Source organism: Rummeliibacillus sp. BSL5 (assembly GCF_052928305.1).
In genome coordinates, this window is the sequence record NZ_JAVGCV010000007.1 from 1 (window position 1) to 57,671 (window position 57,671).

General features: G+C 36.5%; 55 protein-coding genes, 1 pseudogene and 2 riboswitches. Of the genes and pseudogenes, 23 read left to right on the plus strand and 33 right to left on the minus strand.

The features are described from left to right. Positions 1-494: 494 nt before the first annotated feature. A complete protein-coding gene (locus RCJ93_RS14605) occupies positions 495-1,829 on the minus strand; it encodes an NCS2 family permease (protein WP_066790091.1) in 1,335 nt (444 codons plus the stop codon). 111 nt (positions 1,830-1,940) lie between these two features. Further along, positions 1,941-2,042: riboswitch (purine riboswitch) on the minus strand. 187 nt (positions 2,043-2,229) lie between these two features. Between RCJ93_RS14605 and RCJ93_RS14610 the strand changes: the two genes are divergently transcribed. Together RCJ93_RS14610 and RCJ93_RS14615 are read left to right on the plus strand one after the other, a co-directional pair. Continuing rightward, the gene (locus tag RCJ93_RS14610) at positions 2,230-2,847 is read left to right on the plus strand and encodes a pentapeptide repeat-containing protein (protein WP_446739373.1); all 618 of its coding nucleotides are present in this window, start codon (positions 2,230-2,232) and stop codon (positions 2,845-2,847) included. A 13-nt stretch (positions 2,848-2,860) separates the two neighbouring features. After that, positions 2,861-3,568 carry a YjjG family noncanonical pyrimidine nucleotidase gene (locus tag RCJ93_RS14615; protein WP_446739374.1) on the plus strand — a complete coding sequence of 236 codons (708 nt, stop codon included), beginning with the start codon at positions 2,861-2,863 and terminating at the stop codon, positions 3,566-3,568. Positions 3,569-3,644: 76 nt separating this feature from the next. On the opposite strand, the gene RCJ93_RS14620 is transcribed toward RCJ93_RS14615, so the two are convergent. The 3 genes from RCJ93_RS14620 to RCJ93_RS14630 form a co-directional block, all read right to left on the minus strand. Next, positions 3,645-4,865, minus strand: coding sequence for a CynX/NimT family MFS transporter (locus RCJ93_RS14620; protein WP_446739375.1), 1,221 nt, complete (start codon positions 4,863-4,865; stop codon positions 3,645-3,647). A gap of 4 nt (positions 4,866-4,869) precedes the next feature. Further along, on the minus strand, positions 4,870-5,559 hold the full coding sequence (locus RCJ93_RS14625; RefSeq protein ID WP_251648760.1) for a FadR/GntR family transcriptional regulator: 690 nt from the start codon (positions 5,557-5,559) through the stop codon (positions 4,870-4,872). A gap of 197 nt (positions 5,560-5,756) precedes the next feature. Then, complete coding sequence (locus RCJ93_RS14630) at positions 5,757-6,659, minus strand: LysR family transcriptional regulator (protein ID WP_446739376.1); 903 nt, start codon at positions 6,657-6,659, stop codon at positions 5,757-5,759. Between the two features lie 119 nt (positions 6,660-6,778). Here RCJ93_RS14630 and RCJ93_RS14635 point away from each other — a divergent pair, with 119 nt between their 5' ends. Both RCJ93_RS14635 and RCJ93_RS14640 read left to right on the plus strand, forming a co-directional pair. Next, a complete protein-coding gene (locus tag RCJ93_RS14635; protein ID WP_446739377.1) occupies positions 6,779-7,333 on the plus strand; it encodes a flavodoxin family protein in 555 nt (184 codons plus the stop codon). A 329-nt stretch (positions 7,334-7,662) separates the two neighbouring features. Next, positions 7,663-8,139 (plus strand): annotated as a pseudogene (locus RCJ93_RS14640) (bclA protein); the annotation flags it as partial. A gap of 240 nt (positions 8,140-8,379) precedes the next feature. Here the strand turns inward: RCJ93_RS14640 and RCJ93_RS14645 are convergent. Further along, positions 8,380-9,195, minus strand: a complete 816-nt coding sequence (locus RCJ93_RS14645) for an SAM-dependent methyltransferase (protein ID WP_446739434.1) — start codon at positions 9,193-9,195, stop codon at positions 8,380-8,382. Between the two features lie 409 nt (positions 9,196-9,604). Continuing rightward, positions 9,605-10,525: a helix-turn-helix domain-containing protein gene (locus tag RCJ93_RS14650; RefSeq protein WP_446739378.1), complete on the minus strand. Its 921-nt coding sequence runs from the start codon at positions 10,523-10,525 to the stop codon at positions 9,605-9,607. 275 nt (positions 10,526-10,800) lie between these two features. Between RCJ93_RS14650 and RCJ93_RS14655 the strand changes: the two genes are divergently transcribed. The 6 genes from RCJ93_RS14655 to RCJ93_RS14680 all read left to right on the plus strand — a co-directional run bounded on the left by RCJ93_RS14655 (position 10,801) and on the right by RCJ93_RS14680 (position 15,364). After that, positions 10,801-11,358 (plus strand): hypothetical protein, encoded by a 558-nt coding sequence (locus RCJ93_RS14655; RefSeq protein WP_446739379.1) that lies wholly within the window; start codon positions 10,801-10,803, stop codon positions 11,356-11,358. A 2-nt stretch (positions 11,359-11,360) separates the two neighbouring features. After that, complete coding sequence (locus RCJ93_RS14660; RefSeq protein WP_446739380.1) at positions 11,361-12,149, plus strand: cell division protein FtsK; 789 nt, start codon at positions 11,361-11,363, stop codon at positions 12,147-12,149. A gap of 279 nt (positions 12,150-12,428) precedes the next feature. Next, a complete protein-coding gene (locus RCJ93_RS14665; protein WP_446739381.1) occupies positions 12,429-12,908 on the plus strand; it encodes a hypothetical protein in 480 nt (159 codons plus the stop codon). 2 nt (positions 12,909-12,910) lie between these two features. After that, positions 12,911-13,930: a replication initiation factor domain-containing protein gene (locus tag RCJ93_RS14670; RefSeq protein WP_446739382.1), complete on the plus strand. Its 1,020-nt coding sequence runs from the start codon at positions 12,911-12,913 to the stop codon at positions 13,928-13,930. Between the two features lie 16 nt (positions 13,931-13,946). Next, positions 13,947-14,129, plus strand: coding sequence for a DUF3173 domain-containing protein (locus RCJ93_RS14675; RefSeq protein ID WP_446739383.1), 183 nt, complete (start codon positions 13,947-13,949; stop codon positions 14,127-14,129). A 59-nt stretch (positions 14,130-14,188) separates the two neighbouring features. Further along, positions 14,189-15,364 carry a site-specific integrase gene (locus tag RCJ93_RS14680; RefSeq protein WP_446739384.1) on the plus strand — a complete coding sequence of 392 codons (1,176 nt, stop codon included), beginning with the start codon at positions 14,189-14,191 and terminating at the stop codon, positions 15,362-15,364. A 48-nt stretch (positions 15,365-15,412) separates the two neighbouring features. Here the strand turns inward: RCJ93_RS14680 and RCJ93_RS14685 are convergent, their stop codons facing one another. Both RCJ93_RS14685 and RCJ93_RS14690 read right to left on the minus strand, forming a co-directional pair. After that, positions 15,413-16,600: a DUF262 domain-containing protein gene (locus RCJ93_RS14685; RefSeq protein WP_446739385.1), complete on the minus strand. Its 1,188-nt coding sequence runs from the start codon at positions 16,598-16,600 to the stop codon at positions 15,413-15,415. Positions 16,601-17,179: 579 nt separating this feature from the next. Beyond that, on the minus strand, positions 17,180-17,644 hold the full coding sequence (locus RCJ93_RS14690) for a hypothetical protein (RefSeq protein WP_446739386.1): 465 nt from the start codon (positions 17,642-17,644) through the stop codon (positions 17,180-17,182). Between the two features lie 128 nt (positions 17,645-17,772). On the opposite strand from RCJ93_RS14690, the gene RCJ93_RS14695 reads away from it, so the two are divergent. After that, positions 17,773-18,543 (plus strand): hypothetical protein, encoded by a 771-nt coding sequence (locus RCJ93_RS14695; protein ID WP_446739387.1) that lies wholly within the window; start codon positions 17,773-17,775, stop codon positions 18,541-18,543. Then, positions 18,536-18,940 carry a hypothetical protein gene (locus tag RCJ93_RS14700; RefSeq protein WP_446739388.1) on the plus strand — a complete coding sequence of 135 codons (405 nt, stop codon included), beginning with the start codon at positions 18,536-18,538 and terminating at the stop codon, positions 18,938-18,940. The genes RCJ93_RS14695 and RCJ93_RS14700 overlap by 8 nt, the downstream gene beginning before the upstream one ends. A gap of 104 nt (positions 18,941-19,044) precedes the next feature. On the opposite strand, the gene RCJ93_RS14705 is transcribed toward RCJ93_RS14700, so the two are convergent. The 16 genes from RCJ93_RS14705 to RCJ93_RS14780 all read right to left on the minus strand — a co-directional run bounded on the left by RCJ93_RS14705 (position 19,045) and on the right by RCJ93_RS14780 (position 36,684). After that, a complete protein-coding gene (locus RCJ93_RS14705; RefSeq protein WP_446739389.1) occupies positions 19,045-19,554 on the minus strand; it encodes a hypothetical protein in 510 nt (169 codons plus the stop codon). Positions 19,555-20,001: 447 nt separating this feature from the next. Further along, entirely contained in the window at positions 20,002-20,796 is a 795-nt protein-coding gene (locus tag RCJ93_RS14710; protein WP_446739390.1) for a metallophosphoesterase, read from the minus strand. 111 nt (positions 20,797-20,907) lie between these two features. Beyond that, positions 20,908-22,164: a tyrosine-type recombinase/integrase gene (locus RCJ93_RS14715; protein WP_446739391.1), complete on the minus strand. Its 1,257-nt coding sequence runs from the start codon at positions 22,162-22,164 to the stop codon at positions 20,908-20,910. After that, complete coding sequence (locus RCJ93_RS14720) at positions 22,161-22,367, minus strand: DUF3173 domain-containing protein (RefSeq protein WP_000537368.1); 207 nt, start codon at positions 22,365-22,367, stop codon at positions 22,161-22,163. Before RCJ93_RS14720 ends, RCJ93_RS14715 begins: the two co-directional genes overlap by 4 nt. Positions 22,368-22,387: 20 nt before the next feature. Then, on the minus strand, positions 22,388-23,416 hold the full coding sequence (locus RCJ93_RS14725; RefSeq protein WP_446739392.1) for a replication initiation factor domain-containing protein: 1,029 nt from the start codon (positions 23,414-23,416) through the stop codon (positions 22,388-22,390). Beyond that, positions 23,397-23,900 carry a peptidase gene (locus RCJ93_RS14730; protein ID WP_446739393.1) on the minus strand — a complete coding sequence of 168 codons (504 nt, stop codon included), beginning with the start codon at positions 23,898-23,900 and terminating at the stop codon, positions 23,397-23,399. Before RCJ93_RS14730 ends, RCJ93_RS14725 begins: the two co-directional genes overlap by 20 nt. Positions 23,901-24,216: 316 nt before the next feature. Beyond that, positions 24,217-25,656 carry an FtsK/SpoIIIE domain-containing protein gene (locus tag RCJ93_RS14735; RefSeq protein ID WP_446739394.1) on the minus strand — a complete coding sequence of 480 codons (1,440 nt, stop codon included), beginning with the start codon at positions 25,654-25,656 and terminating at the stop codon, positions 24,217-24,219. After that, positions 25,649-26,560 (minus strand): hypothetical protein, encoded by a 912-nt coding sequence (locus RCJ93_RS14740; RefSeq protein WP_446739395.1) that lies wholly within the window; start codon positions 26,558-26,560, stop codon positions 25,649-25,651. The genes RCJ93_RS14735 and RCJ93_RS14740 overlap by 8 nt, the downstream gene beginning before the upstream one ends. A gap of 154 nt (positions 26,561-26,714) precedes the next feature. Next, complete coding sequence (locus RCJ93_RS14745) at positions 26,715-27,224, minus strand: hypothetical protein (protein WP_446739396.1); 510 nt, start codon at positions 27,222-27,224, stop codon at positions 26,715-26,717. A gap of 191 nt (positions 27,225-27,415) precedes the next feature. Beyond that, complete coding sequence (gene guaA, locus RCJ93_RS14750) at positions 27,416-28,969, minus strand: glutamine-hydrolyzing GMP synthase (protein ID WP_066791953.1); 1,554 nt, start codon at positions 28,967-28,969, stop codon at positions 27,416-27,418. A 127-nt stretch (positions 28,970-29,096) separates the two neighbouring features. Beyond that, positions 29,097-29,198, minus strand: a riboswitch (purine riboswitch). 34 nt (positions 29,199-29,232) lie between these two features. Further along, the gene (locus RCJ93_RS14755; protein WP_446739397.1) at positions 29,233-31,440 is read right to left on the minus strand and encodes a transglutaminase-like domain-containing protein; all 2,208 of its coding nucleotides are present in this window, start codon (positions 31,438-31,440) and stop codon (positions 29,233-29,235) included. Then, positions 31,437-32,639 (minus strand): DUF58 domain-containing protein, encoded by a 1,203-nt coding sequence (locus RCJ93_RS14760; RefSeq protein ID WP_446739398.1) that lies wholly within the window; start codon positions 32,637-32,639, stop codon positions 31,437-31,439. Before RCJ93_RS14760 ends, RCJ93_RS14755 begins: the two co-directional genes overlap by 4 nt. Further along, positions 32,636-33,583, minus strand: coding sequence for an AAA family ATPase (locus RCJ93_RS14765; RefSeq protein WP_147197918.1), 948 nt, complete (start codon positions 33,581-33,583; stop codon positions 32,636-32,638). Before RCJ93_RS14765 ends, RCJ93_RS14760 begins: the two co-directional genes overlap by 4 nt. A gap of 196 nt (positions 33,584-33,779) precedes the next feature. Next, positions 33,780-34,604, minus strand: coding sequence for an ammonia-dependent NAD(+) synthetase (nadE, locus tag RCJ93_RS14770; protein WP_446739399.1), 825 nt, complete (start codon positions 34,602-34,604; stop codon positions 33,780-33,782). Then, positions 34,601-36,082: a nicotinate phosphoribosyltransferase gene (locus tag RCJ93_RS14775; protein WP_066790129.1), complete on the minus strand. Its 1,482-nt coding sequence runs from the start codon at positions 36,080-36,082 to the stop codon at positions 34,601-34,603. Before RCJ93_RS14775 ends, nadE begins: the two co-directional genes overlap by 4 nt. A 101-nt stretch (positions 36,083-36,183) precedes the next feature. Continuing rightward, complete coding sequence (locus RCJ93_RS14780; RefSeq protein ID WP_066790134.1) at positions 36,184-36,684, minus strand: methylated-DNA--[protein]-cysteine S-methyltransferase; 501 nt, start codon at positions 36,682-36,684, stop codon at positions 36,184-36,186. A 150-nt stretch (positions 36,685-36,834) separates the two neighbouring features. Here RCJ93_RS14780 and RCJ93_RS14785 point away from each other — a divergent pair, with 150 nt between their 5' ends. The 3 genes from RCJ93_RS14785 (at position 36,835) to RCJ93_RS14795 (ending at position 39,704) form a co-directional block, all read left to right on the plus strand. Beyond that, entirely contained in the window at positions 36,835-37,566 is a 732-nt protein-coding gene (locus RCJ93_RS14785) for an ABC transporter ATP-binding protein (protein ID WP_150285564.1), read from the plus strand. Beyond that, positions 37,563-38,318 (plus strand): ABC transporter permease, encoded by a 756-nt coding sequence (locus RCJ93_RS14790; RefSeq protein ID WP_150285565.1) that lies wholly within the window; start codon positions 37,563-37,565, stop codon positions 38,316-38,318. The genes RCJ93_RS14785 and RCJ93_RS14790 overlap by 4 nt, the downstream gene beginning before the upstream one ends. Positions 38,319-38,729: 411 nt before the next feature. Continuing rightward, positions 38,730-39,704 carry a proline dehydrogenase family protein gene (locus RCJ93_RS14795; protein WP_066790140.1) on the plus strand — a complete coding sequence of 325 codons (975 nt, stop codon included), beginning with the start codon at positions 38,730-38,732 and terminating at the stop codon, positions 39,702-39,704. Positions 39,705-39,754: 50 nt separating this feature from the next. Here the strand turns inward: RCJ93_RS14795 and RCJ93_RS14800 are convergent, their stop codons facing one another. Both RCJ93_RS14800 and RCJ93_RS14805 read right to left on the minus strand, forming a co-directional pair. Continuing rightward, positions 39,755-40,360: a response regulator transcription factor gene (locus RCJ93_RS14800; protein WP_066790141.1), complete on the minus strand. Its 606-nt coding sequence runs from the start codon at positions 40,358-40,360 to the stop codon at positions 39,755-39,757. A 104-nt stretch (positions 40,361-40,464) separates the two neighbouring features. Continuing rightward, positions 40,465-41,460 carry a fatty acid desaturase gene (locus RCJ93_RS14805; RefSeq protein WP_150285610.1) on the minus strand — a complete coding sequence of 332 codons (996 nt, stop codon included), beginning with the start codon at positions 41,458-41,460 and terminating at the stop codon, positions 40,465-40,467. 272 nt (positions 41,461-41,732) lie between these two features. On the opposite strand from RCJ93_RS14805, the gene rpoN reads away from it, so the two are divergent. Together rpoN and RCJ93_RS14815 are read left to right on the plus strand one after the other, a co-directional pair. Next, positions 41,733-43,022, plus strand: a complete 1,290-nt coding sequence (gene rpoN, locus RCJ93_RS14810; RefSeq protein WP_446739400.1) for an RNA polymerase factor sigma-54 — start codon at positions 41,733-41,735, stop codon at positions 43,020-43,022. A 46-nt stretch (positions 43,023-43,068) separates the two neighbouring features. Further along, complete coding sequence (locus tag RCJ93_RS14815; RefSeq protein WP_446739435.1) at positions 43,069-43,638, plus strand: GNAT family N-acetyltransferase; 570 nt, start codon at positions 43,069-43,071, stop codon at positions 43,636-43,638. 18 nt (positions 43,639-43,656) lie between these two features. On the opposite strand, the gene RCJ93_RS14820 is transcribed toward RCJ93_RS14815, so the two are convergent. The 3 genes from RCJ93_RS14820 to RCJ93_RS14830 form a co-directional block, all read right to left on the minus strand. After that, positions 43,657-44,082, minus strand: coding sequence for an HIT family protein (locus RCJ93_RS14820; RefSeq protein WP_446739401.1), 426 nt, complete (start codon positions 44,080-44,082; stop codon positions 43,657-43,659). A gap of 132 nt (positions 44,083-44,214) precedes the next feature. Further along, positions 44,215-44,874, minus strand: a complete 660-nt coding sequence (locus tag RCJ93_RS14825; RefSeq protein ID WP_446739402.1) for a class A sortase — start codon at positions 44,872-44,874, stop codon at positions 44,215-44,217. A 27-nt stretch (positions 44,875-44,901) separates the two neighbouring features. Further along, positions 44,902-46,290 (minus strand): protoporphyrinogen oxidase, encoded by a 1,389-nt coding sequence (locus tag RCJ93_RS14830; RefSeq protein WP_446739403.1) that lies wholly within the window; start codon positions 46,288-46,290, stop codon positions 44,902-44,904. Between the two features lie 310 nt (positions 46,291-46,600). On the opposite strand from RCJ93_RS14830, the gene RCJ93_RS14835 reads away from it, so the two are divergent. After that, positions 46,601-48,637, plus strand: a complete 2,037-nt coding sequence (locus RCJ93_RS14835) for a Na+/H+ antiporter (RefSeq protein ID WP_370454700.1) — start codon at positions 46,601-46,603, stop codon at positions 48,635-48,637. Positions 48,638-48,700: 63 nt separating this feature from the next. Here the strand turns inward: RCJ93_RS14835 and RCJ93_RS14840 are convergent, their stop codons facing one another. The 4 genes from RCJ93_RS14840 to RCJ93_RS14855 all read right to left on the minus strand — a co-directional run bounded on the left by RCJ93_RS14840 (position 48,701) and on the right by RCJ93_RS14855 (position 53,582). Continuing rightward, positions 48,701-50,671 (minus strand): acyltransferase family protein, encoded by a 1,971-nt coding sequence (locus tag RCJ93_RS14840; protein ID WP_446739404.1) that lies wholly within the window; start codon positions 50,669-50,671, stop codon positions 48,701-48,703. A 224-nt stretch (positions 50,672-50,895) separates the two neighbouring features. Then, a complete protein-coding gene (locus tag RCJ93_RS14845; protein WP_446739405.1) occupies positions 50,896-51,567 on the minus strand; it encodes a thermonuclease family protein in 672 nt (223 codons plus the stop codon). Positions 51,568-51,768: 201 nt separating this feature from the next. Continuing rightward, on the minus strand, positions 51,769-52,929 hold the full coding sequence (locus RCJ93_RS14850; RefSeq protein WP_446739436.1) for an endonuclease Q family protein: 1,161 nt from the start codon (positions 52,927-52,929) through the stop codon (positions 51,769-51,771). Positions 52,930-53,084: 155 nt separating this feature from the next. Further along, on the minus strand, positions 53,085-53,582 hold the full coding sequence (locus RCJ93_RS14855; protein ID WP_446739406.1) for a pyridoxamine 5'-phosphate oxidase family protein: 498 nt from the start codon (positions 53,580-53,582) through the stop codon (positions 53,085-53,087). Between the two features lie 253 nt (positions 53,583-53,835). On the opposite strand from RCJ93_RS14855, the gene RCJ93_RS14860 reads away from it, so the two are divergent. The 5 genes from RCJ93_RS14860 to RCJ93_RS14880 all read left to right on the plus strand — a co-directional run bounded on the left by RCJ93_RS14860 (position 53,836) and on the right by RCJ93_RS14880 (position 57,187). After that, a complete protein-coding gene (locus tag RCJ93_RS14860) occupies positions 53,836-54,267 on the plus strand; it encodes a YugN family protein (protein ID WP_066790159.1) in 432 nt (143 codons plus the stop codon). Between the two features lie 117 nt (positions 54,268-54,384). Further along, the gene (locus RCJ93_RS14865) at positions 54,385-54,642 is read left to right on the plus strand and encodes a DUF3243 domain-containing protein (protein WP_066790161.1); all 258 of its coding nucleotides are present in this window, start codon (positions 54,385-54,387) and stop codon (positions 54,640-54,642) included. 117 nt (positions 54,643-54,759) lie between these two features. Further along, entirely contained in the window at positions 54,760-55,263 is a 504-nt protein-coding gene (locus RCJ93_RS14870) for a DUF2243 domain-containing protein (RefSeq protein ID WP_150285576.1), read from the plus strand. Beyond that, positions 55,250-56,062 (plus strand): cytochrome c oxidase assembly protein, encoded by an 813-nt coding sequence (locus RCJ93_RS14875; protein ID WP_446739407.1) that lies wholly within the window; start codon positions 55,250-55,252, stop codon positions 56,060-56,062. Before RCJ93_RS14870 ends, RCJ93_RS14875 begins: the two co-directional genes overlap by 14 nt. 36 nt (positions 56,063-56,098) lie before the next feature. After that, positions 56,099-57,187, plus strand: a complete 1,089-nt coding sequence (locus RCJ93_RS14880) for an NAD(P)-dependent alcohol dehydrogenase (RefSeq protein WP_446739408.1) — start codon at positions 56,099-56,101, stop codon at positions 57,185-57,187. The last annotated feature ends 484 nt before the right edge of the window (positions 57,188-57,671 follow it).

The window sequence follows — 57,671 nt, forward strand, 5'->3', positions numbered from 1 at the left end:
TATTAGGCACGCCGCCAGCGTTCGTCCTGAGCCAGGATCAAACTCTCCATAAAAGTGTTTGATTGCTCAAAATTTCACTAGCGCATCATCTTTACGATGATGACTTTAAAACTAACAATTGTTAGTAAGTTTAAATGATTAACATCTTGCTTGTTCAGTTTTCAAGGTTCATTTTGTTGTCGCCTTAACGACTTAATCTATCTTACAACTTCTTTATTTAAAAGTCAACAACTTTTTAAAAATAATTTATTTGAGATATTTTGTCGTGCTTTGTCGCAACAACATGAAATCTAATATACGCCCTTATTCAACTAAAGTCAACAGTTTTACACAAATTATTCTTCTATCTTTTAAATATCTGCATATATGTTGGAATTTTTCTTTCTATATCTTCATATTACAACATTAATTCTATATGTTAGCTTTCTATTCTATATAAAAAAACAGCTCCTGATGCAAGTGCATCGGAGCTGCTCCTTCTATTAACCTTCTATTTAACGTACCCAAATAAAGTAGGCCAAGAAGACGAAGAATAAAACATACATCAATGGATGAACTTCTTTTCTTCTTCCTGCTAAAAGCATTGTTATAGGATAGAAGATGAAACCTACCGCAATACCTGAAGCAATACTATATCCCATTGGCATCATGAACATCGTCAAGAATGCTGGTACTGCGATCTCAAATTCATCCCACTTAATTAAACGAAGCGAAGAAGCCATCATGACGCCGACGATAACCAATGCAGGTGTTGTCACTGCTGTTGTCACAACACTCAATAATGGAGAGAAGAATAGAGCAAGTAAGAACATAATCCCTACTACTACTGCTGTGAAACCAGATTTTGCGCCTGCTGCCACACCTGCAGTAGATTCAACATATGCAGTTGTAGTAGAAGTCCCGAAGATGGAACCAACTGTCGTGCCTAGGGCATCTGCCATAAGGGCTCTCCCTGCGCGCGGTAATTTGTCATCTTTTACTAAGCCTGCTTGATTTGCTACGGCCATTAATGTGCCTGCTGTGTCAAAGAAATCTACAAATAAGAATGTCAGTACAACAACTAGAAATTTCACATTGAATAAAGAACTTGGATCATGGATAACCGGATCTAATGCGACACCAAATGTTGGCGCAACGCTAGGAATAGCTGAAACAATCGCTTTCGGAACTTCCACTAACCCAAAGATCATACCGATTATTGCGGTGATGACCATTCCATAGAATATACCTGCTTTCGCTTTACGTGCTACTAAGATTACCGTGATAACAATCCCGATAATCGCTAGTAGTACATTACCGTCTGTAAAATCGCCTAATGTAATAAAAGTACTTTTGCTCGCTACGACGATTCCAGCGTTTTTTAAACCTACAAATGTTACGAAGAAACCAATACCTGCTGATACGGCATATTTCAACTGAACAGGAATAGCATTGATAATCGTTTCACGGATGCCTGTTAATGAAAGAATGATAAAGATAACACCTGAGAAAAATACACCCGTCAGGCCAGTTTGCCACGGGATATGGTAAGTCAAGATGACAGTGTATGCAAAGAATGCATTAAGCCCCATACCTGGTGCTAAGCCGATTGGATACCTTGCGACAAATCCCATAATGAACGAACCCACTGCTGCAGCCAATGCTGTAGCTACAAATACAGAACCATAGTCCATGCGCATGGCATCTGGCAAATCTTTTACATCTGCTAGTGTCAGGATGAGTGGATTTAATGCTAATATATAGGCCATTGCTAAGAATGTTGTAATACCGCCAATTATCTCTCGACGATAGTTAGTGCCAAGCTCCTCAAATTGAAAATATTTCTTCATGTTAATCCTCCATATGCCGCCTTATACGCCAGAAAAGAAAAAACAGTCAACTCCCGATGAGCTGACTGTCTGCAAATTTCACTAGTATCCATAACTAATGAAATAAAAGGTTCCCCTTTTATATATATGCGTAGTCAAGTCATTTACGGTAACTCGGTAGAAACTTTCGGGCCATATTCCCGACATTATACGACGACTTTATTTAATTTACTTCGATAATATAGCATGCAACAGCTAGAGTTTCAATAGAAATTTACGAACAATTTATATATACATAGAATAATAGTTCGTAACTAATTCATTTTTATAGAAAAACTGTTCGCATATCATGTTAAACCGTTTACTTTTAGCTTTCATATATGACATCATTAGGAGAAAGCATTGAGGAGGCTAACCAAAAATGAAAAAACCTTCTGCACATTACACACAAACCATCCAAAGTGAGTATGTATTATTTGAAGAAATAGAAGACAACACGCTTCTGATTGATTGTGAGATTGATTGCCAATTTGGCAGTAAACAAATTCAAGAAGTAAAATTTGAGAATTGCCGTTTCAGCACAGCCGATTATAAACAAACGGAATTCCTAGATGTAATCTTCCAAAAATGTGATTTGTCTAATTTTAATTTCAACAAGTCTATATTCTATCGCTGTGAATTCCAAACCTGCAAACTGCTTGGGACGCAATTTATAGGAAGCACATGTAAAGATGTGAGTTGGCTGAATTGCTTGATGAATTACGCTATCCTCTCTGAAGGTAAAATGAATCAAGTTTGCTTCCGAGAAAGCCAGCTAGAAGAAGCTTTCTTTCACAATTGCAAATTCCAGCAAACCAGTTTTGAGTTATGCAATCTCCAGCTAGCGGATTTTTCAGAGAGCAAATTAAAGGGAGTGGATCTATCCTCCTCTGACTTCGTGGACATTAAGCTGACCCCTAGTTTAGCAAAAGGCCTCTCCATCCGTTTTGACCAAGCCCCAGCCATTGCGGCTATGCTCGGTGTAACGATTAAAAACTAAAGAGGTGTTTCCCATGAAAAAATATGATTTTTTAATTTTTGATTTAGATGATACATTATTAGATTTTCAGGATACTGAAATCAAAGCATTAGAATCGCTGTTCAACAAATATGAAGTACCGTTTAACGAAGAAAGTGTTAGCGCCTATAAAGCAATGAACAAGAAGTTGTGGGCTGAAATAGAAAAAGGCAGTTTAAGCAAAGCTGACCTCCTTAATCAACGGTTCGCTGCTTTCTTTGAACTCTATGAAAAAAAAGTAGATGGCCAATTGGCAGAAAAGGAATATCGTTCGCTCTTAAACCTAGGACACAAAATGCTTGATGGTGCTCTCGCCCTCTTAACTGCTTTAAAAAATCACGGCTACACCATTGTCGCTGGAACAAACGGCATCGGCATCACACAAAGACAACGTTTGACTGATGCAAAGATTATCGACTTCTTTGATGATTTATTCATTTCGGAAGAAGTGGGATTTGAAAAACCAAATACGCAATTTTTCGAAGCAATTTTCAAGAAGTACCCAGCTATGACGAAGGAAAATACCTTAATGATTGGTGACAGTCTCTCTTCTGATATTAAAGGCGCCACAAACGCAGGCATCGATTCTGTATGGATGAACCCAACAAAAGCACCTCATAACGGTATTGAAAGCACCTATGAAGTACAGACGATGGACGAATTACTTGCTCTATTAGGAGAAGAAGTTGCTTCAATGGAATAACTTTTTATAAGAAAAAGCCTAGAAATCCAAGGATAAGGATCTCTAGGCTTTTGTTTATTTTTAATCTTCCACAAGGTTACTCTACATCATTTGTAACATATCCAACTTTTCCAGCACCAATCCCCATTATGAGTAGAACGAATGAGATGCAGATAAGGAGGATGAGAGGGATTGTCCATCCACCAGTCAAGTCATGAAGTGTACCGACAAGAACTGGTCCAACAGCCGCTAAAAGATACCCGAAGGACTGTGCCATCCCTGATAATTCTGCCGCTTCTTTCCCATTCCTTGTCCGCAATGTAAAGAACATCATAGCTAGACTGAAGGCACTTCCCCCAGCAACGCCAAGCATGATGGCACATACAGGAATGAGCACACGAATTCCTAGCAGAAGTCCTGCAAAACCAAGGATAAACAAAGTAATCGTTATAATACTCAGGCCAACTTGGTTTTTCAATTTTTCCGCTATGATTGGAACAATAAACGTCACAGGAATAATGGAAAGCTGCATTATAAATACGATCCATCCAGCAGTACTTGAGTTAAATCCGATCACACGTAAGATATCGGGCAGCCATGTAATTAATGTATAAAACATGAGTGATTGTCCACCCATAAATATCGTAATCTTCCATGCTAGTGGCGAACGCCACAAACTACTTTTCTTCTCTGTTTTCACATTGACTTTTACTTTCTCGCCCTTCTGACTTTTACTAAGCTGCGGAAGCCAAAGTAGTAAGGATATGATGGTCAACACTCCCCATATACCAAGTGCTCCTTGCCAGCCTAAGTTACCCATAGAAGCGACAGGTACACTGACTCCTGAACCTAGTGCACCGAAGAGATTCATGAAGATAGCGTATATACCGGTCATGAAACCTATTCTCTGCGGGAAATTCATTTTCACAATACCAGGGATCAGAACATTACCAATTGATATGGCCATCCCTATTAATATCGTTCCAGCGAATAAATAAAAAACGCCAGAAACTGATCGTACTGCAATCCCTATAATAAGCAGGGTTAGCGAGAACGTAATCGTTAATTCCATACCAAACCGATTTGCTATTTTAGGAGCAAATGGAGAAAGTAGTGCAAAGGCAAGCAACGGCAATGTTGTGATAGTTCCTATAAGAGTATTGCTGATGCCTAGATCATCACGTATAAAAGGAATGAGCGATCCTGCTGAAGTTAAAGGAACCCTCAAATTAGACCCGACTAAAATCACGCCAATAAGTAATAACCAGCCATTTTTTGTTTTTTTATTTGATGTAGACGACATGGCTTTCTGATTCATGCTGTTATTCTCCTGTCATTTTAATAATTTCTTTTCTTAGTAACTCCATATAGTTTTCCACATATGTAGCGGCAGCTTCTTTATTCTGTCCACGAATGGCTGCCAATAAATCGATGTGAAGCTCTTCTTCGAATTTAAAAGTTACATTCATTGCCATTAAATCCTGAACAAAAGAATAGATGGTTTCTAGCAGCGGTTCATATAAATCAATGAGGAGCTGATTGGTAGATGCCAATACAACCGCTTTATGAAAACGAATATCTAATTCCATAAATAGTCCCCAATCCTTACTTTCCACAGCTTGACGAGAAAGTTGTATATATTTTTCTAGCTTTGCTAAATCATCCTTTGTCCTATGCTCGGCAGCTAGCTGTGCTGCCTGTTTTTCTAAAGCTAAACGCACATCAAGGATTTCAAGCAAAGCTGTTTTTTTCACATACCGCTTAAGCGCAGCTCCAAGAGAATTGGCAGAACGCACAATAGTTCCGCTGCCTTGTTTCGTTTCAAGCAAACCTGCATGGACTAAGGCCCGAATTGCTTCCCGAAGTGTATTGCGGCTGACATCAAACTTTTCCATTAGCTCCATTTCAGGAGGTATTTTCTTTCCTACTTCCCAGCTTCCAGATTCAATCAACTGCTCTATTTGAGTCGCAACCTGTTCTACTAGATTCATTTTGTTCGTTTTTTGAATCAATTTTATACCTCCTTTAAAATTTGTAGGATGATTGGTATATCGGTAAAATTAGCATGAATAAATTAAATTGTCAATGGTTGTTTACTTTTTCTGTTAAATTAATGCGATACTGCATGCAACTCTGCCTTCTCCTGAAAATAAAATAAAGGCTTCGATCTCTCTTAAGAAGAGTATCGAAACCTTTAGCAGTTTTCTATTTACTGACCCTGATATTTTTGAAAGTGTTGTTGTGTAAGTTCAATAAAACCTGCTAACGGAGGAGACATCCATTTATCTTTATGCCAAGCAATATGCGTAAAGATAGGCGGAATGTTATTTTCCCACTTCAATTCCACTATTCTCCCTAGCTTTATGTCTTGTTCCACAACCATTGTCGGTAATGCGGCAATACCTATTCCAGCAATCACACATTGCTTAATCGCCTCGATACTGCCAAATTCAAACTTATTGATTGGATACACTTTTGCTGAATGACAGGAATTTTCTAAAAGAGTGCGATAAGAACAGCCTGTTTCAGTTAAGAGAAGAGTTTCCTGTTCAATATCTTTAAGGTAGATCTCTGATTTAGAAGCTAATGGATGGCCAGGTGCCGCTACTAATTTAATATCTTCTTGGATTAGAGGTTTTATCGTTAAAGCCTCTTCCGGTTTAGATATATCCATAATGAAAGCAACATCAAGCATCCCATTCATTAATTGCTCTCTAGCCAGATCATCTGAATGAGCAGGCTTAAACATCAACTTTACGTTTGGGTATCGATCTTTAAATTCTTTCAATATGTCCGGCAACCTATATGTACATTGGCTTTCTTGAGCGCCTATTATAAGGGTGCCTGAAAGTTCTCCATCTTGTGCGATCGCCATCTTTGCTTCTTCATTTAGTTTGATCATCTTTTCAGCATATAAAAGAAATTTCCGTCCCGCTTCTGTCAACATGAGACGCTTCCCTAAACGTTCAAATAAAGGTGTTCCCAGTTCTTCTTCTAACGATTTTATTTGGGCTGTAACACTCGATTGCGCAAAGTTTAACATTTTTGCACTTTTAGTAAAGTTCAATGTTTCAGCAGCTACCATAAATGTAATGAGTTGTTTGTTCTCCATATCCTCATCCTTTCTAAATCGTTTTTTTCGATCGATTCAATCAAAATAATCCGTTTTTATGATTCATACTTTCATTATAAAATAGAAATAATCAATTTAACAAATGGAGGAAGAAAAATATGAGCATTGTTGTTCTTTATGGCGGAAGCCGTCCAAACGGAAATACGGAGATTTTAACAAAGAAAGTAATCGAAGGATTAACGGTAGAAGAAATCTATCTAAACGATTATGTAATTCAACCAATAGTAGATAAACGACATGCTGAGGAAGGATTTCAAGAAATCGATGATGATTACAATTCCATCATTGAGCGCATTCTTCCACACAACATTCTTATTTTCGCTACGCCTATTTATTGGTATAGCATGTCGGGAACAATGAAAAACTTTATTGATCGATGGTCACAAACATTGAAAGACTCACACTATCCAGACTTCAAAAAACAAATGTCCCAAAAAAGTGCCTATGTTATTTCAGTAGGAGGAGATGATCCTCATCTAAAGGGTTTACCAATGGTTCAACAGTTCCAATTTATTTTTGATTTTGTAGGAGTACATTTTGCAGGATATATTCTTGGTGAAGGAAACAAGCCTGGAGAGATTATTGAAGATAAAGAAGCATTGTTTGCTGCTGAACAGCTTAATCATAAGTTACAAATACTACTATCAAAATAAATACCACTATAAAAAGCAAGGCATGATTGCCACTTCACTATTACAAACCTAACAAGCTCTTTTGTTAGGTTATTTTTTATCTTTATATCCTGCTAAAAATGTAGGAATAAACAAAAAAGCTAGGATCTGGACAGGTTAGTTGAAAAAGAATCCGCTTAGGTGTTACTCTCCATCTCATATTTCTAAAAAACATATTATATAAGAAATGAGGAGGTGAAATTATGTTCGAAAAAAAGAAGATTAGTAGAATAACACCTAATGAAGGTTGTCCGCCGGTTAAGTACACAGTACTTAATGAATGTTGTCCTCTGACTCCTCTTCCGTCGAGTCTTTGTGACTGCTGTGTTTCACCACTTCAGTCAGTATTACAACAACTTGTTGGGCAAACTGTAATTCTTGCCACTATTGCTGACCCACCAAATGCACCGCCTCTCATTTTTTTATTCACTATTACTAAAGTGAATGATTTTTTAGTTACCGTTACAAATGGAGTGTCAACCTATGTAATCAATATTTCTGATGTTATAGGAGTAGGATTTTTACCACCGGGCCCTACTATCAACTTGTTGCCACCAGTTAACTTAGGGTGCGAATGTGAGTGTCGTGAACGACCAATGCGCCAATTGCTAAGTACGCTTATCGGTTCTACAGTGAATATTTTAGTAAGTAATGGTTCGACTGCAATAGGTTTCAACGTAGAACAAACAGGCCTTGGCATAGTGTTAGGTACTTTACTAATAAATGATGATACACTCGTTAGATTTGCAATTTCTACTTGTAAAATTACAGCTGTACAGACTAGTTGAAGAACGAATGATTTTAAGAAGTAATTAGTGAGAAAGTAGTTATTAATAATTCGTAATTGCATCATTCAACTAATAGGTTATGTAGTAAAAATATATAAAAAACAAGCTTGGAAACACTTCTCCAAGCTCTTTTAATACAAAAATCAACCATTAAAATATACTGTACGTCTTGATGTGCTATCTCTATAAAAAAACTACAATAACCCTAATTACTATGGTTTACTCATTGATCGATATATTTCACCTTGCACATATAACAAAACTATTTAATGACTGCTTATTGTCATTTGAGGTCTTCATTAGTTCAAAGTAACTGTTAACCATTGTTTGTATCATTGGAGGAGCAACGCTGAACTCTTTACGAATGCTATTCGCATAACTTGTTTCCCACTGCCCATCCTGTAAATACTTGGCATTGACTGTACATTGCTTCTCTATTTGGAAATTCGCCATTTCAAGCATCTCTTGTATTTGTGCTTGATGAAACAAGTTTTGTATATTTCCATCGTTGTTTACAAAGTTGGAGTGTAAGGCCAGAATGGAAGCTGCACAGAAATGGGCACGCTGATTTATGTCAGTGAAGTTAAGATCCCACTCCGCAAAGCATATACATTTAGCTATTTTTCGCAACTTCTTAAAATAGCGAAGTAAATCTCCCGGTCTTTTGAAGTACCAAGAACTGTGGGATAACACGGCTATATCAAATACTTCGTTAGCGCCAAATGCGTCAAAATCCATTTCAAAATGAAACATAATGCGCTCTCCCAATGTAGACTTCTTAATCATGTCTGTAGCCTGCCCTAATGTCAAAGGAGCTCCATACTCACGACTGGCATTATCAATTCCGATAACCTTCCCTTCTTCTCCCACTGCGTCAGCTAAGGCGACTGTTGTATCACCTTGACCACACCCAATTTCTAGTATTCTCATACCTCTTTTTATCTCAAATTCCTTCACTAAGTCTAATCGATGTTGTAACTGAACTTGCTGAACTTCATCTTCTTCAAATAGCTTGTATGTAGATAGAAACGTTAATGTTGATTCGCTTAATTCCATTGATTTCAACGTCATTCCTCCTGACTAGCAGTTATAAATCGTTATGGTTTAATTTACCCGAATACTGTAACCCTTAATTTTATAGAATTTTCTAATAATTATTAACAAATTAATAATATCATAACTTTTATAATTATTTTATAACCTCCACTAATTTTCAGCTCTGTTTACATACACTTATTCCTTATCCATAAAAAAGACTCTCCTTTTCCACTATGAATGTGAATAAAAGAGAGTCTTACTTTAAATACAATTAATTTGGTCGTTTAAAGCTTATTCCCACTCAATAAAGAGCTAAGTATAGTACAACTCAAAACAGTTAAATTAAAGTATTTATAGTTAGTAGAATCAACATGAATTGTCTAAAAACAATTAGATTGGTATCAGATTGGTATCAAGTTAATTTCTATTATAAGAAACCCTTAAACTTATCAATACTTCTCTTCATAAAAGTTTGCTTTTTATCACGCAACTCTGTTTGATTATCTAGGTCTTGCAATTTTTCACCTAATTCTAAGAAAGCTTTAACAATTTCATCAGCCAGTTTTGTATCATAATAAAAATTAAAATTGTTATTCAATGAAATAGTAGAAAGAATTTGTTTAACACCTTTTTCATCTTTAGTGTGTTCAATAAGATAATTAATGAGAGTATTATTTTCTTCCTTTTCGACCTTCTTATTTTTATCATATTGCAAAACCCAACGATCAAATTGTTCTTTGGCGATTAATTTTATCTTTTCATCATCTCCCCAAGCAATAGGAATATCTTTAGATTTTCTAGAAACTTCTAATTTAACTAAATCCACGAACTTTTGTTGCTGTACCTCTTTTGTTCCTTCATAAGCAAAACCTTCAAACAAATAGTTAGGTATTTGAGAAGTATATGGTTCAATAATACATTCAATATAATCTTGAAACTTACTACGATAAATATTATCAAAATATTTTTTCACATAGTTTAATTGTGGAAGCTTTTCATCATTGAAACCAGCATCTTGGAAAAGCTTTACTAGCTTATCTATAGTTTCAGGATAAGTCTCTATAAACTTATCATAATTATTTTCTTTTAGGTATGAGAGAATAAAATCCCTTAAACCTCCCCAATAAATCCAATCTATTGTTGTGTTTCCCAATTGGGCTATTTGTTCAATTGTTAATTTTGATGGAATCCCTAATCCTCTCATCCAAGAATCTACAGTTCCTTTAGAAATATTTCCACCTTTTTCATCTTTCAATAACTCACCAAAATCTTTCAAACTAATTGGCGGATTATGGTTTTCTTTAATTAATTTTATCCGCTTTCCTACATCCTTTTTATTAGGTTTCATTTATTTTCACTCCTCTACCCAATCAAAATCTATCATTTAAATTCACTTTAATTTATTTATCTGTCTTTAAGTATTGCTAATTACCTTAAAATGATTTATTTTATATATACAGAGTTATCGTCGTATTTTCGTCGTACCAATAATTTTGATTATTTTTTTAATCAATTCGTCGTATTTTCGTCGTAAAACTTTGAATAATAGAAAGGAGCGCAACGAAAAGAAAAGCAGCGTCTGCCAACGCTGCAAACCTATACTTTCGAAAGGAAAATATATTTATGTTTACTAAATATCATAAAGCAAAATTAAAAACTAAACAACAAGGTTGGTTTATACCAATTAAATACTCCATACTTGCTGTTATCCCTTTAATCATTAATTTTACATTTACAACTATGTCAAAAACTCTTAAAGAAATTAATATTATTTTTGAAATTCCAAATCTCTCTAAAAGTATTGTATTTTTATGGCTTATTTTATTTTTAATAACCGCTTGGTATTTAAGCCCAATTTCATTTTCAAAAATACAAAGAATGAGATATAAACTCAAACAAATAATCGAAGTAAATCAATTCTATTACGAGAATAAAGATCTTAACAAAATCACTTTATCTATGTTAATCAAATTCTATTGGCTAGAAGATAATTTATACTTAGAAGTTTATCCAAACGGTGGGAAATACACTCATAAAATGAATGAGCTCACTGAAATTTTTCAGACGTCATTAAACATGACTGTTATTGCTGTTCAAGATGATTTTGCAAATCATACAACCTATATTCTATCGAAAGAAACAGATAATTATATAGATTCCACAGATGAATGGACGGTATGAAAATGAAGCAAGAAATAAAATTAGATAAAGATAAAACTTTTGAATTTTCAACAAAACAAATTGGAGCCATTATTCAAGCACCTACAGGGCAAGGTAAAACACGTTTTCTTTCTTATCTTATTTTATCCGTAGCAAAAATTGGAGCCGATGTTTATTTCATTGATGGTAAACGTGCAGATCTTTATGGTTTACGATTTGCCTTTTCTGTTGATGAAAGAGAAAAACATGTAGCTTGTACACCTAATCAAGCTTGTCGATTGCTTCGAGAACTTGTTGAACATATGAATAATCGATACGAGAAATATTTCTCAAACGAAAACTCGGCAATTGGAGAAAATTATTCATTCTATAAACTTCGCCCCATATTTCTATTCTTTGATGAGCTAATTGCTACCCTGGGGGAAGATAAAAAGCTCGGAAAAGAAATTGAATCCTATCTTATTCAAATAATGCTTAAAGGACGTCAAGCAGGAATTTTCGCAATTCTATCTTCTCAACGATTTTCTGCTGAAGTGTTATCAACCACTATCAGAGAAAATGCGGGTATGCGAGTAGCTTTAGGACGTATGTCTAAAGATAGTTACAAAATGGTACTAGGTGATTTCTATGATGAACTACCAGCTGCCGAAAAAGGGATTGGAAAAGGCTACATTTTTCTAGATGGATTAGGTTGGAGTACGCCAAGAGCTTTTCAAACTCCTTTTCTAGATACATCGAAAATTAATGTTAAAGAAGTTTTGAAATATTACTTGTTAAAGGGAGCTAACCTCTATGAGACTGGTGAAATATAGTTTCAACATTGTCCCTTTCCCTATAGTACTCAAGCGGTAATAAATAGAATCCTTGCGTCAGCAAAAGGATAGGCGGAGCCGGTCTATTTATTATCGAATGAGTGCAACCACGAAGCAAAGCGAAGTGGAATATCTTTTGAAAATACTTCTTCCCCCGTTAGTAACACGGGGGAATTAAACTCAACGCTATCTCTTGTATCCCTTGATACAACTAGCATTATAGTTAATTTAAAATCCCGACATTTCGGGAAAACCCCTCAAGTGAAAGGAATATAAAAAATGACTACTAAATTAAAATTAAATGCTACTTCTAAAATTTCATTAACAGATGGAACAGAACAAGATTTAGCAAATCTACAATTTGATTTAAAACAATTCAAGTTGCCTAAACAGTTTTTATTCTTAGCAAATGAGTTATCCATTAAAGCTGAAAAAGAGCGTACGCCATTAGGTGAATATGTTGAAACAGGTGCAATGTCTCTAACATTTAAAATTTATGATCGTGCATTAGTCGAATTAGCTATCACTAACCAACTTACTGAATATGGTTCTCCTATTACAATTGTTATTGAACATCAAGAATCATTACCTATATTAGATTCTTATGAAGAAAATGAATTTATCCCTATTACATTTACAAACTTATCAGTATTCCCTAAAAAAGTTCAAAAGAAAGCTTATTCAAATGGTTCAATGATTGATACATGGCAATTCGCTGAACTAAAAGTTAGTGCTATAAACTATAAAATTGGTGAATAACCATGAGAACTAACTCTTGTTTAATCGATTGGTTACGTTTTTCAATTCCAAATACTTCTCTCTTAAGAGTAGCTGAAGATATTTTAGGCATTCCAGTTGAAGAATTCGAAAATGAAGGGAAAAGTAGTCCATTTCCTACTTACAGTTCTCGTTACTGTTTTGCAAATATAGAACTTCACACAAGTAATCTTCATTCTAATATTTTAGTGAACCTTTCAGGTACAGCTTGCAGACAATATGAAGAATATATGTCACAAGCTACAGGCTGGCATTGGCAAAGTTTTATACTGACTATCTTAAAAGCTAAAGCTACACCTTCTCGTATTGATTTAGCAATAGATATTTTTGATGAGAGTTCTCCCAGTGTTCAAAAACTACAAGATTATGTGAAACGTGGTCAACTCTCTACTAAGGCTAATACATTCAAAGAAATTAATAGTGGTCGTATCTTAGATGGACAATTAAAAGGTTTCACTTTATATATTGGATCATCTCCTCAATTACTTCGAATTTACGATAAAAAACAAGAAGTAAGAGACAACACTTGTGAAATAGTTAATATTAATCAATGGGTTCGCTGGGAATTAGAATTAGGTGATAAAAAAGCCGTTCAAGTATGTAATTTAATTTCAAACGGTGCCCCCTTAAACAATGTCATTAAAGGTATCTTAGCAAGTCATTACTCTTTTAAAACGCAACCTAAAGATAAAAAAGATTTCCACAATAAAGCACGTTGGAACAATATGCGTTGGTGGGATAAATTCATTGAAGGAATTCCTAAAATACCTTTAAGAATTATAAAAGAAAAAGTCACGTTGAAAACTAAAAAAAAATGGATTGAAAAATCTACGACAAAATCTCGTGCGATGGTTTATGAATCTTACAAACAGGCCTTTGGTCAAGAATACGCTGACGCCTATTTAAGAGAAGAAATTTTATTAGGTAAGAGTAAATTTACCGATCTAGATAAATCAATGATTGAACAATCTGTTAATGAGCTACTTGGTGAAAAAGAAATATAAGAAATGAGGTTATTCAATGGCTACCGTTATTAGCAAAGAAGAATTAATTGCTGTAGGCTATCCTAAATCTACGGCACAAGGAATTATTCGGGAAGCTAAAGCACTAATGATCCAAAGAGGTTATGCTTTCTACATCAATAAACGATTAGGACGTGTGCCTAAAGAAGCTGTTGAACAGATAACTGGAATTAAATTTTAAATGTTACGAGGGGACTTCAAGTAAGTCTCTTTTCTATACAGATAGATGGGAATGATAAGATGGCAAAACTAACTGGTATCTATAAAGATAAGAAAACTGGAAAATGGTATTACTCTGTTTCACTAGGTTTTGATACAATCACTGGGAAACGTATTAGAAAGGTTCGTAGAGGGTTTAATACCCAAAAAGAAGCGTATGAAGCGAAAACAGCGGAATTAAAAGCAGCACAAGATATGGGACAAATTGCGAATAGCGGTCTGGATTATGATTCTTATATGGAGCAACTTTTTCTCCCCGATTATAAATCAGGTGTACAAATCACAACTTATGAAGCTCGTTTACCAGTATTCAAAAAAATGATTAATCATTTTGGTAAGAAGAAGTTAGATAGTATTTCAAATATTGATATTCAAGTTTGGAAAAATAGTTTAACCGAAGACTTTTCCCAAAACTATGCTCGTATGGTGTATGGTCTGTTTTCACAAACATTAGAAAAAGCTGTTAACCTAGGTATGATTAAAACAAATAGAGCAAAACAAGTTGGTTCAATTCCAAAAGAAAAAGTGAAAGTTGAATTTTGGACAAAAGAAGAGTTTCAAAAAGTTTTATCAACTTTTAATCTTGATGATTATTATGAGCATTACTCCTTTATAATTATTTGGCTGTATTTTATGACAGGTCTTCGAGTAAATGAAGCAACTGCATTACGTTGGAAACAAGATATTGATTTAGAAAATCGTACTTTGACAGTTAGTCATTCGCTACGTTTGAAAAATAGTGATGATTGGACACTCGGACCAACCAAAACAAAAGCTGGTATGCGTACTATCGCATTAGATAGCGATACCGTTGAAATTCTAAAAACATGGAAAACTAGACAAGAAGAATTCGGGGAAATTGATTTTGTTTTTTCATACGATGGCAGACCAACGTGGAAATCAACTATTTCAAGGATTATCAAAAGGCATGCAAAATTTGCTGACGTAAAACCAATACAAGCAAAAGGATTAAGACACTCTCACGCTTCATTTTTGATTAATGAATATAACGCTAATCCGTTAATTATTAAAGATCGGCTAGGACATGAAGATATTAAAACAACCCTAAGCACCTATTCACATTTATATCCTAATGTTAATTTTGAAATTGCTAATACAATAACAGGTTCTATAAACTACCAAACATCCAATGAGAGGAAAACTAAATTTCAAGGAAATCAATCATTTAAGTATTAATCAAAAAGCTGGTAGCAACTTAAAATACGTTATTACCAGCTTTTATCACTAAACTAATTCTAATTCTAATTCTAATAGTTGTGTAAACATTTCGCGTCGTGAACTATTTGATTGATTTGTGAATTTAACGTTTTTTACCCATTCAACCAATTCAAATTCCAACTCTTCAGTTAATTCTGCTGAATTCTGATAAGTAAAGAAACCCGTTAAATATAAAATATAATCCATTCTAGAAATATAATCTTTTAAATCATGATTGTCGATAAAAATCAATGCCTGTTCTAATGATGATAAAGTTAAATCGATAATCTGCGTGAAAACTCCTACATCTAATTTGGTTAAAATAGCTTCTTTGGTATCTGATGGAATAGGTGCATAGTTCGTATTATGCATCCCACCTTTTTCGATAACCTCATATGCCGGATTTAACGCTGCTATCGGATAAGATACATTTGTTGTAAATGGTGAAAATAATTCCTCATAGCCATATTCATTAGCTTTCTGTTTAAAAGGCTCTGTATAGTCTAGATAAATATCTAAATTATGAACCTTTAATTTAGAAAAACTCATTTGTAATGTTGTCACTCTACTGCCTGCATTATTTAAAACTTCAAACCACTCAATTTGTTCATCTTCCGTTAAATTCTCAGCAATATTAACTGTATAATTGTAACTTCGAATTTTCGTTCGCACACGAAGTGCAACAGCAAACAAGTCATTAAAATTCCCTTTCTCTTGAAGATAATCCATTAATACTTGTTCATTTTCATTTAAAAGCATCCCCACTGGAATTTGCGAATTAGAAATATCTCCTTCGACAATTCTAAATGCTCCTCTTGAAAAATCTAGCACAATGTTTCTAAAACTATCATGATTAATAAAAGCTTTAAAATTCGTAGTCAAACGTTGCTGCCCATCTACAACAGACTGGTGATCCCCTTTAATGTTTTCATGGTGAACAATCTCACGAGTTAAGAAAGAAATTTGCGGTATATCTTCTTCCGTAGCATCACTAATTTCATTTATAGAAATAGGTGCAACAGGCGCCTTTCCAAACAGTTGAAAATCAAACAAATCTACAGCTTTCTTTAATGTCCAACTTAAATCACGTTGATATAGCGGTAAAGTAATTTTATTATTCTTTATTTTTTCACACATCGTGGCGATATCCATCTGATGGGTTTTTTTAGTGGGATTAAACCCCGTAGCCACTTCAACTTTTTTACTAATTCTCAATTTATTTCATCCATTCTCATATTCTATATGACGATTATATATCTATAATCTATTTAATGTCTAGCAGCTATTTATAGCTGCTAGTTTATTTAAATATACAAAAACAGTAAGATTCCTTATAAAAGCTATTGAAACGCAATTATAAAAAATAGCTGCTACATAATAATAGATTCGCTTTGAAAATCGAATTCCATACTTAATCTCAATTTAAAATGCAAGCAGTTGGTATCAAATCTGGTATCACCAAACAAAAAAGCTCGGAGCATACCTACTTTTCATAGGCTCTCCAAGCTTTTTCTAGTCGCTATTTATTTATTCCCACTCAATAGTTGCTGGTATTCTCTTTCCCCTTAAATGACGGCACTTTTTGAAAAGTCCCATTGTTTTGGTGGTCTCTTTGGTGGGAAATACATCCACCGAGCATGAAATAAGAGAGATCTCCACTTAAGATACGGTTCTCCGTAATAGGACTAACTGAGGTTTCTGAGTGTATATCATTCAAAGGATATACTAACTTATCTATGACATTAAATAATTGTTCCCTTTTATCATAAGATACCCCATAAGTTTTTATAATTACTATTTTTCAGTCACTTTATTTTCAAGTTTAAGTATAGATTCCTGTACTTTCTTTTCATATTCTTCAAAATTATATATTTTACCGAATAATTTCGCATCTCTAGTGGCAGCTAAAGCTATAGTATAATTCATTATTAATACTCCAAAAAATATTATTGTATTATTCATAAATGTCGTCTGTATAACTGCGTTATAAAAGTTCTGAAGATAAATACCTAAACTTGATAATGTAGTCAATATTAGTATTTTTAAGATACTTATTACACCATATGCTATAAGTCTATTTGCATTTTTTAATAAGTTTCTTTTTTCTTCTAATTCTTTTTTTAAAGCGATAATTCTTTTTTCTCTAGTATTATTTGAATAATTTGAATACCAATTAATTACTTTTGGTGTTAATAGATTTGTTGCAATTCCTAATGGTATAACTAGAATAATTGCTAATATAGATAGAAAATTCCCCATAAACGTTTATATCTCTCCAATCGATAGATTCATGTTAAATTATAACATATAATATTATTTGAAAGATGAACCTATATGTAATCGTAACTAGAGTGAGAATATTTAAATTGATAAAGGGGATTATTAATTTGAAAGCTTTATTATCAAAAATACCATTATTGTTAAAAACTTTAATATTGATTTTAATTTCTTTAACTTTAATAGCTTTTGCTTTTTATGTAATATTAAAATTTAATCCACCTGCTGATTTTTACACTAATCTATCAGCAATTTCTACCACTTTTGCAGCAGTAGGCGGTATAGCATTGTTAATAGTTACATATTTCACATTTTTTGATGCTAAACAACAACGAGAAATTGAAAAGGAACCTATAATTACATTACGATTAATACCTGATAATAAAAATTCTAGTTTCGTCAATTTTTCTCTAAAAAATACAGGTGGTGGGCCAGCCTATGATTTAAATATTATTTTCACACCGGATGTCCCTTATAATTCTTCAACATTGAATGAGTTAAGCATGTTTAAAAGGCTACCTCTACTGGATAAGGATGAACAAATTGAATTCTTTTTTGCTAGTCTAATAGAATATTATAATAGCGATAAACCAAAAATTTTAAATGCTGTAGCTACATACTATACACTCCCAAAAGAAATTAAAAAATCTAAAATGATAGTAAGAACATTTGAAATCTTTATAGAAGAACGTAAAGGACAAATGCAAATTATAAAAAAAGATTTAAATGACCTAGTTAAAGAAATTGAGGAATTGAAGCATTTTATCGCAATTAAAAACTATCAAAATAATGATAAACTCGAAATAGAAAAATTAAAAAACGATGTTGATGAGTTAAAAGCATTAAATAAATCGCCTGATATTGAGGTGCTAAATGATTGAAAAAATTTTACAGAATAATTTATTCAATTCTAACAATCCAATCGTACTTAAAAATTGTACACTTTTCTTTAGACTTAAACATTTTGAGATAGACGATGTATTTCTTTTTCATCGACAAGATACCTATCCTTTTTCTATCGTGGGAGAATTATGGTTAAAAGGAAGAATTCAAACTGAATACAATAGTAAAGGTTACTTTTCAACAAAGTTTTATACAATAGAACATTTCCATATGTGTAATCATTTTGATAACTATAGCGCTGAAGAAATTTCGATAATTGGCTATTATGAAAAAAAGAAAATTCAAGTTTCAGGAATAAGCTTAATTAAAAATAAGCTTGATTTTAATGAAGGTTTAACATGTAAATTTAGTTTTATAGAATGGAAAATTTATTAATATATTGTCTATTATAGAGAAAAGTCTAATTAAGAAGTAAATCTTAATTAGACTTTTACTTTATTGGTCACTAAATTAAAAACCGCACTTACTTATGATATGGTTTACCTTAATGTATCTAATGACTTTTCTAAGGATTTGCTTTTAAACAATGTCATCAGTCCACTGATAAAGAAACAAATAAGTAATAACAAAACAAAAGTGAAGAAGTTAAAAAAAACAGCATTTGAGTATATAGTGTATAAAGGAATATTCGTTCTTTCACGATATATTGGGTTTACTTCGGCTAGGACTGATTTTAATTTAAATGCCCTTATAAGAGTAATACTTATAATCAAAGTCATTCCTATTAAGCTTCCACTTGTAATAATTCGAATAGAACTTTTTTTCAATTTCAGATACATATATACATGTAGATAACTAATAGACATAGCAACAAAAATAAGGATGAATGGAAATAAAAAAAAGAATCCCAATAATCCAATATTGCCATTTCCTCCACTATTATGAGATGGAGAAACAGCTGTTAAATTTGCAAAAGTAAAAGAGCCAATTGTTATGACTGCACTAAAAATATAGATGATATGATAGAGATAACTAGTCATTTTTTTCATCTACTAACAACTCCTCTTTTTATCAGATGTTTTGATCAATTTTTTTACAAAATACGCTCTTTTCTAGGATTGTTTATAAAGGTTATTAATACCAATTTGATCAAACTTTTTTTAAAGTACAACTGTTTTTTTATTAATTAGAAGACATCATATTTTTCATCATTTTCATATCAGTTCCTATTAAATTCATCGTTTGGATCTACTTATTAATGATACGTTTCTCTGAAACTAATATTAATTTCGTTATTAGTTCGTGGGGAACTATTTTGTAAATCAACATTTCAGTCTATTTTATAACAAAAGGAATGCCATTAAATCCGCATTCCCACTCGTTATTATATATATATCCTATTTCCACTCAATAATAGACAGTACTTCCTACTTCTTTAATTAACGATATTTCTTGAAGAATCATATTGTTTTGGCAGTTTTATGGTGGGAAAGAAATCATTTAGCTTTACTTTTAGCTATTGAAAACTCAATATTTTTTTCATAACTTGAATATAGTTTTGTATTTGTATCGTATTTTAATAGTGGAATAACATAACTTTTATTTGTTTCTCCATCAATAAAAAAATGACTTTCTTTATCCCAATAAACCTTACCTAAATAGCTTTCATCTTCTGAAACAGTTACACTTGATACATGTCCGGCAATAATATCTTTATAAAAAGAACCTGTTTCAACAGGGAATTTCCAAGTATATTCACCTTCTTCAGTGGCATGTTTCCACAATTCTTCATCTTCCTCACAGATCCCCGCATGAACGAAGATTTGGTTTGACGTTTCATAATATAAAGAAGCATTTTTGGCAAATAGCCATTGTAGTAGCTCCCTATGATTTTTTTTTAATTCACTTTTTAATAAGCCATTCATTCTTGTTCTAGGGTTCTCTATGACTTGAACTTTTTTTAGCATACAATCCCATTGTTCATCTGTAAAAAAACTCTTAGTCGCCATTAATTCTTGGTCTTGTTCTAGCCATAGCCAAAAATCTTCTCCCCACCAATCTATAAACATTTGATCGTGATTTCCTATTAAAACAATTACTTGTTCGGGATACGTTTCTTCTAGTTCCTTTATTTTATAAAGGACTTGGCAGCTCTTTGGTCCTCTATTAATATAATCTCCTAAAAAAATAAGCTGATTATCTCTATTTGAATCTAAATCAACTAAACTTAAAGTCTCCATCATTTCATCAAAAAATCCATGAATATCACTTACGGCGTACATAATAGACATATGCTGATCCTTCTTTCTCTTTTTAGAAAAATTCACAGTAGAATATAGTTTCTTTTCAAATAACAATAGATTTCTTTGCTCCAACTGCTTGGACATTCCCTCTAAATAAAATTAGTCTTTTACATTACTTTTATTTAATGTCTGATTTCCATTAAATTTGATTTTTGTTTGTTCAGCAGTTTTGATCTCTATATTTCCAGTCATTGCATCAGCAATTGCAGTATCAGCACCACTCCACATATGAGCATAATGTTTCAAAGTGATTTCGGGACTTGAATGCCCCATACGTTGCGACAAAACTAGTACCGACACATTAAACTCATTGATAAGATATGAAGCATGTGAATGACGCAACCCCTTTGCTTGTATCTTTTTCACATCTGCAAATTTAGCATAACGAGCAATGATTCGACCTATTGTTGACTTAATCATAGGCAATCCATCATAACTAAAAACAAAGTCATTCTCTTTGCCTAAACCTATTTCAATTTGTCTATTTCTCCATTCTGTTAAAATTGTTATAGTATCATCATCAAGCGCAATCATTCTTTTGCCGTCTTCTGTTTTTGTATATGAATTTCGTTTCCAATCCATTCTAGTTTTTATAACAAGCATATGATGAACTCTTATACGTTTCTTCATTAAATCAATGTCATTCCAATGTAAAGCTGTACCTTCATTCACACGAATTCCTGTCATATAATAAACCCATAACATAACGAAACTTAAATGCTCATAAAAATCACCTTTATAAATTTGATTTATTACTTTTTCAAATTCTTGTTTCGTCCAATATGGTACGATTGCCTTTCCTTTCGGAATTGCCCTAACCTTTTTAGAATTATTGTGCTCCAAATACTGCATTTCTACAGCTTTATCTAAACTCTTTCGAAATACTCCAAAAACTAAACTTGCATATGATTGAGCATATCCAGCTCCCCCATTTTCTTTACTCGTTAATAACCATGTACGAAAATTTTGTACGTCCTCCACTGAAATGGAACGGAGAGAAAATGTTGCAAATCTTTCTCTTATCTTTTCTAGTATTCTTTGCCGAACGGAGAAAGTACTTTCTTCAACTTCAGTTCGATAATAAGGTATATAAACTGTATTCATAAATTGCTCGTAAGTCATTTTATAGTTAGCATAACCATTGACTTTATGATATTCTCTTTTTAATCTAGTTAACTCTTTGTTAGCTTCAAACGCTGAAGAAAAAGGCTTACCGTTTACGTCTTTTCTTCCCTTTTTCCTTATCCGTTTCCCTGTAATTTTATCAATTCCAAATTCTGATTGATAAAAGTAGGTCCCTTTATCGTCAACGTAAACACCGGGATATTTCGTTGTTTGTTGTTTCGCATTTTTCATTGAGAATTACTCATTTCTGTTATAAGAGAAACTCCTAAAATGGATTCAACTACGTCTCTCGGAACTCTCCCCAGTCTTTTGTTGTTATAATAAGGACAACCTTTTTGCACCATGATTGCTTTTGCTTGTCTAATTAGTGAAATAGCTTGATATTTTTTATAACCCAGTTTAATTAAATCATCTTTACATATTGTTGTTCCCATCACACCAACCCCTTTCCACGCTAATATTCATCTTCACTCATAAGTTCTAATACACGTTGCTCAATTAATGTTTGGTCGGATTCAGTAATTTTTTCTTTCCCCATATGTATTAACTCTTTCAAATAAAGATCCGCATATTTTTCACCATATACACGCCTAAATGACTCATAAAGCATGCTTATTGATTTTACTGTAGAATTTTCAACCCAATTTTTCTTTTTCTTTAAAGTGAGTTTTTCACGCCTTACCTTTAAAGGGATTTCTTCTATACCGTCCACAAATTTTTGCCACCATCTCATTGTAGGCAGTCTATTTTTATTGTGTAAGTCACTAACACTCTTAGGTTGTGTCTTAAAACAATAATGTGCTGATAAAATACCTTTAATAATAGCATTAAGTGGTTTCCCCTTTGATATTTGAAGAGCCACTTGCATAGCTTTATTCCCGGTCAATTCTAGTTCCCATCTGACCCACTTTTCTACATTTACAAATTCATCTGCGTTATCTTTTCTTTCTTGTTTTTTATCATAGATTCGTAATATTTGTGGAGATGAACCAATATACAACGTAAAGCCTGTCAATTTCCCATCAAGAACCCTTCCACTATTTATTTCAATAAATTTATGACTTTTCGTACTTAACTGTCCACGTTTTACATAGTCCTGCAATGCTTTTACAGATGGAGTAGAATCATCAAAAATATCTATAGCCAAATCTATTCTTGATACTTTACCTTGCATTTCTAGAATAAGTGATAAAAATTTGTACCAATGCCAACCATCAACCCTTGACATGTATTCTTCATATTGCCTACATGCTTGTCCAGACATATCTATAAGAATACTACTATGACTTCGAGAGGAATGAAGCTTTATATTTGCAAAGCTAATGCACATATCATAAGTGGGGTACGGAGACCCCTTTATCTCTGAAGAAAATTCAGAGATAGGGATACCTAAAATTCCATCAGCGACTGTCGGAAACTCACAATTTGGAATTGAACAACGTAAATAATCAATTAAGCATTGATTACTTCGCTTTTGGCTCATTCGCTTCACCTATAATGTAACTATCAGCTTCTATTTTTATTTCTGAATACTGCCATGTATCAATCATTGGCTTACCTTGTCCGACAAATGTTTTCTTTTGAACTTTTTTAGGTCTCACTTTAAGTCCAATAAAAGAAATTGGAATAAATTCACCATCTTCATAACTATCAAATATAGGTAAACTATCTTGTTTTTCAACAACTACAGTAATAGGCGAACCGATTTCAGTACCACCATTTTGTAATACAAGTTCAATAAATGGTCTGTCGTATACCTTAAAAGTTATTGCGTATTTACCTGTTTCAACTAGCTCACCATTTAGATTCTTTTCTTTTTCAATTCGAGCGGCAAATTCATCTTTTTGCACTAACATAGCTGTAGGGATTTTAAATTGTTTAATATCAAAATGTAAATCAACTAAATCAATATTTTCCGAGTCATTTAAAGAATGAAGTTTTGACGATTTTAAAATTAACTTTTCCATATTTTCAAGCTCCTCTTTTGTCATTATTAAATCCCGAACTCTCGGGATTTTGAAAAACCTTCCACCCTTAGAACCTCAAAGGATTACACATTTTCCATTGAGGGAGATTCACCAGTGTTACCCACTGTTTGCTTCGCTAATTTTGTTATTTATATACGTTGGGCAAAGAACGCCCAACAAGGCATAACTTTTCACGAGCGTTTCTTGCCACTCCGTTTGGCGACTTAGGTCGCCACCGAAACACTCGCAAAAAGTTACGCTCTATTTTTGGAAGTGTTGCATTTACTTTATAGAACTATTATCCATAACTTTTTGTTCAAATTGTGTTCGCATACTCAACGACTGGCTGTTTAGAGTTATCCATCCCTTGCTGAATTTTCATCAATTTTTCTATTTCTGCTATGAAATCAAAGTCTTTCTCTATAAATGGAGTTTCAAAATATACCGGAGCTGTATGAACACCATCAATTTGAATATATCCACCACCCTTTTCCAGAATAGTCTTATACTCAACATTATTTGTATCAAATATCATATTGTACCCAATTGAGTCCATAGCTCCTAAACCCGCTTTAAAGCCCATTTGAGCCCTTATATTCGTTGGTAGGTCATCAGCTGAAGGGCGTTGCATAAGTATCTCTATCATGACACCAGCTTGTCTTCCTTTCATAACAATTTGAAAGACATAATCTATTGCTTCTTTAGCAATTTTTTTATCTACCGAATGCATGAAGGCTGAAAATTCATCAAAAACTACTATTATTACTGGCAAACCAAAGTCTCGGTATGTTTTCCCAAAGGCAGCTACATCACTGAAATAGTTTGAATACCGCTCTTCCATTAACTCAACAGTTTCTCGGAGCATTTTACATATTTGATTACTATCCGAAGCTACTTTATTCTCAAAACCAGTAACAAATCGCAGTAAACTTAAATCAGCTTTTTTAGGGTCAATAATTCTCAAATCCGCTTGAGGAGATAAGTTTAAATACGAAACTATTTTCCCTAGAATAAAGAATGACTTTCCTGAACCAGTACCGCCTACAATCAAAGAATGGGGAACTTTATGAAGCTGATATGAAATATTACCAGTAATTCTTATTTCATCAGTTTCATTTGAATTCATAACAGTTGAAGTCAAGCTAATGCGCTTGTCTCTTTGCTTTAAGAAAATGTATTCAGCATAATTAATTGTTACATTGGTTACATCAAGCTCCATACCTAACGCAGATTCCAAATTTTCACTAAGATTGACAGCTTCTTTTGTAAAGCGATCACCATCTCTGGAAATTCGTACCCAAACTTTTTTAATATCTTCTTTGAAATAAATTCTTGCCACCCTAACAATTCTTTTTTCCTTAGATATTTTCCCGTTGTTTTCATATTCAAAAGTTTCTTCGTCATATAATTTCAATGTATGAATCACATATGCTAAGTTACTTGCAATAAATGATTTTCTCTTAGATTTTATTTTTCTAAATACCATTATCATTTTAAAAATAAAGAACATATACATCGCCAAAAATAGTACATCTGCTAAAATTCTAAAAAAACTAAAGCGATAAGCAAAAGGAAAATCTTTAACCAAAGACGATGTTAGAACCAAAAGCCATGAACCAAAGGATATTGAAAAAACCAAAAAGAGAAGAGGAAAACATCCATCCTTTTTTGCAGGATATTCAACTTTTTTCCATTCACTATTCTTTCTCTTAATAAAAGGAAAACGATACAAATAAGTTTTTAATACATCAATCATTCAGTAACTCCATTTTTTTATTAAACTCATTCATCATATTTCTACCACGTTCTTCGATACGAAAATTGGCTTGTTCCAAAAATTCTATTAATTCGAATTTGTTTTTAGGTAAAAGTCTTGAATATGGTACTAAGTGATTTTTCCAATATGGAATAATTTTATAATCTTCATCTACATAACAATTAAGAAAATTTGTGTTAATAAAATCTTTCCATGCTCCGATAGGCTCTAAAAAATCTTGAAGTAACTTCAAGCCCCAATCCCAGTAATCACGATGTCCACGACCACCATTAAATCCACACGGAACAGCAGCAATATTTCCAACTGTATGAGTTAATACTGCGAATTTTTGTAATTCCTCTGAATCATGAACTTCAGAGAAGTATTCAAAGTTTGTAGATAGGAACTCTATCCAATTCATTCCCTTTTCAACTGTTAGCGAAGGAAAATTATTTTTATAATATGTTAGATATTTTGGGTGAAGTACCTCATATTTTTCAGAGCTATGTGGAGGATAAGCGAAATTTGGAATTGAGTCATTTCTCTCATAGTCTGGAATTATTAAAGGAGAGGCGTCTCCTTCTTTAATTGTTCCAATAGGCATAAATATTTCTGGATACATGATCTGTAAATAACACTTATAAGTTGTCCAAAAAGAATTCATTACATCTTTATAATCTGTATTTGAACTAGGAAATAATATTCTAAATACGTTCTCAATTAATTGATAATTTTCAATATGACCTCGTTTAAAATTATTGTAATTAAAATAGTCATCACTTTTATCAAGATAATTTGCGGAAACCTTTGCTAATAAAATATTCTTAATTGGATTTCCATCACCGATATAATTATCTCCGAGTAACACCTTTTTAAAATCATAGTTTGCTGTTAAAATTTCCACTTTCTTTCCTCCTGTATTTTTATTTGTATAATTTAATTTGGCATAAAAATGAATAAAAAAACGCCAAATCAAATTGTACATTTATATACATATTACAAAAACATCTGTAATACGTCAAGGTTTTGTACAAAATAATTTGGCATTTTTAGCGATTTTAAAACTTATCCTCTAATTCAGCTTCAAGTTTATCTAGTAGTACTATTATTTTTTCACTAATTTCATCATCAAAAGACGATTTAACTTCTTCTTTATATCTATTTATCATTGTTCCAAGTTCTTTTGATTTTAAATCACCCAATTCTACGTTCTTAATATAGGCAGCTTTTAATATTAATCTAATACAGACACCAATTGTCACACTTCGTACCTTAAGTATACTTGGTAGTAAATCCTTTAAATCCTTTATCCCTTGTTCAACCTCTTTGCTTATTTGAATTCTCAATTTAAGCGAATTGGGAGATATTTCGTAATGATTAGGTAATTTAATTTTTCTACCATGTATTTCCGTCCACTCTTCTTCTTTTACCCATAGAGAATCCTCATAAGCTTTCATAATTACATTACCTTTTGTAATAGTCACTCCAGATTCTTCTTCATAAAGTCGTTTCAATTCTTCTAAAAGCTCTGCTGTATCAATTGCTATTCGTGATTGATAGTAATTCATAGTTTCCCCACTTCCTTTTAATCGTAAATTTATTTTATATTGTATAAATTAATTTGGCAACAATGAATAGAAAATTTAAATTTGGTGGGAGGAATGGTGGGGAACCATATAAAAATAAGCCTATTCTACAGTATGATAATTGCAATAAACACTGTAAAATAGGCTTTTTCAATTCAATTTATACTATCCTTTTATTCCCACTCAATAGTTGCAGGTGGCTTGCTCGTTACATCATACAGTACGCGGTTCACGTGGTTAACCTCGTTGACTAGACGTACAGACACTCTTTCTAGTACATCATATGGGATACGTGCCCAGTCAGAAGTCATGCCGTCGATTGAGGTTACGGCGCGGATACCGATTGCGTAATCGTATGTGCGTTGGTCGCCCATGACGCCGACAGATTTGATGTCAGGCAGCACAGTGAAGTATTGCCAGATTTGATCTTCAAGACCGGCTTTAGCTACTTCTTCACGCAAGATTGCGTCTGATTCGCGAACGATTTCTAATTTATCTTCAGTTACTTCGCCAAGTACACGGATAGCTAGACCAGGACCTGGGAACGGTTGGCGCCATACTATTTCTTTTGGAAGACCTAATTCAGTACCTAAAGCACGTACTTCATCTTTGAATAATGTTTTAAGCGGTTCAATCAATTCAAATTGCATATCTTCAGGCAGGCCGCCGACATTGTGGTGAGATTTAATTGTTTGAGCTGTTGCTGTACCGCTCTCGATAATGTCAGTGTATAGAGTGCCTTGTGCCAAGAAGTCCATGCCTTCTAATTTTGATGCTTCATCATCAAATACATAGATGAATTCGTTACCGATAATTTTACGTTTTTTCTCTGGATCACTTACGCCTGCAAGCTTGTCCATGAAACGTTTACGTGCATCAATTTTGATAACATTCATGTGGAAGCCATCAGCGAATGTTTCCATTACGCTATCTGCTTCACCTTTACGTAAAAGGTTGTGATCCACAAACATACATGTTAATTGATCGCCGATTGCTTTATGGATTAAAACAGCTACTACTGAGGAATCCACGCCGCCTGATAGTGCGCAAAGCACTTTTTTGTCGCCGACTTGCTCGCGGATTTTGCGAATTTCCATATCGATGAAGCTATCCATCGACCAATCGCCTTTTGCACCACATACATCGAATACAAAGTGACGTAGGATATCGTTGCCGTATACAGAGTGGCGAACTTCTGGGTGGAATTGAACAGCATAGAACTTGCGCTCAGCATTTGCCATAGCAGAGATTGGGCAAGATTTGCTTGTCGCAATCGTTTTAAAACCTTCTGGAATGGCTGTTACCAAATCGCCGTGGCTCATCCATACAACTTGGTCTTTTGGAAGCTCTGCAAATAGAGCGTTGTCTTCAACAATATTAATTTCGGCTTTACCGTACTCACGGTGATCAGCAGGCTCAACTTTGCCGCCTAAAGAATGTGTCATCAATTGCATGCCGTAGCAAATGCCTAAGATAGGCACACCCATTTCGAAAATTTGGTCATCAATGCGAAATGCATTTTCATCATATACAGAATTAGGGCCACCGGAAAAGATAATACCAGTCGCGTTCATTTCTTTTAATTCCTCAGCTGTAACAGTATGAGGGTGCAATTCACTGTAAACGCCAAATTCACGGATTCGACGGGTAATAAGTTGATTGTATTGGCTTCCAAAATCAAGAACGATAATTTTTTCTTGATCCTTTAAAATTGTACTAACTGACAACAGTTCCACCTCTTTTTTATTAGTAATGAAATCGCCTTGTATAAAAAAACGCGCACGAAAGAAAGCTCCTTCATACGCGTTTCAAATTATACAAAAGCAAAATAAACGAATGCATGCATAAATCATCCATCGTCTAAATTGCCTTCATAGTCAAACTGTTTACGGTAGTTTGGTAGAAACATTCGAACCATATCTTCGAACATATATGAGGGTCGTTCATTTATTGTTAGTTTTCTTCATTTTACAGGCAATACGACGCAAAATCAACCTGATGTCCGATTGATTAAATATTTCCAACATTCGATTAGTTCATCGCTCGGTTTACCAGGTACATCTTTGTTGTAAAGCCGCTCCTCCATGGCTCTTGTTAAGATGCCCATTTTGTCTGTACTGTATGCGGTATCCACATGCTCAGCAAAGTCTTTGAGGGTTTGACCTTCTTTTCTTCTGTGACCTGCTCGCTTCAATTGCTTTAGTAAATCTTCATACATTGTATCTAACTGGCGGTAGCCTTGTGTCCGATGCTTAAAGATCAGCCATTTCGGCATCCACTTGCGGCGGGTAAAGAATAGAAGCAGAAGAATGGCAACGGCACCGATCAAGATACCCAACCAAATAGCACTCCAGTTGTTCGTTTGATTAGTAGCTGATTTCTTTTCTACCTGTTTCTTTTCTTTTTTCTTTTCTTTTTTTACTTTCTTTTCTTTTTTCTTTTCTTCTTTTTTCTTCTTCTCTACTTTTTGTTGTTCATTTTCTTTCTGCTTTGGATTGATGGCTGATTTTTTCTCTTTGCTTTTCACATCATTTAGCACATTATCAAACCCACCAAAGCCGATTGTCGGTTCAAAGGACATCCATCCTACACCTGGAAAATAGGCTTCTACCCATGAGTGGGCATTATTGTTAGTCACGACATAATGATGTTTATTATCGCTCATCGGCACTTCATCGCCCTCTGAGAATCCCTTCACCCATCTAGAAGGAATGCCAATCGTCCTCAGCATGACCGCCATTGAGGTAGAAAAGTTGTCACAGTAGCCAGATTTCGTATCAAACAGGAATTGATCTACATAATCTTGTTTTCCCTCGGGTGTTCCTACTTCTAAGCGTGAATACTTATAGCCGTTGTTTTGAAAATAGGAGACAATGGCATTAGCCTTGCCGTATAAGCTCTTTTCGTCTTTTGTAATAGTTTTAGCCAGTTTCTCTACTCTAGCAGGTAAGGTTTTCGGCACTTGTAAATAAGGCTTGAAATCCTTTGATAACCCCTTCAAGTCAGATGTCCTGGTTCTTGATAAAGCCTTCAGGCTGTATTCTGGCTTGGAATAGGTCATTGAATAGGATGGCAGGACAATTTTTTTGCCATCCATTGTCGGACGGATTTTTTCGCTGTCAATCTCAATATAAAATTGATCGCCCATACTTTGTTCGTCCATTTTTTGCAGTCCATATGGCTGAAGGACAAATTTGTAGTCTTTCTTCAGCTCAATTTCTGCATGTTCTCGGTTCTTCTGTTTACCGGGTTTAAGCGACATAGGTATCTTTTCGCCATAGTCAAAAGTGTGAACGTATATGTCCCCTTTTTTTCTAACCCAACCTTTACCTGTATAAATATTTTTCGTTTCAATGCGCCAATATTGGTTTTCTTTAGCCGTCGCGACAAGAACAGGTCTATGATCTTCTTCAAAAGGACCCCCTAATTTCTCGTCATCTTCGACGTACCCAATCTTGCCAATCTCCCCAGTCTGGTTTTGCTGCATATCCAGCAGTTTCTTGAGCGGCTGTGGCGGAGCAACGACTGCCTGCTTCTTAGGCGCCACATAGGCGAATAATGTACAAACTGCGATCATACACACAAATGGCAGCAGCCATTTGAAGCTGCTTCTTTTTTCCGGTAGAGCTCGTTCGCTTTCAAGCAACCTATAAAGATATAACCCTGACATTAATAGGGTTCCAGAAATCATGGTGCGGATAATGGCGTGCTTGGCATCATACTCTGTAAATGTATCTAACAGACTTAAAAAAATGATGGTTACCAAAAAGAAATAAAAAATGGAACGCTTGGCAGTAATCCAATGGTGAATGAGATAAATCGCCATCCATAGCAAAACAAAGAATAAAATACTGCGGAAGGAATCTGCGATGCCGTTCCAGTCGCCGTTTGTGACGGCTCCTATACTTCCAGTAAACTCGCTAATAATACGCGTAAAACTATTTAGTGAAAAAACAGCTGTGCCCATATAGACATACATCAAAAACCAGGCAATATAAATAATCTTCACTACAAAGGAAAGCACAATATTGATATTAAAGGCATTGCCCGCTAGGCATAAAACGATAAACAGTAGAAACAATCCAAGGTGACCTGTAGAGGTTAAGTTCACGACTGGTATCATCCATTCGCATAACATCAGGAACACAAGAAGGTAAAGCCCTATTATTCGAGCCTGTTTGGCAATTGTTCTGTTCATGGCTTCATCACCTCCATAAAGGCGTTAGGAAACTGTGATGGCGTAAGAGGCACAATGCGGATACTTTGATCTATTAGTCCGCCTATTTTCTCCACACTATCTTCCAGCGGCCGAAGTAAAAAACAAACTGCTGGTCCTGATTGTTTGGACGTTCTTTGCAATACCTGAGCCCATTCTTTCGAAAGATTGCTCGTGACAAAATAGATGCCTGAATTATTTTCGAGCAAACGATGCTCCGGCAGACTTTTTTCAAACTGCTCTATTGGTTCTGGCTGTAATTGAGCCATTTTATATAACGCTTGCTTCAACTGGTCATTCGTGTGGATGCCTTGGATGAATACTTGTTTAGCCCCTGCAAATAAAAAAGACAACGTTTCGCGCTTTTTGACAGCAGCGGCTAAGATGGATGCACAGAATTCCACTTGTTCTTCAAATAGCTCTTCCTGTGTCCCATCCAGGATCAAGCACCACTCTTTTGACTGTTGGCTTTCAAAGGTTTTGGTTTGCAAGGTTTGTGTTTTCGCGAATGTCTTCCAATGAATCCATGACATACGATCTCCTGGCTGATAGTCACGAACACCAGATACCACCGTGTGATCGCGTTTCGATGAAAGATTAGAGCTCCCAGTACTACTTTTATTTTGCAGAGATGGACTTATATATTTCATCTCAGTAATTTTAGGCGTCACCACAATAGTTAACGGTGAAGACACAAATACTTTCCTTTTCATCCACCCAAAGAAATCTGTTACAGTCAGCTCAATACCTGTTTGTTCATAATATCCTCGTCTCAGTTCAGTCGCTTCATAAGCAAATACAAAACTTTTCTTTGTTCCTAGCATTGTTACCTGCCGGGTATCTTCTTCCTTTATGGGAAGTGTGCCTTCAGCGGCCTTTTCCTCAGCTATCACATACAGTAGCGGAAAACGGAACATCCGCTTGATGGTCGTCTCCACTATGACTGACTCCCCCTGTACGGCTTGCTTTTTTATACTTGTCCGTTCTGCAGAAAAGCGAAATGGCCAGAAAAATAGCAGAGTTGAATACAAGGCAAATGGCAGAAACATAAAAAAGATAAACCAGCTGACAAAGCCCCCCTGCATTAAAGCGAAGGAAAGAGAGATTGCAAGCAACAGCAAAATCAAGAATAATCGAATAAATGCTTGCAAACTCCGCCCTATTGCATGGCGCTTCATCATAACAATGCCCTTTTAACTGGAACTGGAGTATTTATGATCATGCGACCAATCACATCCTCAGCCGAAATTTCATCATATCTTGCAGCCGAGTTCAAAATAATCCTATGAGAAAATACGTAAGGCGCTAAATATTGGACATCATCAGGTGTCACATAGCGTCGGCCCTTTAAGAATGCATAGGCTTGAGAGGCTTTCATCAGAGCAATGGACCCCCTCGGGCTGACTCCGAGGAAGACAGACGGATTCTCTCGTGTGGCTCTGGAAAGGTCTACAATATAGGTTTTGACAAGTTCATCTACATGGACCGTCTTGATCTCTTTTTGAATCTCTTTTAATTCCTCTAATGAAAGAACAGCCTCCAGTGTTTCTATAGGACGCGATCCTTCAGCCCTTCTTAAGACTTCCATTTCGTCCTCATGCGAGGGATACCCCATATTTAATTTTAAGAGGAAACGATCCAGCTGAGCTTCTGGAAGTGGATACGTCCCCTCGTATTCAATCGGATTTTGGGTGGCCATGACAAAGAAAGGCTTGGTTAATTCAATTGTCTTTCCTTCAACCGTAATAGCTGCTTCTTCCATCGCTTCAAGCAAAGCGGCTTGCGTTTTAGGAGATGTACGGTTAATTTCATCCGCTAGCACGATATTGCCCATGATAGGACCTGGGTGAAAACGGAATTCCATCTCTTTGGGATTATAGATTGATACACCAAGCACATCAGAGGGCAACAAGTCAGGTGTAAATTGAATCCGTTTAAAATTTGCGCTAACGGATTTTGCAAGAGCGCGCACCATCATGGTTTTCCCAACGCCTGGTACGTCTTCGAGCAATATGTGGCCTTCCGCTAATAGTGCAACAATACTTAACTCTGCTATATGTCTTTTGCCGATCATCACCTTTTCAATATTTCGTATGATGGCTTGAATTTTTTCTTGCGCTTCCATACTTGTCCTCCTCTACCGTTATGTATCATGAAAATCGATTTCGTAGTTCTCTTATTATATAGGCTAATGTACACTGTGGCAAAAAACCTATTGAGTTCCCAGTCTTTCCACTGCGAAAGAATTTTAGAAGCGCCATCGAAAATAAAACCGGTTCTATCTTTTCAAGAACCGGTTTCTAGTTGAGTAGTGTATGAAGTTATTTCCAAAAATCATCAAAAATCGTAATAGGCATATGGCGTTTATGTTGTGACTTGCAATAATAACCTTCTAGTTTCTTGCGAGCCACTTCAGGGATTTCCTTGCCGTCCAAGTAATCATCAATTTCGTCATACGATACGCCAAGTGCTACTTCATCCGGAATAAGAGGACGATCTTCTTCCAAATCAGCTGTTGGCACTTTTTCATATAAGTGTTTTGGACAATCAAGCGCTGAAAGCATCGCCTTTCCTTGCCATTTGTTTAAGCGGAAGAGCGGCATAAGATCTGCTGCTCCATCACCAAATTTGGTATAGAAACCTGTGATGGCTTCAGCCGCATGGTCTGTGCCAAGTACCACTGCACTATGATGAGCAGCAATGGCATATTGCACTTTCATTCGTTCGCGTGCTTTTTCATTTCCTTTTAGGAAGTCTGTCAGCTTAATGCCCGCTTCTTTTAATGATTGGACACCCGCATCTACTGCAGGCTGAATATTCACTGTATAGGTGAAAGTAGGATTAATAAAGGTCAGCGCATCCTGACAGTCCTGTTCATCCCTTTGGATACCATATGGTAATCGTACTGCCCAGAAGGAATACTCATTATCCCCATTTTCCGTATTTAGCTCATCCACAGCCATCTGTGCCAGTTTGCCCGCTAATGTCGAGTCCTGTCCGCCTGATATGCCAAGCACGAAACCTTTGACGAAGGAATTCTTCTTCGCATATTCCTTTAAGAAATCAATGGACTTACGAATTTCTTCTTCAGGATTAATCTCAGGCTGCACATGCAATTCTTCGATTATTCTCTGTTGCAATGTCATCTATTATCTCCTCCTAAATGTAATTCGTGCACCATATCTCTAACTTCTTGAATGTTGCGCATTTTATTGTCCCAACATTTTTGGCTAAGATCGACAGGGTATTCTTCCGGATTCAATGAACGTTTATATTCATCCCATAAGAAGTTGAGATTGTCTTTTGCATATTCCTTCATCTCTTGTACTGAAGGTGTTTCATAGATTTGCTTACCGTCTTCAATTACTTTCTTATGAAGGTTTTTAGCAGCAAAGTTCGTAACAAATTTTGAGATAAAGGTATGCACAGGATGGAACATTTTCAGGCGCTCTTCCGCTTCTGGATTTTCATCATGCATAGTGATGTAATCTCCTTGCGCTTTTCCGTTTTCTAAATCAATAATACGGTAAACTTTTTTCAATCCAGGAGTCGTTACCTTCTCTGCATTAGCGGAAATCTTAATGCGATCCTGCATGTTCCCTTGCTCGTCTTCCAACGATACGAGTTTGTATACTGCTCCTAATGCTGGTTGATCATATGCTGTGATTAGTTTGGTGCCTATACCCCAAGTGTCGACCTTAGCGCCTTGCGCAAGGAGATTCAAAATTGTATATTCATCTAAATCATTAGATACCACAATTCTGGCATCCGTGAAACCTGCTTCGTCTAACATTTTGCGGGCAGCCTTTGATAAAAAGGAGATATCACCGCTGTCGAGACGGATTCCCAAGAAATTAATCTTGTCGCCTAATTCTTTCGCAACTTTAATGGCTGCTGGTACTCCGGACTTTAATGTATCGTACGTATCTACTAAGAATACGCAATTTTTATGGCGGCGGGCATATGCATGGAATGCCTCATAGTCATTTTTATAGGCTTGTACCAATGAATGTGCATGCGTCCCAGCAATCGGCAGATTAAATAGCTTTCCAGCTCTAACATTACTTGTAGAATCAAACCCACCGATAAATGCTGCACGTGAACCCCAAATCGCCGCATCCATTTCTTGCGCACGTCTTGTGCCGAATTCCATGACGATATCTTCTTTGACTACTTGCTTAATACGGCTTGCTTTAGTTGCAATCAATGTTTGGTAGTTCACAATATTTAGCAAAGCTGTCTCGATAAGCTGTGCCTCTACTAAAGGTGCCTCAATCCGGAGAATGGGTTCATTGCCAAATACAAGCTCCCCTTCTTCCATCGAATAAATATCACCTGTAAACTGCAAGTCTTTTAAGTAATCTAAAAAGTCTTCTCTATAACCTTGTTCCTCACGAAGATAGTTAAGGTCTGATTCGCTAAAACGAAACTCTCGTAAATAGTCCAGTATTCTTTCTAAGCCTGCAAAGATTGCATAGCCATTGCCAAACGGCAATTTTCTAAAATATAATTCGAAAACTGCTTTTCGATTATGTATTCCATCTGCCCAATAGGACTCAGCCATATTAATTTGATATAGATCTGTATGCAGCGCTAGGCTATCATCTGGATAATGTGATTTCATTTTTCATAGTCCCTTCTTCCACATTTTACTTAAAACATAGTATACACCAATTGTCTCTGAATATATCTTCCTAAGGCAGTAGTTGCCACAAAAAGGGAGCACTAATCCTTAAAAGGCACTTTTTCAATGGTCAATAACTTTTTCTTTAACGGAATCCCACTACTAAATCCAGTTAACGTTCCGTTCTTACCGATAACCCTGTGGCATGGCACCGCAATGAGAACAGGGTTTTTGCCAATCGCACCGCCAACTGCTCTCACAGCCTTCGGATTGCCTATAGCTTCTGCTATATCAGCGTAGGAGACCGTTGACCCATATGGAATTTGCTGTAATGCTTCGAAAACCTTCAGTTGAAAAGGTGTACCCTTTAAATCGAGCGGCAAATCAAAAATTGTTCTTTCCCCCGCAAGATATTCTTGTAATTGGCTTTTGTAGAGGGCCATTTTTTCTGGAGCTTCCACTAATTCGGCGTCACCTAGATGCTTACTTCCCCATTCTTGTATTTCTTCCAATGTGATTCCGACACAACACACCCCTTGATCGGTCGCAGCCAAAACTAAAGAACATTGTTCATCTTCCAAGCGTGTCCAATATAAATGCACTTTGAATTCCCCCTGTAGCTTTCAAAACTCAGTAATTTAGAGAGCAAGAAAATGAAGCCTTGCTTACTAAATGAATAGATATTGGTAATAATTCTATCAAAAAACCAAGTATGTTACATTAGAAGAAACACTATTCACTAGGAGTTACATATGAATTCAATCGAACCTTCAGCCATTCACTTTAAACATATAGAGTACGAAACAGGAGGACAGCATATCTTATGTAATATTACAGGTTCTATTTCAGCAGGTAAGATTACGGCGCTTGTAGGACCTTCAGGGGCAGGAAAAACGACTTTGCTTCGGCTTTGCAACGGATTAATCTCCCCTACAGCTGGTGAAATTTTTATCGATCAAACGCCTATAGCTTCAATAGATCCGATTTCACTACGACGACGTGCGGGCATGGCGCTTCAATCTGCACCCATGCTGAACGGCACAGTTTTTGAAAATTTAGCTTTGCCAAGGCAGCTGCAAAATCGGTCATTAGATAAAAAGGAAGCGATTAAATTATTAGATGATGTAGGATTAAAACCCGAAAACTTGAAGAAATCTATTCGCGAGTTATCCGGTGGCCAGCGACAGCGCGTATCGCTTGCACGTACATTAGTGAACCGTCCGAACATTCTTCTATTGGATGAGATTACCTCTGCGCTTGATCCTTCTTCTATTAAGGAAGTAGAAACATTAATCAAAAGGTTGAATGAAAAGGACCAAACGACGATTATTTGGATTACACATAATTTAGAACAGGCCGTCAGAATGGGACATTATGCATGGGTGATGGCAGAGGGAAAACTAATAGAAGCAGGAGAAAGCTCTCTGCTAAAGAATCCAAATGAAGAAATCACCAAACGGTTTATTAAGGGGGAGTTGGTATGAGTTACGGTACACTCTCGCTTACACTCGTCTTTGTCTTAATCCCGCTACTACTATCTAAAACACTTCATCTTCAGTTAGAAAAAGATGTTTTAATCGCTACCGTTCGATCCATTATTCAATTGCTTGCTGTCGGGTATTTCTTGAAATTCATCTTCGAATCAGACCATCTTGTTTATATCCTATTCATGGTTGCATTGATGATTGGTGTCGCTACAGGCAATGCCAGAAAAAAAGGCAGCAAAATAAAAGGCATCACATGGAAGATTGCCTTGACGCTTACAGCTATTGAGATATTAGTGCAATCTATATTGCTTGGATTTCACATTGTGCCGCCAACAGCGCAATATATTATACCGATTAGCGGGATGGCAATCGGCAACTCGATGGTGCTATCGATTCTCTTTTTAAATCGGTTTCAGGCTGAAGTCGATGCCCATCATGATCAAACCGAGCTTATCCTGACACTTGGCGGAACGCCGCGGCAAGCCATTCATACACAATTGACCAGAGCTATAAAAGCAAGCATGATACCGACAATCGAAAGCCAAAAGACGATTGGTTTAGTCCAACTACCCGGCATGATGAGCGGTCAAATTATTGCTGGCGCAGACCCTGTACAAGCCGTTCAGTTTCAGCTTCTAATTCTCTTTATACTTCTTACTACTGCAGCGATTTCGAGCATTCTTCTCGGCTTTCTATCATACCCCTCCTTATTTAATGAGCGGATGCAGTTGTTGAAAGAGAAAGAGTAATAGAATTTAGGCAAATAAAAAAACGTTTTTCCTATTCCATGTAGGGAAAACGTTTTTCTGTCATAATATTAAATTTGTACCTCAATACTAAGTTACTTATATTATTGTGCAATTGCAACTTGTTTTCTTAAAAAGCAACATAATTCGACACAAAAGAGCCTAATCATTCTATATAAAACTCTTCTGTCCGAACACATTTATCATAAACCCCTCCTAGCTTTTCAACAACTTTTTTGCTTAAAAAGAAAATAAGAAATGAATATAAAAACGTTACTCCGGGACACCAGTGCGCTAATTGATTGAAACTTTCCTAAAATTATTTTTTTCATTTAACTTTGAACAGAATGACTTTTTCGTTAAATATGATATAATTGAAAAAAATAAAATATTCACAACAAGGGGAAGTAGCATATGTCACTTAAAGATTTTTTCATCGCATTGTCTGAAAACCAGTTTTTAAACAACAATGCGAAAAAATATGGTCTTAAAATGGGAGCTGCGAGTGTTGTAGCTGGCACGAATATCAATGAAATGATTAAAAGCATTAAAGAGTTAAACTCACATGGCATTTCGTGCACAATCGATAACTTGGGGGAGTTTGTTCACGATAAAGCTGAAGCTACAGCTGCAAAGAATCAAATCTTAGCTGTAATTGAAGCGGTTCACGAAACAGGGGTAGATGCGCATATCAGTTTAAAACCTTCTCAACTAGGTTTAGATATTGATTATGATTTCTGCTATGAAAATTTGAAAGAAATTGTCGAATTAGCAGACCGCTATGATATCTTTGTTAACTTCGATATGGAAAACTATGCACGCCTACAACCGTCATTTGACTTGCTTGAGGAATTATCACGCGAGCATGATAATATCGGAACTGTTATTCAAGCATACTTTTTCCGTGCAAAAGAAGATATCGAGAAATATAAAAACTATCGCCTTCGCATCGTAAAAGGCGCTTATAAAGAGCCGAGCGAAGTAGCTTACCAAACTAAAGAAGAAATCGACCGCAATTATATTGAGCTGTTAGAGTACCATTTATTAAATGGCAAATTCACATCAATTGCAACGCATGACCATAATGTCATTAACCATATGAAACAATTTATCGCGGCCCACAACATTCCAAAGGAAAAGTATGAATTCCAAATGCTGTATGGCTTCCGTCGTGATATGCAACTTGAGCTTGCAAAAGAAGGCTATAACTTCTGCACGTACGTACCATTCGGCCAAGATTGGTACGGGTACTTTATGCGCCGTTTAGCTGAGCGTCCACAGAACTTAGAGTTAGTTGTTAAACAAGTGTTCAACAAAAAGACAAACACATTAATCGGCTTGACTGCTGCAGGGTTTGCCCTTGGTCGTTTAACAAAACGCCGCAAGTAATATATTAAAATAGATAAAGCGGATTCATATTTATATGAATCCGCTTTATCTTATTTATTCCACCCTTTTTCTTTAAAACGGGCAATGGCTTCAATTCTGTTGCTGACTTCTAATTTATCTAGGATTGTGGAAATATAATTTCGTACAGTACCCGGGGAGAGAAAAAGTTCAGCGGCAATTTCTTTCGTTGTCTTCCCTTTCGCGACAAGTTCTAACACTTCACTTTCGCGATCGGTTAAAGGATTTTCGATTTCTTCCTCATATACGATATCGATTAGTTCTGGTGCGAATATCCGTCTTCCATCCATAATGACTCGTATTGCATTAACTAATTCCTCAATTGGGCTGTCTTTTAATAAATAACCCCTCACACCTGCTTTTCGTGCACGCTCAAAGTATCCTGGCCGTGCAAACGTCGTCAGGATGATCACTTTGCAATCTTTATCTTTTAGTTCTTCGGCAGCATCGAGCCCTGTCTTCTCAGGCATTTCGATATCCATAATGACAATATCAGGTTGAAACTCTTCTACTAGTGTTAAGGCATCTAAGCCATTATAGCCTACCCCTACTACTTCCATATCTGCTTCCATATTAATTAAAGACTTGAGCGCGCCCAGCAGCATTCCCTGGTCTTCTGCTATAACAATTTTAATCACTTTGCATCCTCCTCTTTGACCGAAGGCATTTTATGTCCATTATACTAGCAAATAATTGAAAAGCCATTCCATTTGACTGGAACAGCTTTTTGTGGAATTTTTCTTTATAAATAGTGCGGCACTTTTCTTTTATATTTTTGTGTACGCACTCTTTTTTTAACATCTTTAAACGTCACAAAGCTTTTTTGCGATGTATCATACAATTTATAGCGTAGTGATTCTAGGCTTGTTTTTAGCGTGACCGTAGTAGCACGTTGCAAAGGCGGTGTTTGCTGGTGCGCATCTGCTAAATGATAATTTGGTATGCGCGGTGCTAAATGATGAACATGATGGAAGCCAATATTACCTGTTACCCATTGCAGAACAATCGGCAATTCATAATAAGAACTTCCCTCCACTGCCGCTTTTACATAATCCCATTCTGATTCATTTTCAAAATAAGAATCCTCGAAGGTATGCTGAATGAAAAAGAGCCAAATACCTAGCGCACCCGCTACAAACATGGTCGTCCCATGGATAATCAAAACGGAGGGGATATTTGTCAGCAATGCGAGGCCAACAAGCAATGCAGCAAGTCCCAAGTTTGTCGCGTATGTGTTTAGGCGTTCTTTTTTCCTTGCATCTTTACGATTGAAGCGATTGGATACCAATACTAGATAAAGAGGCCCTAAACCAAACATCACAATTGGCTGGCGATACGCTCTATAGCAGAAACGGCGCCATGGTGTAGCGCTAATATATTCCTCAACTGTCATAACCCAAATATCGCCAATTCCCCGCTTATCCAAGTTTGAGCTTGAAGCATGATGAATCATGTGCTCTCTCTTCCACTTTTCGTACGGAAAAGATGTAAGCACCCCTGTCACAAACCCCACATAGTCATTTGCTTTCTTGTTTTTGAAAAAAGAACCGTGTGTACAATCATGGAAAATAATGAACGTTCGCACTACAAAACCTGCGGCAACAATGCTTAGAAGGATTGCACCCATCACTGTATATGGCAAAATCAAATAGGCGATCACCCAAAGAATTAACATCGGCACAATGGTATTAATTATTTGATAAATACTTTTTTTCATTTCTGATTGCGCAAATGGCATCACTGCTTTTCTTAATTGTTTCGTTTTTTCGCGATCTGTCAAAAACTCCACCCCCAGCTTTTTAATCTCTTGATATTATTTTAAGCGAGGTAGAGTCATCTCCATAGACATAGATGTCATAAGGATAATATGACACTTATCATGTTTGGCCTTCTAATAAACTATTGACTGTCTATTTCATTTGCCGGATACATAAAGTATAATATTTTATACATGAAGCAGCATAATTCATTACGATTTTATGAAAAGATCTGATAGGGAGGGCTTTTTTTATGGAATTACTTCTAAACCAAAAGCAAGAACTAAAGCTTTTAATGACATCTCAACTCCGCCAATCGATTGAACTGCTACAATACTCAACAACAGATTTAGAACAATTCATACGGGAACAAGAGCTAGAGAACCCATTGATTGAATTGCATGATTCTCCCCCTTCTCCCCAAATTGAAAGGATTTCTTCTGAGTGGGCGATAAAACCTGCGGGCATGCCTCAGGAGATGATCAAGGCTCGTGAGGAAAATGGAAGAGATCAATTAATACAAATTGTTAATGTAACTTATAAAGAAAAGACAACAAAAAACCTTTTAAAATATATTATTCATAACCTTAATGATTTCGGCTATCTAGAGATAGATGAACAGAACTGCCCCTACACAGATGTGGATCTCTCCCATGGGATTTGCCTTTTACAGCAAATCGGTCCAACAGGTGTTGGCGCTCGTACAATTGAAGAATGCTTAACCCTTCAGTGTAACGAACGGTTTCCTCATCATTATTTATTAAAAGAGGCAATCAAAACATGCTTGCCCTTAATTGCGGAGAAAAAGTGGAAAGAAATGGCCAAAAAGCTGAATTGTTCTGTAGAGGAAGTCGCTTATATAAATAACTGCATCTTATCTTTCAATCCTAAACCATGTTTATTAAAACAAGACAGAACCGAATTTGCACAGCCAGATATCATTGTGATTGAGGAAAGAGGCGGATTTTCATTCTTTTTGAACGATCGCTATTTGCCGTCAGTTACATTGAATGAACAAAACTTACATATTCCAACCAGCAATGGCGTAGAAAAACAGTATATAAAAGAGCAGTACAAAAACTATCAATGGCTTGTCAACAGCATCGAACAGCGCAGGCAAACGATTATCAAGATTATGCATGTCCTATTAGAAAAACAACCAGCCTTTATCAGGAACGGTTTATCAGAGCTACTTCCTTTAACATTAAAGGAAGTAGCCAAGGAAATCGGTATGCATGAATCAACTGTTAGCCGGGCGACATCCAACAAGTATATCCAAACACCAGCTGGCCTATTTGAATTAAAGTCATTATTCTCCTCGAAGGTGGAGAGTGCTAACGGGCATCAATTCTCACAAGAAAAGGTGAAGGCCCTTTTAAAACAATTTATAGGAACTGAAAACAAGAAAAAACCCTTCTCAGACCAAAAAATTGCTGAGTATTTCAACACGGAGTATGCAATCCAGATTGCCAGAAGAACGATCAGCAAATACCGCGATGAGCTCAATATTCCATCGGCCAGCATGCGAAAACAGTGGATTTAATAGTTTCGTAGAACATCAGATAGACACTATGATAAGAGGTGGATGCATAAAGATGGAAACAGTATTCGGTGACTTACCTACGCTCGAAACAGATCGTCTCCTACTTAGAAAAATCGAATTGGAAGATAAAGAAGATATATATGCCTACACTTCAAATGAAGAGGTCTCAAAATACGTGACATGGCATACACATAAGTCACTAGCTGATACGAGTGGATTTATTGAATTTGTGCTCGCCCAATATCGAGTAAAAAAAATTGCGCCATGGGGTATCGAGTATAAAGAAAATGGAAAGCTGATCGGCACTATTGATTTCGTATTGTGGCAGCCAAATTATCATGTTGCTGAGATTGGATATTGCCTGTCTCAGGACTATTGGGGAATGGGCATTGTAACAGAAGCTGCAAAAGAAGTGATAAAATACGGCTTTACTCACATGGATTTAGTCCGCATTCAAGCAAGATGCATGGCAGAAAATATTGGATCCGCACGAGTGATGGAGAAAATCGGTATGTCCTTTGAAGGAGTTATGCGAAAAGCCATGTACACCAAGGGTTTCCAGCGAGATATCAAAATGTACTCTATCTTGGATGAAGAGTTTTTTGCTTCCCCATAATCAAAAAGGGATTGGATTTTAATCCAATCTCTTTATTGTGTCTATGAGTTTTCTTTTTGTCTCGGCTAATTTATTTTCTGCTTCAATGTCAGTATCGCCATATTCAGTAAAAAATTCCGCAAAGTTTTGTCCTTTATACCGCGGAACCACGTGCATATGAAAATGTGTGAGTTCATCAAAAGCCCCACCATTTTGGCAGACCGTAATTCCTTCTGGATTAAACAACTTTTTTATAGCTTTCGTCATTATTCCTGATGCTTTCATTAACGATTTTGCCGTATGTTCGTCAAATTCATCAAAGTATTGTATATGTCTTTTCGGCAATATCAGGACATGTCCCTCATTATACGGTATGTGGTCTAAAATACAACAAACATAATCGTCTTCGAATACTACATGGACAGCTTCTTCTTTATTTGCTAATTTACAACCTAAACACTCCATTTAATACCCCTCCCCTTTGTATCTCATTATATACCCGTTTTCTAAATTTTGTAATAATTTAAAAATATATAATAAAAGGGCAGTCAGCATTAGCCAACTGCCCCACCCTGGGTTTAGAGCAATCATTAAATTCTACGTGTTCAAAAAGTAACTGTTATTTGCTTTATAAGGGAATTGCCTTACATACTCACCTCTGACAATAAGCCTTTGGGTACCATCTGCGTTGCATGTGACAAGTGTAATAAGTCGTTTTTGACCGATATCTTGAATCACATCAACCTGAGCGGGCTGTACATAAGACATATCTTCTATTCGATATTCATATATCTCTTGAAAATCCGTTAGATACACCTTCATGCCCTTCTTAGCTTTAGTCAACGGGCTAAATAGTGTCTTTCCATCGTTCATATTGTGGGCAGCGAGGGCATAATTCCCCTCTCCCATTTCTTGCTCTTTTTTCATCGTACCTGCTCCGACTGTCAAATTGGCATTCGAGATGCCATAAACAATAGGTAGCTGAAGCTTTACTTTAGGAATGTGGATGGCGCCGATCGCATGAATATTTTTTTTCTTAGTCCTTGCATCTAAAACATCCCGAAGTGTTACATTCTTCACTTGGGCAAAATCAAACGAAGAATGCCTATCTTCTTTTTCAGTTGGCTTACTTGCTTTTTGTATCGTCTCTTTTGACATCTGGCCAACTAAAAAGGTCATGATCGGTTTTTGAAAGCTTAACGCCAATCCAACAAGAAGCAATAAGGTTCCTGCAACCAATAATATTTTTCTAGTCATAGAAAACCTCTCTTTTCACAATTTCGCTTACTTGTTAAAGTCCAAAATTTTCCGCGCGGTATCTTGGCCATTTTGAATACAATTCCCTATTCCTACACCATAATATGAACAGCCAGCCAAATATACATTCGGATACTCCTCTTCCATTTGCTCTGTTAGAGATTGAACGATTTTCGCATGGTCCATACCATAGACAGGCATTAAATCTGTCCATTTAGTTACATTTGATACGACCGGTTTTCCTTCAATTTTAAGTGATTTTCTTATGTCTTTAAGTGCAACGTCAACCAATTGGGCATCATTCAATCCCTTTAATTGTTCAAATGCGGGGTTTGAGCTTTTATAAAACATCCGAATTAATAGATTCCCTGACTCTGAGGTATGTTTCCATTTTCGACTCGTCCATGTACAGGCATTACATAATACATCGGTGTTTTCAGATACAATATAGCCTGTGCCGTCTGCAGGCAATTGATCGTCTGGTATGTCAAAGCCTACATAGACAGCAATAATGGAGGCATTGCGAATTGAATTCAGTTCTGTTTGAATCTTTTCGTCGCGCAGTAATGCGCTCGCAGCCTGATGCGGTGTAGATAACACTATCGTATCTGCTTCTATGCTATCGCCATTATCAAATTCACATAAATAGCGATCTCCACTCTTCAAAATTGCCTTTGTCTCTACTCCCTTGACGATTTCAACATCTGTTAGGGTTTCTTCTAGCTTTTCAATAAGCTGCGATAGCCCTCGTTTAAAGGAGATAAACTTTTTCTCGGCGCTTTTTTGGAACTGCTCTCGGTTCTCTCCAAAACCTTTGATAATGCTACCGTACTGATTTTTGTAATCCAGTAAATAAGGAAGTGTTGAAGCCATGGTCAATTTATATAAATCACCTGAATAAACTCCTGACAGTACAGGTGCAATCTGCTTTTCTACAAGCTCTTTCCCTAAATAATATTCAAGGAACTCGCCGATCGAGCTATCCTTTGTAAATGGGTTTTCCGCTAAAACAAAATCCTTTAATGCATCTTGTTTACCCTTTTCAGAAATGAGGGTACTACTATTAAGTGAATCTATACTTGTCGGAATGCCAAATACACTATCTGCTGGTATGGCATGCAACGTGTTATGGCTATAAATGTAAGAAATACCTGTGCTGTTATAGACAAGTTCACTCTCTAAGCCTATATCTTGTACAAGTGGCAACACACTCTTATGGCGAGCAACGATTGAGTCAGCTCCTGTCTCCATAATAAATCCATGCTCGCGTACAGAATGCAATTTTCCGCCGAGATGGTTATTCTTTTCTACGAGAATAAGGCGGAGTGGCAAATTTTTTTCTACTTTCTGTTTTTGGAGTTCATGCATGGTACAAAGACCCGTGATGCCTCCACCGATTACAACAACTGTCTGCAAGTTGTCCATCTCCTTTTAGTTTGCTTGTTTCCTGCTAGGTGTTATCACCTTTATCCATGCTTTAGTATAAGCTTTCATAAAACTTGCTGCCATGATTTTGGTCACAGTTTAATTTTAAATGATGGAGTTATTAGTGAATGTGTCAGAAAAAAAAATAGTCAATTCGAAGGGTTATTAGTTGTAGAACTCTTTTATACATTTTATTCTTTTAATATACACTCCCGCTTTTCCACTTTAAATCAGTAACAGTACTTAGGGGCTTTCATATAACTTTTCACAAAATTAATACAGTTTTCTTCCAACTGAGAGGATGATATTTTTGGACTTACTGATGATTATTTTTGTCTTAATGGGCTGCTTACTTATCTCTAACATTATTAGCCACTACATACCCTCAATTCCTACAGCGCTCATACAAGTCGCTTTAGGTGTCATTGTAGCCCTTCTATTTAGCAATGTAACCTTAGAATTGAAGACAGAATGGTTTTTATTGTTATTCGTAGCTCCCCTACTTTACAATGACGGCCGTAATTTTCCAAGGGACCAGCTTTGGAATATGCGAATGCCTATCTTGGGCAATGCCATCGTCCTTGTACTAATCACCACAATAGCCGGCGGTTACTTTATCCATTGGTTAATACCTTCTATACCGCTTGCAGCCGCTTTTGCGCTTGCTGCTATTCTTTCGCCTACAGATCCTGTTGCTGTCAATGGGATTGCTAAAAGAATACAAATTCCGGAGAAAATTTTAAATGTAGTACGCGGCGAATCATTGATTAATGATGCTTCTGGCCTTGTTGCCTTCAATTATGCAGTAGCAGCTGTTGTTACTGGCTACTTCTCCATTAAAGAAGCGCTAATTGACTTCTCATACACTTTTTTAGTGGGCGCATTAATCGGTTTGGTTGTTGGCATCATTCTAACTCAAATTCGCTTTTCATTAAGACGTGCAGGGATTCGAGACGTTGTGTTCCATACGTTGCTCCAGCTGTTGACACCATTCCTTGTTTACCTGGCGGCAGAAGATTTGTTCCATGCTTCCGGTGTTATTGCCGTAGTTGTAGCAGGTATTACGCAAGCCCTCGTTAAAGATAAAACAGAAACAGTACTCGCTGAGGAGCAATTGCTTACTGAAAATACGTGGTCAATCGTGCTATTTATTTTAAATGGAATTGTCTTTTTACTGTTAGGATTAAACATTCCCTCCACAGTCGAAGCCTCCATTGAAAATGAGAGCATTAATAACTGGAAGCTAATAGGGTATGCCGTGGCAATAGGTACCGCTATATTAGTGATCCGTTTCATTTGGTCACACATAGGTGCTATCTATGAATACAAAAAAGGTAGAGATGAAGAAAAACCAACCTTAAAAACAAGCTTACTAAGCAGCCTGACAGGCGTGCGTGGTGCTGTCACAATGGCCGGTATCTTATCACTGCCGTTCTTTACAAAAAATGGGGAGCTCTTCCCTGAACGTTCGCTCCTTTTATTTCTAGCTTCCGCCGTCATTTTGTTTACACTGCTTGTGGCTACTGTTTTCCTTCCACTCCTCATTGATACCGAGGAAACAAAGGAAGAAAAAGCTGATTCATTAAGCTTCAATGAAGCCAAGCAGAAAATCTTGATGGCATCTATTAAACAGATCCATCGTGAGATAAACGATAAAAATCGGACAGCAGCTTATCAGTTAATTGGTGAATATCAGCAACTCTTCCGCCAGGCTCAGCTGGACGGCAATGCTGCTAAAACTGGAAATCCTGGATATCAGAGCGAAATTATGAAAATCCGCTTAAAAGCTTTATCTATCGAAGAGCAATACATTCAGGAGCTGCATAAAGGCAACCACCTGGATGAGGATATGTATATCGGATTCCAAACAGCTTTTATAGAGCGAAAAAGAGCCATCCACCAAAACATGCGGAAAGGCGTCTTATATATTCTTTATCGCGTTGTGCACGAATGGCGTATTACTCGTAAAAAGTATCGCTTGGACAAAGAGCAGTTCATTTCTTATATCAAAATGAGACAAGATGTGCGAAGAAATACTTATCAACAAGCGCTAATCTACCTGAAAGAACAAGCAGCAATTTCAAATGAACCAGATCTCTACTATATCGTTTCATTTGAATACGAAAGAGCCCTTAACCAGCTGAAAAAGCCAGTTACAATGGATACGAATAAACAAGAGGAAATCAAAGATGAACTTCGATCTGTAATTACTGAAACAGAAAGGGCCGAGGTTCACCATATGTACGAAATCGGTGAAATCAATCGGGAACAAGAACGGGAATTGCGCAGATTTATCAATTACATCGAAAGTGTTAATCTATATGAACAAGTAGAATAAGTGAATTGCTTATAAAAAGAAACGCAAGAGTGAATTCTCTTGCGTTTCTTTTTTGCATGTCTTTTATTGATGTTTCGAAATTTCACTGCTGATGAGCGCTGTATAATATTTCGCACCTTCAGCATTTGGATGGATATGGTCATTATAAAATAGCTGTTCTTCATCTTCTGTCGCTTCATACCAATTAATCAGCCGGACATTGTTTCTTTTTTTAATAGCCTCATCCAATTTGCGATTCACATTATCCTGCCAATTTCGCGTAACGCGCGTATTGATAAGATAAATATGCCTAGACTTCCCAATGGTGTTTAGTAATTCTTCTAGCTGTGGTCCGCTAAAGTCTCCATTAGAACCAAGTCCGACAACAACTACTTTGCCAAGCTTTCCTTGGCTTTTCAATGATGTGACGACATCATACGTATCATACATTTGGCGCCCTACTTTTGCGTCGACGACAATTTGCGGAATTTGCGCCTTTAATGCAGAGGCAGCACTTAGCATAACCGAATCTCCAATAGCTGTGACGCTAAGTGAAGAGGGAACAGTGCCTGGAACAATCTTTTTCTTTTTTTCATTTGCTTTTTTTTGAGCCTGTTCTTTCTTTTTCGCTAGTTGTGCTTCTTTTTCTTTTTGAGCCAACTTCGCTTCTTCTCTTGTACTGTTATCTTTGGAATTCTCTTTTTGTGAAGTAACTTCCTTTTTAGCAGGATCTTGCTTCTCCTTCTTCGGCACTATCGTAGCGGAAGAGTTCTCTAATTTTTTCTCTTCATTCAGCAGATGCTGCTCTAGCGCCCTGCTGCTTGCTTGAGTATCAGTTGGCGTAGAAATCATCCCCATCATAAAAATGATGACAATACATCCAAGCATCGCTGATCCTATGCGGTAAGGTAATGTCCAATCTTTCCACTTCCATGACCATTCATGTGTTTTAAATTTGGATACCCACACCTTCCATTCGCCCTTTCGAATTGGATCCTCCACAAAACGCCATGAAAGCTCTGCAAATAAAACCGTCATCAAAACAATGATTAGCGTCTTCCAGAATGGTATAGGTACACCTTCAAGGCCTGCTCCCATCAAGACAATAAACGGAAAATGCCAAATATATATACCGTAGGAGCGAACACCAACCCATAATAACGGGCGAAAGCTTAAGATTTCACCCATCGAGCTCGCCGGATGGACGATGACAGCAATCAGCACTGCTGTCGCAAGAGATGCTAACAACATCCCGCCTTCGTAAAGAAACGGACCTTCTTCATGCATAAAAATAATCATGAGTAACAGTACTAACGCACTGATAATCCCTGCTCCATTTAATAATTTTTTGGCTTCATCTGTAATATTGGCTTTTAATTTACGACTTGGCCATACGAATGCCAGCGCCGCCCCAATGAGAAGCGAGAAGGCTCTTGTATCTGTGCCATAATAAACACGGCTCGGGTCCTCGCCCGGCGTGTACATCCAAAACATAGCTATAGCAGAGATGAATGCTAGGGAGCAGATTCCTATCGCTACCTTCCCGCTCACCCTTACAAATCGAAGAACTACTAACATCACCAATGGCCAAATAATATAGAATTGCTCTTCAACAGCGAGTGACCACATATGCTGCAATGGAGATGGTGGAGCAAACTTTGTGAAGTACGAATGATGTTGAGCAACGTAAAACCAATTGCTGACATAAAAGACAGCAGATAATATTTCTTCTCGCAATCCTATTAAAAATGATCGTTGAAATAACGTAATCCAAAAACCAACCAATAGCAGCATGGCAAATAAAGCGGGAATGAGCCTTCTAAAACGCCTGATAAAGAATTTCTTGAAGTCAATCCTTCCCGTCGTATTCCACTCATTGATCAGCAAATCTGTGATTAAATAGCCTGACAGCACAAAGAATATCGTTACTCCCAGATAGCCGCCGGCAATTCCTCCGACATGAAGATGATAAAGAATCACCGAAAGAACAGCGATTGCCCTTAGACCATCTAATCCACCTATGTATCTATGATTTTTTTGAATCGGCTTTGGCATATATTTCACCACTTTCCACTTATGTTCCCACCTTATATATGACGATTCAAACGACAGTTTGTTTTTAAATTTTGCTAAAAAGCGACAAAAAATTTTATTTCATCCTATTATATCCTATCGCAAAGTTCGTTTTATAACAAAAAATTACATAAGTCGGTAAATAAGTTCCCTCTTAAATTAGCAGAAAAGCCGACATCTAGGTACATGTCGGCTCTAAATTTTCTTTATCTTTCACACGCCCATCCATCATGATCTCGGTCCATCTTTGACTGGTACGCTGGATGAGATTTAGAAACACCATGAGGATAGTACTTGCGTAATTCGGTGCAATTTTTAAAATTTGTTTTTTTGGTAGTAGCTGGCTTTTTCTTTTTAGATGATGAAGTCTTGGCTACAGATGGTTCCTTCTTACCACTCCATAGACCCTTTTTCTTTTTCTTTACAATCGCTTGAAGATGCACAAGTTTTGATTCGTATGAATAAGTGCCATAGTCATAGAATTTCTTTACATAGCCTTTTTTCACCAATAATTCTTGCAATAGCTGGCCGTCCACCCATACCCATACAAGTGTGCGTCCGTATTTATCTTTTCTTGCCCCATCATATTGCAATTGAATTTTCTTAGCTTTTTTAAGTTTCGTACATGTGTATTGTGATGCTGTTTTTCCATAAGGCTCAATTTTTTTCGTTGATTCTGGGGTATCCACATAAAGGAATCGCGAATAGCCTGCTTTCTTAAAGTGTGCTGTATCACCATCTACACATTTCGTCAGAGAATCTGTAAATTTCGCTGATGCCTTAGCATTCACATCAGCAGGGATAGTAAGCCCCATTACGATAAAAGCTACGACCACCCAAACACTTAAAGCTACTGATACTTTTTTCAATATGTCCACCTCTAAAAATTTATAAAGAAAGGTAATTTCTTTATAAATTAAGGTACCATATTCTTATGGGAAATAGTATAAATTTTTGAAACACACCATTATATTTATCATTTTTCCTGCATTTACTGTTTTTTAGCTTGGTGATGCTTCTCAAGGGGCAGCGTAAAATAGCCTGTTATAAAAACAGAGATACTTAATCTTAGCCTCTACTTATGTGGTTTTCACTTTACCATAGGCACCGCCACCGCCCATTACCAATGAAAGCTCTCCCTTCCTTCCTTTATCGATTAAGTCCGCAATTTTTTCGGGCACTACCGTTTCTAACTCTTCTCTTGAAATGACGTGAAGAATATTCATTTCTGTCCCAAATGTTGCTAAAAGCTTTTCCATTGTTTTATTGCCTACTCCCGGAATAAAATCTAATGGAATTTGATGAACATATGGAGGGCGTTCTCTACTTGATTCTTCCTGTGTGGATAGTTCTTTAATGCGCACAGAAACACCTTTCGTCAGATGTTTTCTGCCACAATTTGGGCATGGAATCTCTGTTGTTCTAAACCCACAGTCTGCACAGGCAGTTTCGTGATATTTTCCTAAAAGTGGATTCAGTCCATAGTTTTCCACAATGGCTCGTCCATCCTCCTCTTTTAATGCTTTTTTCAGCTCATCAAAAGTGGGCTCTTCTAATCGGATTTTTTGATATTCTCTCGCCATCTTCCCTAATGAATGTGCGTCTGAATTTGTAACGTATGTGTATTTCTCTAACTCTTGAATACCTTTGACCATGTCTGTATCAGAGCTTAGTCCAAGTTCAATACCATCGATTTGGTCCATATCAAATACTTCCGCAAGGCTTTTTTCAACACCTTTTCCGTAAGCACTTTTAAAAGGTGTAAATACATGCGCAGGTATAAATAAACCTCCAAGCTCATGCACTTTATGCTGTAAAGTCAATGCGTCACAGGCTATTCTTTGGGTGCTCAAATTAATATTAGTGATATGGTTGCTCATCCAATTTGAAAAAGCACGAATCGTTTCCATGGAACGGAAGTAAGCTAAGACATGTAGCGGTCCCTTACAATTGGCATCATTGACCTCGATCTCAACACCTGGGATTAATGTAGTGCTTTCAAAGCGAAGCCCGCCACCCTCTAATGCTATCAATTGATTTGCCTCTATTAATGCAGCCATTTCTTCCAATACTTCGGGCGAATGGCAATCAATTATTCCAACAATGTCCAATCCTTTTTTCATGGTTGCTGTTTTTAATATATTTTCCAGAGTCAGCGTTTTGCTTCCTGTAATCTTTACTGGGCGCCCCTTCCAGGTACGTCCAATATGAATATGTAAATCTGCATAATAATCATGCAACAAGTGATATCACTCCTTAGATGTTCTAACTTATATTCCCAAATTAACAATATTTTAAACGTACACATTAGTCTGTCCTAAGTAAGCGCAAATATGTCTAGAAAAGAATCTTGCCCATATAAAAAAACAGCTGCAGTCTATGCAGCTGTTCCAATTTAATGAATTAGCCCTTCATTTAGCTTTCCTGTTAACCGGTCAATGTCTACTTCAAATAATTCAATCTTAGGCAGGATGGGATATCCTTTTCTTTCAAATGTCCATGAAGGATCACCGTATTTTTCAAGCAATCGATCAAAAAATAGCTCCTTCTCTTTTTCTTCTTCAATTCGTTTGATGGTGCCGAAAACGACAACGCTTGTATAAACGAGGGCTGATTGGCAAGCATATTTTTTTCCAGGATGCAAATCGCCCATTTCGCTTACCTCAATACATACTTTCGGATTTTCTTTGATGTTTTCCCAAAAGTGGCTTTCTCTTATATTGCCGATATGTAGATAAACTTTTTCATTCTCATAAAGATACACAAGCGGTATTACATAAGGAAATCCATCACTATCTACTGTTGCCACATGTGCTACTTTTGCCATCTTCAAAAAATGCTTTGCATTTTCTTGTGAAATCTCCACACGTTTATTTTGAATTGCGCCGCGCATATGAACACCCCTTTTTTCTTACTATTCTAACATATATATAAAATACATCATATGTATCCTCCAAAATATTTACATATCCAAAAGAATGATTGGAAGCATTTTGGTTAATAATAAGAAATAAAGTGACACTCACTCCGTGTTTTTTTCCATTTAAACGCGAGTGTATCATCGGGCTTTTACAGGTAGTTGCAGTTTTTTAATGATGAATGCCAATAACCTGTTATGTCAGATAAATTCTAATGAGGTGAACAGTATGATCCAATTTGATTCACAGATTGAAGGTAAAAAATCGTATTTTGGTGTCATTCGCGACGTATTTGAGTCTCATGGCTGTAGTTTTTGCTCAAACTTTGAATATCATGAAGGAAAATTCGATTCTATCCTCCACCGTGATGGCGGTGAGACCATTTATCTCCGTATGCCTTTTTGGACACTGGACGGAGATTTGGACCATCACGCTACCTATATTCAGTTTGGCAAACCTTTTGTCATCAAGCATGTGGTCAACTTAGGTCTAGATTATGATGAACATTCGCTGGTGACCGCTACAACTGGCCTAAGCCAATTCCAAGAGCCAATTGACAAAGACGGTAAAATTGTGGACAAAAGCCGTTGGGTAATTGCTGGTGAAGAGAAAATTAATAAAATGCTTCGATCATTGGATGGCGACCATATAGTACAATAAAAAGCCGAAAGCACTTCTCTTAGAGGAGTGTCTTCTTTTTTACAAAAAAAATTACAACACTATACATAGCCAAATGAATTCTACACATACTGAACCTATCAAAAGGAGGGAATTCAAATGGCTCTATTAGAAAACTGGCAACAATGGACATCATTCTTAGGACAACATGTCAACCAAGCAGAACAATCAGGTATGCCAAACAATGCGATTAAACAAGCAGCGATGCAAATCGGTGATTATCTCGCAAACAATGTTGACCCGAAAAATGAACAACAACGCGTGCTTTCCGATATGTGGGGCGTTGCAAATGAAAACGAAAAAGAAGCATTAGCTAGTTGTGTTGTTAAGTTAGTCCAAAACAAGAACTTACAATAACATTAAAACCCCGAATAGCGCTGCTGTTTGGGGTTTTTGTTTCCTTACAAATAATTGTTTAAAAGGTGGCAGATGAAGGAAAAACTACTGTATGAAAACGTTTTGAAGGAGAAGAATATGGCCGTTATGAATAATAAACAACAGACAAATCAATCTCATTACTCGAAACGAAACATATGGTCTGGTTTTCTTTTTGGAGTAGGTATTGCCGCCTTTATAGATGAAGTTGTTTTCCATTTAATACTTCAGTGGCACCATTTTTATGACAAATCAACACTTCATATCGGGTTGTTATCTGATGGTATTTTCCATGCATTCGGCTGGTTTGCGACCATTGGCGGTTCGTTCCTTTTAGCCGATGTCAATCGCCGCCATGCATTTGCTCCAGTAAAGTGGTGGGGAGGCGTGCTGATTGGTCTAGGAGGATTCCAGCTTTATGACGGCACCGTCCATCACAAAGTCATGCAGCTTCACCAAATTCGATATGTCGATAACCTCATCATCTATGATTTAGTATGGAATATTTTAGCTATCATTATGTTACTTATAGGGCTGTTCCTTGTGTTTAAGACGCGTAGCAGACTTCAGCCTGTTGGGAGTGTGACTGATGAACAGCCATAGCAATATGCATTCTACAGTCCACTCTTTATCTGGAGAAATGCCTCAATTCTTTTTGGGGCTTTTCTTTATATTGGCTTTGGTCTTCTATATCCTTGCGGTCGTCCTTTCGAATAAGCGATACCAACCATGGCCGGTAAAGCGCACTATACTGTGGCTTTTTGGCGTTTTGTTTGCAGCAGCCTCGTTACTAGGGCCACTAGCAGAGCGGGCTCACACAAATTTCACCGCACATATGGTTGGTCACCTGCTTTTAGGAATGCTTGCCCCACTGCTAATGGCGCTTGCTTCACCTATGGCCCTTTTGTTACGTACATTACCTGTCGCCAAAGCACGAAACCTAACTCGGCTGTTGAAAAGCTGGCCAAGCAGAATGTATACACACCCAGTCATTGCGTCTCTTTTAAATATAGGTGGACTCTGGCTTTTATACACCACTCCCTTATACTCACTTATGCATGAAAGCATGTGGATTTATGTGATAATTCACTTCCACATCTTTGTGGCTGGTTATTTGTTTACTGTATCAATGATTTATATTGACCCTGTTTCCCATCGTACGCCCTTTCTGTACCGCGCCATTGTATTAACCATTGCCTTAGCGGGCCACGGTATTTTATCTAAATATATTTATGCTCATCCGCCGGTTGGAGTACCGCAGTACCAGGCAGAGCTAGGCAGTATGCTTATGTATTATGGTGGAGATGTCATTGATTGTGCCATTATTTTTATGCTTTGTTTGCAATGGTATAGATCTACACGGCCACGGGCTACTGTATCAGCAAATAGTACAGCAAATTAAATTTAATTAAAAAACTACTTTAGGAGCATGTTTAATATGAAAATTAAAGCAGCAGTTACACATGGGCAAGGCCAAGATTTTACTCTCGAAGAGGTAGACTTAGCAGCTCCCAAAGCAAATGAAGTATTAGTCAAAATTGTCGCTACAGGTGTATGTCATACTGATGCTGTTGCGCGTGATGCAGCCATCGCTCCCCTTCCAGCTGTGCTCGGTCATGAAGGTGCCGGCATCATAGAAGATGTAGGTGAAGGTGTTACCCGTTTTGCCAAGGGTGATCATGTAGTATTATCCTTCGCTCATTGTGGTCATTGCGACAATTGCTTAACTGGGCACCCTGCTGTTTGTGAAACGTTTAATGATTTGAATTTTGGTGGTGTCAATGACGATTATACGCATCGTTTATCCCAAGACGGCGAGCAATTATCAACATTCTTCGGCCAATCTTCCTTTGGCACTTTTGCCGTTGTACATGAGCGCAATGTGGTGAAAGTAGATCCAGATGTAGATTTAGCCTTATTAGGTCCATTAGGGTGTGGAATTCAAACAGGAGCTGGCACGGTTTTAAATAAACTTAAACCAGAATTCGGCTCTACGATTGCGATTTATGGCGCTGGCGCTGTTGGATTGAGTGCCGTAATGGCAGCCAAAATAGTTGGGTGTAAGATGATTATTGTGGTCGATGTTAATGACTCTCGCTTAGAGCTAGCAAAAGAGCTAGGTGCAACGCATGCCTTTAATGGATTAAAGACTAATGTGGTAGAAGAAATCAAAAAATTAACAAAAGGCGGCAATAAATATGCGATTGATACAACTGGGGTTCCGCCAGTTGTCCGTCAATGTTTGCAGGCATTACGTCCACTTGGCGTGGCTGCAATCGTTGGTGTAACACCTGAAATGACGATTGATGTCCACAATGATCTAATGGCGGAAGGAAAAACAATGGTGGGAGTTATTGAAGGCGATGCTGTCCCGAATGTCTTTATCCCCCAATTAGTGGAGTATTATAAAGCCGGCCTATTTCCTTTTGATAAATTAGTGAATTTCTATGACTTTGACCAAATCAATGAAGCATTTGAAGCCTCCAAAAATGGCGAGGCGATTAAACCGATTTTACGCGTTCAATAAGACATAACCAGTTCCTTTTAAAAATTTTTTAATAAATATTTGATATTAAAGTGGAATAGCGGCCATCCTTTTTGCATACCAAAAAGAGGAGCTTATTCCACTTTATTTTTTTATTTCTCCTGTTTCGAGATCAATAATTGGAACATATGAAAGAAACTATACATACACTGAATGAATTCAACAAGATGGGGAGTTAGGTTCATATTTGGAACTTAAATGAGGAGGAAATATTAGCAGGTAAACCACTGCTTCATATTATCAGTCAATTTAGAAAGGTTATTGACATTAAAATCGAATAGATATATATTATTTCTGAAAACGGTATCTATCAAATCTTACCTAATGAAACGGAAATTTGGAAATACTAATTATCATAATTTAGAAATAATACATTCTATTAAGCAGTAAAAAGCTTTTTGCTCTAGGGTATGAGCTACTGCTGCTACCTTATATTTTTGGATTTTCATACTGGTAGAATCCTTAT

Bases quoted from the DNA above. Each gene is read 5' to 3' on its own strand.
- RCJ93_RS14605 (WP_066790091.1), bottom strand. From the start codon at position 1,829: ATGAAGAAATATTTTCAATTTGAGGAGCTTGGCACTAACTATCGTCGA.
- RCJ93_RS14610 (WP_446739373.1), top strand. From the start codon at position 2,230: ATGAAAAAACCTTCTGCACATTACACACAAACCATCCAAAGTGAGTAT.
- RCJ93_RS14615 (WP_446739374.1), top strand. From the start codon at position 2,861: ATGAAAAAATATGATTTTTTAATTTTTGATTTAGATGATACATTATTA.
- RCJ93_RS14620 (WP_446739375.1), bottom strand. From the start codon at position 4,865: ATGAATCAGAAAGCCATGTCGTCTACATCAAATAAAAAAACAAAAAAT.
- RCJ93_RS14630 (WP_446739376.1), bottom strand. From the start codon at position 6,659: ATGGAGAACAAACAACTCATTACATTTATGGTAGCTGCTGAAACATTG.
- RCJ93_RS14635 (WP_446739377.1), top strand. From the start codon at position 6,779: ATGAGCATTGTTGTTCTTTATGGCGGAAGCCGTCCAAACGGAAATACG.
- RCJ93_RS14645 (WP_446739434.1), bottom strand. From the start codon at position 9,195: ATGGAATTAAGCGAATCAACATTAACGTTTCTATCTACATACAAGCTA.
- RCJ93_RS14650 (WP_446739378.1), bottom strand. From the start codon at position 10,525: ATGAAACCTAATAAAAAGGATGTAGGAAAGCGGATAAAATTAATTAAA.
- RCJ93_RS14655 (WP_446739379.1), top strand. From the start codon at position 10,801: ATGTTTACTAAATATCATAAAGCAAAATTAAAAACTAAACAACAAGGT.
- RCJ93_RS14660 (WP_446739380.1), top strand. From the start codon at position 11,361: ATGAAGCAAGAAATAAAATTAGATAAAGATAAAACTTTTGAATTTTCA.
- RCJ93_RS14665 (WP_446739381.1), top strand. From the start codon at position 12,429: ATGACTACTAAATTAAAATTAAATGCTACTTCTAAAATTTCATTAACA.
- RCJ93_RS14670 (WP_446739382.1), top strand. From the start codon at position 12,911: ATGAGAACTAACTCTTGTTTAATCGATTGGTTACGTTTTTCAATTCCA.
- RCJ93_RS14675 (WP_446739383.1), top strand. From the start codon at position 13,947: ATGGCTACCGTTATTAGCAAAGAAGAATTAATTGCTGTAGGCTATCCT.
- RCJ93_RS14680 (WP_446739384.1), top strand. From the start codon at position 14,189: ATGGCAAAACTAACTGGTATCTATAAAGATAAGAAAACTGGAAAATGG.
- RCJ93_RS14690 (WP_446739386.1), bottom strand. From the start codon at position 17,644: ATGGGGAATTTTCTATCTATATTAGCAATTATTCTAGTTATACCATTA.
- RCJ93_RS14700 (WP_446739388.1), top strand. From the start codon at position 18,536: ATGATTGAAAAAATTTTACAGAATAATTTATTCAATTCTAACAATCCA.
- RCJ93_RS14705 (WP_446739389.1), bottom strand. From the start codon at position 19,554: ATGAAAAAAATGACTAGTTATCTCTATCATATCATCTATATTTTTAGT.
- RCJ93_RS14710 (WP_446739390.1), bottom strand. From the start codon at position 20,796: ATGTCTATTATGTACGCCGTAAGTGATATTCATGGATTTTTTGATGAA.
- RCJ93_RS14715 (WP_446739391.1), bottom strand. From the start codon at position 22,164: ATGAAAAATGCGAAACAACAAACAACGAAATATCCCGGTGTTTACGTT.
- RCJ93_RS14720 (WP_000537368.1), bottom strand. From the start codon at position 22,367: ATGGGAACAACAATATGTAAAGATGATTTAATTAAACTGGGTTATAAA.
- RCJ93_RS14725 (WP_446739392.1), bottom strand. From the start codon at position 23,416: ATGAGCCAAAAGCGAAGTAATCAATGCTTAATTGATTATTTACGTTGT.
- RCJ93_RS14730 (WP_446739393.1), bottom strand. From the start codon at position 23,900: ATGGAAAAGTTAATTTTAAAATCGTCAAAACTTCATTCTTTAAATGAC.
- RCJ93_RS14735 (WP_446739394.1), bottom strand. From the start codon at position 25,656: ATGATTGATGTATTAAAAACTTATTTGTATCGTTTTCCTTTTATTAAG.
- RCJ93_RS14745 (WP_446739396.1), bottom strand. From the start codon at position 27,224: ATGAATTACTATCAATCACGAATAGCAATTGATACAGCAGAGCTTTTA.
- RCJ93_RS14755 (WP_446739397.1), bottom strand. From the start codon at position 31,440: ATGAACAGAACAATTGCCAAACAGGCTCGAATAATAGGGCTTTACCTT.
- RCJ93_RS14760 (WP_446739398.1), bottom strand. From the start codon at position 32,639: ATGATGAAGCGCCATGCAATAGGGCGGAGTTTGCAAGCATTTATTCGA.
- RCJ93_RS14765 (WP_147197918.1), bottom strand. From the start codon at position 33,583: ATGGAAGCGCAAGAAAAAATTCAAGCCATCATACGAAATATTGAAAAG.
- nadE (WP_446739399.1), bottom strand. From the start codon at position 34,604: ATGACATTGCAACAGAGAATAATCGAAGAATTGCATGTGCAGCCTGAG.
- RCJ93_RS14775 (WP_066790129.1), bottom strand. From the start codon at position 36,082: ATGAAATCACATTATCCAGATGATAGCCTAGCGCTGCATACAGATCTA.
- RCJ93_RS14785 (WP_150285564.1), top strand. From the start codon at position 36,835: ATGAATTCAATCGAACCTTCAGCCATTCACTTTAAACATATAGAGTAC.
- RCJ93_RS14790 (WP_150285565.1), top strand. From the start codon at position 37,563: ATGAGTTACGGTACACTCTCGCTTACACTCGTCTTTGTCTTAATCCCG.
- RCJ93_RS14795 (WP_066790140.1), top strand. From the start codon at position 38,730: ATGTCACTTAAAGATTTTTTCATCGCATTGTCTGAAAACCAGTTTTTA.
- RCJ93_RS14805 (WP_150285610.1), bottom strand. From the start codon at position 41,460: ATGCCATTTGCGCAATCAGAAATGAAAAAAAGTATTTATCAAATAATT.
- rpoN (WP_446739400.1), top strand. From the start codon at position 41,733: ATGGAATTACTTCTAAACCAAAAGCAAGAACTAAAGCTTTTAATGACA.
- RCJ93_RS14820 (WP_446739401.1), bottom strand. From the start codon at position 44,082: ATGGAGTGTTTAGGTTGTAAATTAGCAAATAAAGAAGAAGCTGTCCAT.
- RCJ93_RS14825 (WP_446739402.1), bottom strand. From the start codon at position 44,874: ATGACTAGAAAAATATTATTGGTTGCAGGAACCTTATTGCTTCTTGTT.
- RCJ93_RS14835 (WP_370454700.1), top strand. From the start codon at position 46,601: ATGATATTTTTGGACTTACTGATGATTATTTTTGTCTTAATGGGCTGC.
- RCJ93_RS14840 (WP_446739404.1), bottom strand. From the start codon at position 50,671: ATGCCAAAGCCGATTCAAAAAAATCATAGATACATAGGTGGATTAGAT.
- RCJ93_RS14855 (WP_446739406.1), bottom strand. From the start codon at position 53,582: ATGCGCGGCGCAATTCAAAATAAACGTGTGGAGATTTCACAAGAAAAT.
- RCJ93_RS14860 (WP_066790159.1), top strand. From the start codon at position 53,836: ATGATCCAATTTGATTCACAGATTGAAGGTAAAAAATCGTATTTTGGT.
- RCJ93_RS14865 (WP_066790161.1), top strand. From the start codon at position 54,385: ATGGCTCTATTAGAAAACTGGCAACAATGGACATCATTCTTAGGACAA.
- RCJ93_RS14870 (WP_150285576.1), top strand. From the start codon at position 54,760: ATGGCCGTTATGAATAATAAACAACAGACAAATCAATCTCATTACTCG.
- RCJ93_RS14875 (WP_446739407.1), top strand. From the start codon at position 55,250: ATGAACAGCCATAGCAATATGCATTCTACAGTCCACTCTTTATCTGGA.
- RCJ93_RS14880 (WP_446739408.1), top strand. From the start codon at position 56,099: ATGAAAATTAAAGCAGCAGTTACACATGGGCAAGGCCAAGATTTTACT.